The organism is Candidatus Colwellia aromaticivorans (assembly GCF_003333305.1).
GTDB lineage: Bacteria > Pseudomonadota > Gammaproteobacteria > Enterobacterales > Alteromonadaceae > Colwellia > Colwellia aromaticivorans.
Genome location: NZ_QOLD01000004.1, coordinates 1 through 57,671 on the forward strand (window position 1 = coordinate 1; position 57,671 = coordinate 57,671).

The following is a 57,671-nucleotide window of genomic DNA, read 5'->3' on the forward strand; positions in this document are numbered from 1 at the left end:
AGTTTTGTCCCAATAAAGTACCTTCAATTTATCTCGGCCCTTATTGCAAAAAACAAAGACACTGCCCGTGAGAGGTGAAACTTGCATCTGCTGTTCGACAATCACCACTAAACCATTTATCGATTTTCTAAAATCGACAAAATCACGATAAAGAAAAACCTCGGGAACATCACTAAACATCTTCATGCGTTAGCCCATTGAGCAGCTCAGCTATAAAGGCAGGAGAAATATTATGAGGAAATGATAATTCACCAACGGGTAGATTCAGTTTGATGGGATATTCAATGGGCTGAGTGATAATGGTTTGTTTGGTAATAATTTTGGCTTGTATAAAATCAGTACGGTTATTGCCTTTAGCGATAATAGCTTTACGCGCATAAAAATACTTAGTACTTAATTGATACTGGTCACAGAACTTTGGTACTGATAGACCGCTAGTGATTTGTTTCTCTACAAGACATTTCCACTCATCGGAAGTTTTACGGCTCATACATTGCTCCTTTTATTACGTTGAAGCAAGTCTAGGGTTAATGCTTAGCTTAGGATATGTGCATTTGGCGAGACGTTCACGAAACTCGCGGCTCGTAACTTCACTCTATTGTTGTGTCTTCGTATCTCGAAACTCGCGGCTCGTAACTTCACTCTATTGTTGTGTCTTCGTATCTCGAAACTCATGACTAGTAACTTTACTCTTTGTAACTGATTTATATTGCATTTAGCTTATTCTTTGGATAATGTGAATTATCTTAATTTGTTAATGTTAATCTAGTGTCTATGGTCAATAAAGCAACTAATGTTGAAACAGCAACTCGCTTAAATCGTAATTTGTCTTTGTTGCATGCGGGCTCAATGATCTCTATTGAGATTATTACGCCTGCAGGTCAACGGGCTAAATTCAGAACAACTTTTATTGGTTATTTACCTAAAAGATATGTACTGATTCAGTTTCCCGATATGAAGAAACTAGGCAGCTTTGCTCAGCATATAACGCAAGGAATGGGCATTACAGTGCGTGGTTTGATTGAAGGGCATGAGGGCGCAGTGCTTGCTTTTATTAGCACCATTAAACAAACCATTCAAATGCCATCACGTATTATAGTATTAGACTTTCCTCGTACGGTTGGCATACAAAATTTACGCTCAGCTATTCGTATCGACACCCATATCCATGCCAAAGTAAAAATAGATCAAGATTATTGGCAAACAACTATTATCAATTTGTCTGTTAGCGGTTGTCAGCTAAATATTGAGAATGGCGAAAAACTTGTTTTATCAGAAAAAAAAGTGATTGAAATTATTATTGAAGATAAGCAAGGTGGTAGTAACATTAAGCTTAGTGGCACGGTATGTAATTTAAAGCAGCAGGCAGATGGATTGTCTTTTGGTGTTAAATTCAACAAAGAAAGTGATAATCAAGTAAATCAGTTGTTACTGAATACTATCACTATACAAGAGTAGTTTTTTGATAACGTGTTCATGACTTAGAGTACTTTGGCTTTAATCGAGCCATCAGTCACTTGTACCGTAATCTCATCGTTCAACGCAACTTGTGAAATTGAATTGATCACTTCATTATTTGTACTTCGCGTGATGCTATAACCGCGAGCAATCGTTGCTAACGGGCTTACTAGCTGTATTTGCTCTATTAGATGTACAAAAAACTTGCGCTTATGCTGTAAGCTATTTTGCATAGCATAAATTAATCTTTGCTCTTGCTGTTTTACTTGGTGTTGTTGTTCAGTGATACCCTTTAAAGGGGATAACTGTTGTAATCTTTGTTGTAATTGTTCCGGCTGTTGTGTTGATTGTACCATTAACCGTTGTATTGCGATTGATAAGCGCAGGCTCAACTCATCGTGTTTTTGTTGTTGTATCCGTAGTTGTTGCTCAGGATGAACTTGTGCCAACCTATGTTGGATATGATTGTGTTGTTGCAGCAAATCGGCTTTTTTTCGGCTAATAGCATGGATTAAACGTTGTTCACCAATTTTTATTTTATCTAATAATTCACTACTGTCACTTGCGACTAATTCAGCTGCCGCTGAAGGTGTAGCAGCACGTAAATCGGCGACATAATCGCTTAATGTAGTATCAACTTCATGGCCAACCGCACTGATAATGGGTAAGTGACTATCATAAATAGCTTGTACTACAGACTCTTCATTGAACGGCCACAGATCTTCTAAAGAGCCACCACCACGACCAACAATCAGTACATCGCATTCTTGTCGACTATTCGCTTGAGCAATGGCATGACAAATATCATTACTGGCATATTCTCCTTGAACTAATGCAGGATAAATAATGGCGTTAATGTTGGGATTGCGGCGCATCAATACCGATAAAATATCTTTAACAGCAGCGCCGGTAGGTGAAGTTACTATACCTACCGTTTGAATGTGCTCAGGGATGGCTTGCTTGTGTGTTTGGGAAAACATACCAAGGGCATTGAGCTTGTTTTTTAACTGTTCATACTGTTGACGTAGTAATCCTTCACCAGCATCTTCCATCTGTTCAATAATTAATTGAAAATCACCACGAGGCTCATACAATGAAACCTTGGCACGCACTAATACTTGTTGTCCATTACGTGGTATCCCTTGGTTAGAAAGTCTAACACGACGATTATTACCTTTAAACATGGCACAACGAACTTGTGATTTACTATCTTTAAGGGATAAATACCAATGACCGGAACCCGCAGCAACAAAGTTAGATATTTCACCCGTTAGCCAAACAGTATTGAGCTCGCTTTCTAAAATAAAGCGAACTTTTCTGGTTAACTCACTTACTTGTAAAATGTGCTGTGCTGCCATAAAAATCGGTGTTTAATCAGTTAAATCGTGTTGGAACAAGAGTATATACCCAAACCACCTCAATATGCGAGTTTCAGGACGTCTGAGCTATACCCAAGCCACTTCAAAATGCGAGTTTCAGGGCTACAGAGAAATTCTTGATCAAGGCGTATATGCCGCGTTATTGATTTTGACAATAGAACAACTATTACCTTCAATCAATGCCTTGCCTATATACCCGTAATCATTCAAAGTGCGTGATTTCAGTGGGAATTAAAAGCCATTTAAGCAAGGCATTAAATTTATAGAATGGTTGTTCCATTCTTTAATTTAATAACGCAGTATAAATGACTTTTAAACCCATCGAAGAAGGGCTTGAGCAATCTCACTTCCTCGTTGCTGTGATTTATAAGGGAGTAACCATTATTACATCACAGCGCCTTGAATTGAAATCGCTCAAGCACTCTGAAACCTGCATCTTGAATGGTAACGGGTATAAGCCTTTTAATTCTCGCTGAACCCTGCATCTTGAAGTGGTTTGGGTATAAACATTATCAATGGGTATTTATTTTGCTTTCATCAATGAAAATAATACTACTTGATGTTAAATTTATGTTTACCTAACCAAAGAAAACAGTTAAAATTCTGCCGCAATATTCAGTACTAACTTATACGACTTTAGTACTCACTTCACATCTAACTCTGGTGATATTGCGATGTTACGAATTGCCCAAGAAGCGTTAACTTTTGACGATGTTCTACTAGTACCTGCTCATTCAACGGTACTACCTCATACAGCTGATCTAAAAACCCGTTTAACCCGAAAAATCACATTAAATGTACCTATGGTTTCTGCATCTATGGATACAGTCACTGAAGCACGTTTAGCTATTACCTTAGCGAAAGAAGGTGGTTTAGGTTTTATTCACAAAAATATGACTATCGCAGAACAAGCCAGTAATGTGAAGCAAGTTAAAAAGTATGAAAGTGGTATTGTCTCTGACCCGAAAACTGTCAGAGCCTCTGATTCTATTGAGAAAATCATGCGTAAAGCCGATGATTTAAGTTTTACCGGCTTTCCAGTAGTTGATGATAACAATAACCTAGTCGGTATTATTACCGGTCGTGATTTACGTTTTGAAACAGACTTAACTAAGCCTGCATCAGCGTTGATGACCACTAAAGAAAACTTAGTGACAGTTAAAGAAGGTGCTGCACGCGAAGAAATTTTAGGACTAATGCATGAAAACCGTATTGAAAAAATATTGGTTGTTGATGATGCGTTTAAATTAGTGGGTTTAATTACGGCGAAAGATTATCAAAAAGCTGAAAACAAGCCGAATGCATGTAAAGATGAGCTAGGCCGCTTACGTGTTGGCGCTGCTGTTGGCGTTGGTGCCGGTACTGATGAGCGTATTGACGCTTTGGTTGCTGCAGGTGTTGACGTATTATTAATTGATACTTCTCATGGCCATTCACAAGGCGTATTAGACCGCGTTAAAGAAACTCGCGATAAATACCCTGATTTACAAATTGTTGCTGGTAACGTTGCTACCGGTGCTGGTGCGAAAGCAATGGCTGATGCGGGTGTTGATGCCGTTAAAGTAGGTATTGGCCCAGGTTCAATTTGTACAACACGTATTGTTACCGGTGTTGGTGTTCCACAGCTAACGGCTATTTCAAATGCAGTTGAAGCATTGAAAGGCACAGGCATTCCAGTGATTGCTGATGGCGGAATTCGCTTTTCAGGTGATATTGCTAAAGCTTTAGTCGCGGGTGCACACTCTGTAATGGTTGGTAGCATGTTGGCAGGTACTGAAGAAGCACCGGGTGAAGTTGAACTTTACCAAGGTCGTTACTATAAATCATATCGTGGTATGGGTTCTTTAGGTGCTATGGATCAAAAAGAAGGTTCAAGTGATCGTTATTTCCAGAAATCTGATGGTGAAGCTGATAAATTAGTCCCAGAAGGTATTGAAGGTCGTGTGGCGTATAAAGGCCCGGTATCGGCAATCATTCATCAACAAATGGGCGGTTTACGTTCATCTATGGGCTTAACTGGCTCTAAAGATATTGAGACAATGCGTACTAAGCCTGAGTTTATGAAAATAACGTCAGCAGGTATGGGTGAGTCGCATGTACATGATGTAACCATCACAAAAGAAGCCCCTAATTATAGAATGGGCTAAGCCGAAAATTTCATTTCTGTGCTATTTAGCGTAATAGCGGCATCATAAGTGCTCATTGACTAGCGTCAACTCCGCGCTTCTTCTTTGCTCTAACGCTAACTAGCTTTGAACTAAAACATTCTTAATCTTTTGCTAAACGTAAAGAGATTAAAAGATAAAAATTCAAACAGGTTGAGCTGTAACTCTTAAATAGAGAAAGCTCAGCCTTTTTATTTAATGTACACCGCTCTATATGAATGGGCTTTAGGCAAGGCTGTTGAGTGATTAAACAAATGACTTATCTTATGATAAATAAGGTTTTATAAATGATTTTGTTTAATGATGAAAACAACGCAGTATAAAGTTTATTCATGACGAGTGTTAATAGTAGGAAAACAAACATGAGTAAAGACATTCATGATCACCGCATACTGATTTTAGATTTTGGTTCACAATACACTCAGCTTATTGCTCGTCGTGTACGTGAAATTGGCGTTTACTGTGAACTTTGGTCATGGGATGTGACTGAAGCGCAAATTAAAGAATTTAACCCAACGGGAATTATTCTTGCGGGTGGCCCTGAATCAGTGACTGAAACTAATTCACCTCGTGCGCCAGAATATGTATATACCGCTGGCGTACCGGTATTAGGTATTTGTTACGGCATGCAAACAATGGCAGAGCAACTTGGCGGTGGTGTTGAAAGTTCGAGCCATAAAGAGTTTGGTTATGCTGCGGTTGAGTTAATTACTAAATCGGCGTTATTCAATAATGTTGAAGACAGTATTGGCGATAACGGTAATGCTTTACTTGACGTTTGGATGAGCCATGGCGATAAAGTATCGGCAATTCCTGACGGTTTTGTAACGGTTGCTAAAACCGACAGCTGTGCCTATGCGGCAATAGCCAATGAAGACAAGCAATTCTATGGTGTTCAATTTCACCCAGAAGTTACCCACACAAAGCAAGGTATGCGTATTTTAGAGCACTTTGTTGTTGATATTTGTCAGTGTGAAAAACTTTGGACTTCAGCAACTATCATCGAAGACGCTATCGCTAAAATGAAAGCGCAAATTGGTGATGATGAAGTTATTTTAGGCCTTTCAGGTGGCGTTGATTCATCAGTTGTTGCCATGCTTTTACAACGCGCTATTGGCGATAAGCTTACCTGTGTTTTTGTTGACAACGGTTTGTTACGTTTAAACGAAGGCCAACAAGTAATGGATATGTTTGGTGATCACTTTGGTTTAAAAATAATACATGTGAATGCCGAAAACAGGTTCTTAGACAGAATGGCAGGCGAAAGCGAGCCAGAAGCAAAACGTAAAATTATCGGTAATGTTTTTATTGATGTGTTTGAAGAAGAGTCGAAAAAACTTGAAAATGCTAAATGGTTAGCTCAAGGGACTATTTACCCTGATGTTATCGAATCAGCTGCGTCAGCAACAGGTAAAGCCCATGTGATTAAATCGCACCATAATGTTGGTGGCTTACCTGATTATATGGAGCTAGGTTTAGTTGAACCATTACGTGAATTATTTAAAGATGAAGTACGTAAAATTGGTTTAGAACTCGGTTTACCATACGATATGCTTTATCGTCATCCATTCCCTGGGCCTGGGTTAGGTGTACGTGTTTTAGGTGAAGTGAAAAAAGAATACTGTGATTTACTACGCCGTGCAGATGCTATTTTTATTGAAGAATTACACAAAGCTGAGCTGTACCACAAAGTTAGCCAAGCCTTTACGGTATTCTTACCGGTACGTTCGGTTGGTGTTATGGGCGATGCCCGTAAATATGACTGGGTAGTTAGCTTACGCTGTGTTGAAACTATTGATTTTATGACCGCTCGTTGGTCACATTTACCATATGATTTCTTAGGCTTGGTTTCAAACCGTATTATCAATGAAATTGATGGCATTTCACGTGTTGTTTACGACATCAGTGGTAAGCCGCCAGCGACAATAGAATGGGAATAACTTGTTAAGTGATTTTTAAACTTGCTGTAATGTACTACTTCATCGTCAAACGTACTTACTGACTAGCGTCAGCTCCGTGCGATTTCCTTGAATTAATAAATTACTTCGTCGTTTAAACAACACTTAGATTTTATACCTTGATAAAACCCCAATGTTGAAAAACCTTGGGGTTTTTGTTGGTTATTTATAAATAGAATAAATACATACCCGACTCGTTTAATCAATATTAGCGCTTTTCACACTAGGCGATAAAGGGTATTGTGAAAAGTAATACTAATTGAACAATAATTTTAGGATCAAATAAGGAAATTTTATGTTTAAATTCAGTCAAAAGTTATGCGTTATTATAAGCTTTATTACATTATCAGGCTGTTCAAGCGCTTATTATTCGGCAATGGAAAAAGTAGGAATTCACAAACGTGACATCATGGTTGATCGTGTGGTTGACGCCAAAGAATCTCAACAAGACGCTCAAGAGCAATTTAAGTCGGCATTAGCAGAAATGACGGCATTAATTAACTTTGATGGCGGCGATCTTGAAGAGCAATATAATGTAATTCAAGAGCAATATGAAGACTCTAAAGATGCGGCAGAGCGTGTCAGTTCACGTATTGAAAAAATAGAAGATGTGTCTGATGCGCTATTTGAAGAGTGGGAAGACGAAATAGATGAGATTTCAAGCTCAAGCCTTAAAAGACAAAGCGCTACAAAATTAAGAGAAACCCAACGTCGTTACCAGTCATTAATTAAGTCTATGCGTAAAGCGGAAAGTAAAATGGCACCTGTTTTATCAGCATTAAAAGATAACAGCCTGTTTTTAAAGCATAACTTAAATGCTAAAGCGGTTGGTGCATTACAAGGTGAAATGGTATCAATTAAAAGAGATGTTAGCGCACTCATTAAAGAGATGAATTCAGCCATTGAACAATCACAAAAATTTATAGATATGTTGGAGAAGTAAGAATGTCTATTGAAAGACAAGAAACGAAGCAACGCATGAGTCGTATTGTTAAGCATAACGGAACCATCTATTTATGCGGCCAAGTAGCGGCAGATGCAACAAAAGATATTACCGAACAAACACAAACCATGTTGGATAAAGTGGATGACTTATTAATAAAAGCGGGTAGTGACAGAGAGCACATATTATCAGCAACTATTTATGTTAAAGATATGAGTTATTTTGCTGATATGAACGCCGTATGGGATGCTTGGGTACCGACAGGTTATGCGCCTGCACGTGCTTGTGTTGCGGCTAAAATGGCACGCGAAGCTTTGTTAGTTGAAATTTCAGTCGTGGCGGCAGAGATTTAAAGTAAAAAATAAAGTGTCGCTATTGAATAACAATTTACTGGAATATAGAACATGAATGGACAGCCTTTAAACTCTCTTCAACAATCGTTAAAAACTACTTTTGGTTTTGAAGCGTTCAGAGAAGGCCAACAACAAACCATAACGCAATTGCTTTCAGGGCAGTCAACATTATCTATATTCCCAACAGGTTCAGGTAAGTCTTTATGTTACCAATTAACGGCTTTGCACTTACCCCATTTAACGCTTGTTGTTTCACCTCTGTTAGCCTTAATGAAAGATCAATTGGCGTTTTTGGCTAGCAAAGGCATTAAGGCGGCAAGTATTGATTCGACTTTAAAAGGAAATGAAGCACAAACTGTTATGGCAGGTGTGCGCAGTGGTGAAATTAAAGTATTAATGGTGTCGGTAGAGCGTTTCAAAAATGAGCGCTTCAGGCAGTTTATTGAATTGGTACCTGTGTCTATGCTGGTGGTTGATGAAGCGCATTGTATCTCTGAATGGGGTCATAACTTTAGACCCGATTACTTAAAACTACCCAGTTACTGCCAAGCGTTAAAAATATCATTAGTGTTACTACTCACCGCGACGGCTACGCGTAAAGTAAAGCAAGATATGGCGGCTAAGTTTGCCATTCAAGACGAACATATTGTACAAACAGGCTTTTATCGACCAAACCTTGATTTAAGCGTGCTACCCGTTACACAGTCACATAAAAACAAGCAACTTGAACAAGTTATTATGGCGCAACAAGGCGCGGGTATTGTTTACGTTACTTTGCAACATTCGGCTGAAACAGTCGCGCAATACTTAACGCAGCAAGGGATTAACGCTTGTGCTTATCATGCAGGTTTTGACAGTGATACCCGTAGTCAAATTCAGCAAGATTTTATGGCAGGTCAAATACAGGTTATTGTTGCTACCATTGCGTTTGGTATGGGTATAGACAAAAGCGATATACGTTTTGTTATTCATTACGATTTGCCAAAATCCATTGAAAACTACAGTCAAGAAATAGGCCGAGCAGGGCGAGATGGTTTGCCTTCTCAGTGTTTTACCCTAGCAAATCTTGATGGCTTAAATACCGTTGAAAACTTTGTTTACGGTGACACCCCTGAGTTTACTGGCATTGAAATGTTATTAAACACGATAAAATCAGAAGTAATAACAAACACCTATGACAGTAGATCTGAAGGAAAGTGGGAGTTACAAATATTGCAGCTGTCTAATGCCGTTAATATTAAACAATTACCGCTGAAAACGTTACTGGTACAGCTAGAACTCGCTGGCGTGATAGAACCGCTTTATGCTTACTTTGCTGATTTTAAAATTAAACTATTAAAGCCTAAAGCTGAAATTGTTAATAGCTTTAATGATCAGCGTAAAGACTTTTTACAACGCATCTTTAACGCGACAGAATTCAAAAAAGTGTGGGGCAGTTTAAATTTCGATACCTTATTGCAAGACAAAAGCATCGATCGTAATCGTGTTATTGCCGCCCTTGAATACCTGCAAGAACAACAATTAATTGTGCTTGAAACAAAAGGTATGACTGAGGTTTTTAAAATAAACCTGAATGAATTGGCTGATCCGAATTTATGCCAAGACCTTTATAATTACTTTAAAGGCAATGAAGAAAAAGAAATTAAACGTATTGCCACCTTAGTTCGCTTCTTTCAACTGGACACTTGTTTAACAGTAAACCTAGCGCGTTACTTTGATGATACTTTTTTTGATAGTAATAGGTTTGATGATGCTGCTTCTACGAATAATAGCTCAGTACCACAATGTGGTCACTGTAGCGTTTGTCGTGGCCAAGTAGCAGTACTTGAACACTCTCAAACACAAATTCCATGGCCGAATGATGAAACATTAAAACAAGGCATGCTGGAATTAGCACAACGGCTTAACGATAAAATAAACCAACCCTTGTCACTTGAAAGCTATTGTCGTTTTTTTGCAGGCATGACAGTGCCATTATTTGGTCGTAATAAAGTCAGACAATTATCGGGCTTTGGTATTTGTGAAAAACAACGATATCAAGCGATTAGAGATAGAGTTACTCCGCTATTCATCGATATGAACAAATAACATAACTGCTTAAGCAGAGCGTAACTTTCCTTTTTGCTATTCGAGTACAACAGTCAATGTTCACTGCAATAAAAAATTCAATGCCAATGAGTGTTTGGTATATGTTGATCTCGGCATTAGGCTTTTCCTTAATGGCTGCCTGTGTAAAAGAAGTCAGCGGTTTAGGTATTCCGGTACTTGAAATTGTCGCGGTCAGATCCATCGTTTCAGGCATTATTAGTTACGCGGATATTAAGCGTAAAAAAATCCCGATGTGGGGGCACAATAAAATGCTGTTAATTGCGCGAGGCATTGTTGGCTCGTTTGCTCTCATGCTCGTTTACTATGCGGTAACAACCTTGCCATTAGCAGAAGCGACGGTATTACAATATTTGCATCCAGTGTTTACCGCTATTCTGGCGTTGTTTTTTCTAAAAGAAGTTATTCAGCGATCAACCGTTGCCTGTATTGTTATCAGCTTAATTGGCTTATTTATTATTATTCAGCCGAATTTACAAGTAGATGGTGGCGTACATTACCCATGGTTAAGTATTGTCGCTGGTGTACTAGGGGCTTTCGGTAGTGCGGTTGCTTATGTTATTGTGAAAAAATTGACCAAAACCGATGACAGTTCGGTCATTATTTTTTACTTCCCACTGGTTGCCTTTCCCGTTTCAATTATCATGTTAGGCAGTGATTTTGTTGTGCCGAGTTTATTGGCGATGGGCTTATTGATTTTAGTGGGTATATTCACCCAAGTAGGGCAAGTAGGATTAACAAAAGCACTACATTGCGCTGACGCTAACAAAGCAACCGCTTATTCTTACGTGCAAGTACTGTTTTCGGTATTTATAGGATGGGCGTACTTTAGTGAGGTACCCATGATTACCACTATTATGGGTGGTGGATTAATCATGGTAGGCGCGTTAATCAACGTGTTTTGGAAACGCTAGCGGGCTGGTTTATTTTAATTTTAATCGCTTTATTTGCTGTTAGCAGCGATTAATCGCGCATGATCAGGATTAGTTTTTTGTTGTAAATACAGTGTGATTTCTTTGTGTGCTTGGCGAAATGGCTTATATAAATGAGATTTTAGTTCTTTCTTTATCGGTTTAATATCAAGCCCTTTTATTACGCTAAATAATGCTAACGCGTAGACTGTTTCTAACTCAGGTAATGCTGGTTGTCTGTTAAGGTTTCGATTATTACATGAGCCACAACCGCCTTTAAATTGGTAAGCAGTATTTGCAAAAATAACACCAAAGCCCATAAAACAAGCGACTAAATCAATGGTTTGCGCTAATAGGTCTTTGCCGCCGGGGGCACTTGAACCATGTTGATTAACTAAAATACCTGCCTGTATTTGCACTAAATAGGCGATTAAATCTTGCGGTTGGTTAAGTTGACTAGGATGAAAAGCAATGTCTATTGTAGGTGTTGAAGATACGAGCGCTTCACCCTCTACTTTATAGCTTATTTCATTATTTACTTGAGCGCTTATGCCAGCGGTAACAATTGCATTTTCACCACGAAGCGATGATTCAAAAGACAACTGAGGCATTGGCTTTGGGCTAAAAGTATCAGCTGGTACAAGTCTTATTGGCCATGACGTCATCCCAGTGTACTTAATGGTATTAGCAAAAATGGTTTCAGCCATTTCTTCTACGCTGCTTGAACTACCCGGATAGAAGGAGTTATTAGGTAATATCAACTCACTGTTCTTTTGAAAAAAATCACCATCAAGTTGCTCAATACACCAAGCAAAGGTATCAAAAATCCACTCTTTGCTTGATTCATCAATAACAGGTTTTGCTTTGAAAAAAGTTGAGAACATTGATGGTTAGCCTTTATTTATTGTTTATTGGTGTAAGGAGCGTTTGTTAGCACAAGAGTGAGCTTTAGTATTATAAAGCTAAGTTAATTAAGAACCAGCTAATAACAAACTAATTTCAAGATAGTAACGATTAGCGCAATAATTACCATTAATGTTCTCAACTTTTAGGAGGATTTATATGTTATTTATATCGAGTAAACTAAATTTTATTGGCTCAAACGCACATTACAGTCGTGAAAGTGCGCTAAGAAGAAGTAAGTGTTTGAAATTGAGAGTGTTTGTCGAGGTCAACAGTACACCTGTTAGTTGACTTAAATAGGTCGACAGCCAGCCTAATAATCATTGGCATAGCGGACGTTCCTAAGATCGGTTTTGAGACTCATTCCATTAGCCTGAGCTCATTGCTGCCAGTGGATGCCACCTCACAATGCTAACTATGCAGCCCTGAGACCTATTTTAATTAATATATTACTAATTAATTGGCTTAAACTAGTGATGGAGGTTTTAGTACAAGCAACTTTGATCATTTCATTTCTGCGAAACTAAAAACTAATATTGTAAATTATTGTGATACATGGATTAGTACGCGGTAAATCTTTAGTGAGGTATTAAGAGCTGAATGAATGCTAGTAATAACTTGTTTTAAGTATTTATACCTTAGAAAAGTTCAAAGGAGTAATTAGGTACGTCCAATAAACGGTTGATTACTACTTAACCATTTTATATAGCCTTTTACGGGAAGGGCAGGAGAAATATAATAACCTTGTGCTACATCACAGCCAAGTTGATGTAGCAATTGATATTGCTCTGCTGTTTCAACCCCCTCGGCAACCACTTTTCTTTTCATAGAATGAGTCATTTGGATAATAGCTTGAATAATATGTAAGCTTTGATCTTTAATCGCTAAATCATCAATAAATATTTTATCAATTTTAACCCAATCTACAGGTAAAATTTGTAAATATTTTAGGCTGGAATATCCCGTGCCAAAATCATCGATATAGATATCAATACCTAAGGTTCTCAGTTCTGTAAGTACGGATATTGCACGCTCCATATCACCTAAAAAAAGATTCTCGGTAACTTCTACCTGTAAATGATGTGCGGATATTTTGAATTTATTAATGGCTACAGTAAATATTGCTACAATATCTTGATATTGAAATTGAACGGACGAAAGATTAACACCTACTTTCTGAACTATTCCATTTTTTTCAAGTTTTGCTACAAAACAACAGGCTTGGCTTATAATTATTTCGCTTAACTTTAGAATAAGACCACTTTCTTCTGAAACCTCTATAACCTCTTGAATAGTTGAACCTTCAGGTTTATTGTTCCATCGTAATAACGCTTCGCTGCTGTTACATTTACCCGTAGATACTTCAATGCAAGGTTGAAATTCAAGATGAAAGTGATTGTTTTCAATCGCATCTTCAATTTTACTCCGTAAGGTTAATTTTTTGCTTTGTTCATCATCTAAATCCCGACAGTAATAGGCAAAGGTACTGCCTGTAACTTTATTCCTTTTCGCTGAATACATAGCGATGTCAGCACAATTTAATAGACTAGTAACAGTCTCAGCATCATTTGGATATTTCGCAATGCCGATACTTAAACTTGCTGAAAACTGCTGGCCTAATACTTCAATAGGCTTTGAACAGGATGTGATTAAGGTCTTGCAAAAGTGGTCTAAACTGCCGACAGGAGAAAGTTCATTTAAAACCAGCGCAAATTCATCTCCGCCCATACGAGCAACAATATCTACCCCTTTAATATGTTCGGCTATAATAGTGGAAATATTCACCAGTAATGCATCGCCAGATTGATGACCATAACGATCATTAATGAGTTTAAAGTCGTTTAAATCAATCAATAATAGGGCAAAGGTATGGTTATTTATTTTTGATGATTTGATACTTTCAATGATGAAGTCATTAAAGAAGCTTCGATTCGGAATATTAGTTAACGCATCATAATGCGCCATTTTCTTGATGATTTTTTCACTTTCTTTGCGTTCATGAATATCAACAAAAGAACCAACTATACGTAATGCCCCCTCATCAACTTGAGCAACTATATGAAACCAATGATAAATGCCATTTTTGTGTAATAAACGGCATTGTAAATCAATAGTTTTTAGTGAATTTAAAAGTGCTTTATAAGCATTCACAACAGCAGGTTTATCATCCGAATGGATAATGGAAATAAATTCATCGTAGGTTGTAATTTCTTCAGGATGATAAGCTAACTGATTTACAATCGTTTCAGAACAAGAAAAAGTATTGGTTGTTAGGTTATATTCCCATGTTGTGGCACCCGATGCCTGAACAATTAACTCAAGCCGCTCTAAGCTTTCTTTTAGGTGTACTGCCGCCAATTCAGCGGCACTGTGAGCTATTTTTAATTCAGAGGTGCGCTCTTCGACAGTTTGGTCAAGGTTTTTATTGGTGATAAGTAACTGCTGATTAACCTGATATAATTCTAAACTTTTAAATTCCAATAAACGCTCAGCCTCTGTACGAGCAATTTTTTCTCGATCAACTTTACGCTTTAAGAATAAAATTTGTTTTTCGTCTTGGTTCATCATAATTAATTAACGTACGACAGTAATTAGAGTATCTTTGTGCATATTTTCTATATTAATACTCACTTGCTCATCATAATACTGGGCACAGCCGAGGATTAATCCCTTAGCTAAATAAGCAAATGGTCGACAAGAACTATAAATTAGCTTTAATTCATTATCTTTATGACTGGCAGTAGTAAATTTTGGTAGTTCAGCATCCGGATACAGTTTTTGCACTTCAACATGAATAATACTATCTACTGCCAGTAATAAATCAAATAAGTTCTCAAATTTATTAATCAACTCGGGAGCAATATCTGCTAGTCTAGGAAATAAATACTGGCCATAATTTTCTAATAGTTCGTTAACTGGAATATTGGTAAATTTATGTAAGTTGGACACTAATGCTAAAAGCTCTCGGTGATCATAGGTGCCTACTGAAGTATAAGACCCCGCTGTTTTAAGCTCGGTTTCATCAATTAATTTATCGACAAGCTCAAAACCTAATTGCTCTTCTACCATTTCAAAAAATTCAGTAAATACAATGCCTTTCATGATGCACCTTAAATTAACTATTGTTATGTAAAGGAAAAAATAATTTCCATGAATCAGCCTGAGTTATGGATAGTCATTTACATAAAAAAAATGAACAACTGTTTTACATCGCCTTTTCGAACAAAAGTATAGAAACAGGCATGGGTAACTTAATTGTTTTTTTTTATGATGTCTATGGCATATTGATTATGGGTTATTAAAAACTTACCTTAAATTAAGTGATAGACCAGTAGATTTATATTTGGCGTGCAGTTTACAAACATCTAAAGATGTCGTTGAAAAACTTTCACAAGCAATTTATACAGAGAATCAATGGGGGCAGAGCAATTGATTTCAGCAATTGACATTCAATTTCTGATACTTTAAGTCATGCCATTTCAACATCTTGACTGGCGGCAATGGTGGCTTTGTTCCCAGCCAGACTGATCGACTTATTGGTAAAAGTTATCATCAAAAACAACATGTTTTCATCTGTGGGGAACGTCTGCTATCAGGAACCTGCCAGAGTAATGTGGTTGTTCAGTCATGTCCGCTCTAGATCTAAACATACAAAAAATTTCAGTATTAATTTTCAAATGCTAACTTCCGCAGTAGTTGTCTTACCCCGTAGTGGCAATTCCAGACTTAATCAATGGTAAGGTTAAGTCAAAATTAATATTCAAGCTAAAATTAACTAAAAGCCTGTAATATGAAATATTACAGGCTTTTAGAGTGGATAGTTCTTAGCTGTTCTGAATTGTTATTGACTCAAAAACTAATGACTTGTTCCCTTCTCATAGCTAATTTTGTTAAAGACATTGTACTTGCCAGAGGGTTTTTTCATTGGCATGCGTTTAACAATTTCTAATGTTTGAGCATCGTACACAATCAGTTCACCGTCCATATCCCACACACTGAGTAATACGAATTTTCCGTCTTTGGTAAATTCTACATGGGCGGCATTTTTGCCCGGTGCTGGCGCTAAGGTTTTCACTATTTCTAATGTGCTCTTATCAATAACGTGTACTTTGTCATTATTTGGACCAAAGAATACATCGGTCCACGCATAAGGTGACTTGCTGTGGCTGCGCATAAAGAAACCTGGTCCTTCGGTTTTTATTTCTTTGATAATGTCCCAGCTTTCCATATCGATGACGGTAATTTTACCTTCTTTGATATTGGGTGAAGCGAATACTTCCTTACCTTGATAGTTCCATGTGATACCGGAGCCTAAATGTGGCATGCCGGTTAAGCCGATTGAAGCGACTTTCTTTTTAGTGTCTAAGTTGATCACTTGGCCATTATGGCTATTACGCGCAGTACCAATTAAATTGATGTAATCAGGGTCGAAGAAAAAGTCATTTAAATAATCGTCGGTTTTAATACGGCGAATAGGGAATTGCTCACTTTTTTTAGATAGGTCAGCTTTCCAACCTTCAGCTTTCGCTTCTACTCTATAGTCATGCGCCCAGCCTTTATAGACCTCAACGCCGCCTTTATCACTGTAGGGTATCTCCCATACTTCTTTCACGTCTTTTAGTGCAACAATAAAGCTATGACGAGGCGGTGCGTTATAAACAGCACTTACGCGAGAGCTATTACCATCACTGTCTATGGCATCAATCACTTTAAGGGGCGATAAATCGCTGGTATTAAGTATTACTACGTTATTAGGCAGGTAGTTGCCAACAATTAAATATTGCCCGTCATTTGATATGGCGATGTTACGGGTATTAATAGCCGCACGTACTTCATTGACGGTTTTTCGATTATAAATATCGTATTTGCTTATCCACCCATCACGTGAGGCAAAAAAGACAAAACGACCATCAGGTGAATATTTTGGCCCACCATGTAAAGCAAAGCGGGTTTTAAAGCGGTCTAAGCGCTCAAAGGTATCGCCGTTTAATAAGGTAGCGCTGTGATCGCCTAACTCAACTACAATAAATAAATTCATTAAGTCAGCGTCAAACTGCGCTTTATTTGGTAGTTTACTTTGGTCAAAATGTTGCACTTTTGACGCGTTTATATCGGCAACTGTCCAGCTGAGTGACGCTTTTGATGGCGTATAAATATATGTCGCTAAACTGGCAATTTCAGCCTTGGTTAAGGTTTTATTAAAGGCAGGCATTTGAGTAGCAGCACGACCTTTATTGATTACTTTAATCGCTTTGCTTTGACGAAAGCGAGCAAGGTTTTCAGGTAGTAGTGCAGGCCCCATAGCGCCTAATCTGTCTACACCATGACAGCTTTGACAATTGTCTTGATAGAGTTTTTTGGCAGCAACTTTTTCCGTTGCAGACATTGTGGTCTTTTTGACTGGAGCTGCATTGGCAGTACTGGCGGCAAAGGAACTACATAAAAGCGCCACAGAAATAGACAGTAAAAAAGGGTATTTAGTCATGGGGGTAACCTTTTATATTCGTGATCTTAACCGGTGGATCCCCGCTTAGTTACTGCGGGAATCCACCGGTTGTTGGGCTAAACTTCTATAAAATCACTTTTTAGTTGTCGTCCTCGTGGTGCTTTAATCGAGGATCCAGTCGTTTTGTTAAGCTATTTTTTCAGAGACTGATTGCACATAGTCATTAGCATCTAAAAAGCCGGGTGTTTTTAATTGTTGTTCAGTTAGTTGATTAACCACATCACCAATAATTATTAAGGTTGGCGGAGTGATGTTGTGTTTTTCAACAAGCTCAGCCAAGTTACCGATAGTACCACGGTAAGTTTTTTGTTCAGGTTGGGTGCCTTTGCGAATTAATGCTGCAGGGGTATTAATATCTCTGCCATGCTCTACTAATTTTTCAGCTATTTTAGGTAGGGTATTAATGCCCATGTAAAACACAACTGTTTGGGTTGGGCAGCACAAACTTTGCCAAGGTAAGTTAAGTTGACCATTGTTTTGAATATGTCCAGTAATGAACGTACAACCTTGCGCAACACCACGATGAGTAAGTGGAATACCTGCATAAGTTGTACAGCCAGATGCGGCGGTAATGCCGGGGCAAATATGACAGCTAACGCCATGTTGCAGCATGTATTCTGCTTCTTCACCACCTCGACCAAAAATAAATGGGTCACCACCTTTTAGGCGTAATACTTTTTTACCTGAGCGAGCTTCTTCTACTAAAATTTCATTGATTCGGTCTTGCGGTACGCAATGCTTTGCTTGCTCTTTACCCACGTAAAAACGTTCACAATTTTCAGGTAATAGCGCTAGTATTTCTTCGCTAACTAATCTGTCATAAATAGCTATTTCAGCTTGCTCAATAAAGCGCATTGCACGAATAGTCAGTAATTCAGCATCGCCGGGGCCAGAGCCAACTAAAGCGACTTCGCCGCTATTTAGTACTGATTTTCCTCTTGCAGATACCTTTTTATTATCTACAGATATGATGCTATTTTGTTGGTTTATTGATGGTGAGTTCATGTTATTGCCTTATTGCTATTGAGCCACTTTTTCAGGACTGGCTCAGTTGCTTAATTAGTTTCTTTCGTGCTTAATTTGTTACGTATTTTTAATAATCAGCTTGTTACGTGTCGCTAAGTATTTGTTATATCTTCATCAATTTTTCACACGGCCTATTTTACTTTTGCCGTTAAACTTCAACAAATTGAATTGGGTTTTCAGCGTTGGCTAAGTCGTTAGCAAACTTTGACGGCGGCTGAATATAGCCAATTTCATCGTCATCTAAATAACAGCCCGGATCTTCAGCCCACGCATCACCTGATTGTGCAAAAGCACGGGTACGGGTATTGCCACCACAAATAGCTAGGTGATCACAACTTGCACAACGTCCTTTTACTGGACGAGGACTTTCTCTAAAACCAAGCATCAGTGGGTCTTGAGTGTTTTTCCAAACGTCAGAGAATTTTTCTTTTTTTACATTGCCAATAGGATGATTCCACCAGTAAGTATCAGGGTGAATGGTGCCAGTGTTATCAATGTTGGCTACGTTAATGCCACTGGAGTTACCACCCCAATTGATTAAACGCTGTTTTAAATTAGCGATAGCTTCAGGGTATTCTTCAGCATATCTTTTGGTTGCCCATTGTAATAAAAACGGGCCATCAGCGTCATTATTACCAGTAACAAAGTCAGTTTCTATGCCTTGAGTGATATGTGACCATGCACGTTCATAAAGCATTTCCATGGCGTCTTTTGTCATTTTGAACATGGCGTCATTTTCGGCACTGCGCTTGCCACGGCCTGAATAATTAAGGTGAGATAAATAGAATTTATCAACGCTGTTTTCTTCCATTAAATCTAACATCGCTGGTATGTCTTTAAAATTTTCTTTGGTTAAGCAAAGACGCATACCCACTTTAATACCTGCTTCTTTACACAATTTAATGGCGTGCATAGAAGTTTTAAAGCTACCTTGTTGTCGACGAAATTTATCGTGAAATTCTTCTAAACCATCAATACTGATACCTACATATTGATAATTTGCCGCTTTTATTTTATCAATGTTTGATTCATCAATTAATGTGCCGTTAGTTGATAAGGCAACATAAAAACCTTTGGCTTTAGCATAGGCTGTAATTTCATAGATGTCGGGACGAAGCAATGGCTCACCACCCGATAAAATGATTACTGGTACGTGAGCTACTTTTAGATCATCAATAGTGGACTTGACTTGCTCTGTGCTTAGTTCGTCTTTGAAGTCGATATCAAGTGAAGTGGAATAACAATGTTGACAACGTAAATTACAACGACGGATAAGGTTCCATATAACCACAGGACCTGGCATTTTACGTGATGCTTTTACAGGCTTAAGTTCAAGCATGTCATCATGAAGTGTTTTTAATAATTGTGAAATTCTAAACATAATCTTATACCAATTCTATTAAATTTATTCCCAGCTCAGAGCTACTATTAGCGAGCTTAGAACAAGTGAAATTGATTAAATATAGTTATTCTATATTTCACCAATTTTGCGATGTTATCAGTTTGCTAATAAGCTCCCGAAGGGCGAGTACCTAGTAAAAAGTAAAGGCTTATATACAGCGTTATTGATTTTGATAATGGAATAACCATTATCTTTAATTAAATCCTTGCCTTTAAGCCTTTTAATTCTCGCTGAGCGGGAAATAACTTAACAGACTTGGTATTACATACCTTGGCCTAGGGCGTTGCTCTATGTGCGATTTACTTCTTTAATCGCAAACCTGTTTTTTTCAGTATTGCTGTGCTGGTTAACATATCATTATTCTTGGTGATAGAGTTTTGACTTGAATCATTGTTACGTGTAACCAATATTTCTTTTAACAATTCTTTGATCTGACCCCTATACTGGGTTATTTCTTCTTGAGTTTTTCCGTGCACCATGGCAAATAAATTGTAATTCCATTCAGGTAAAAAACGTGGTCTTAAGTAGCAATGGCTAACAAAAGGCAATTGACCAACTGCATCGCCGAATTTTTCAGCGTGTTCATCATCAATATCCCATACGGTCATCCCGTTAAATTGGTAGCCTAATTTATAGTGATTAGGTACAGCAGCAATACGCCTAATAATGCCGCGCTCTTGCATACTTTTAGTTAGGGTAAGTACTTGCTCAACACTAAGGTTCATTTGTTCGGCAATGGCGTGATATGGCTTTTCAATAATGGGAATACCATTTTGAGTTAATAAAATATATTGCCTTTCCTGCTCGGTAAGGTTTTCTTTTGTTATGTGTTCTTTAGTGTCTGTAGACATAATGTAAACTCTTTTGACTGTGGTGTTTTACTTACTTATTAACAAGCTAATTTGTTATACAACTAGCTATACCGGTAAGTATAAACAGACATAAAATTCTTTTAATTTAGGTACATTAAGCACTTTTAAGCCAGTTTTATTTTCAATGGCTTGAACTACTTGCTCAATTTCTTCAGCCGATTCAGTGGCGATAACAAACCACATATTATAGTCATGATCTCGGCGGTAGTTATGAGCAATTTGATCAAAGCTATTGACTTGCTCGGTGACAAAGTCAAAATCTTCTTCGGGTACCGATAAGGCAGCTAAGGTAAACGCGCCACCTAAACTTGCTGCGTCAAACATAGGGCCAAAACGGGTCAGTACTTCTTCACTGCGTAAATTATTTAAGCACGCAATGACTTCTTCCTCAGTGCTTGATACTTCTTCGGCAATTTGCGCAAAAGGGCGTTCACACACGGGTAAGCCATGTTGTAATAGGTTAATTAAGCTTTTTTCTAAGGGTGATAGCTCAACAGTTTGGCATTTTCTTCTTTTGCTTATGCTGCTCTTATCCATGGGCTTGTCCTTGTTCTATTACTTTACTGCTTTGTGTTTTACCGCTTTTTTCTTTACCGTAACGAGCACCGTGTTGCTTGTATGCTTTAAAGCTAAATAGCACGTCTTTTTGAATAGCCTCAAGGCCTAGTTGTTCGGTAATTTGGCTAATTTGTTCTAACACTAGCGCTCTGTCGGTGCCATGAATCATGCAAAATAAATTGTAAGGCCAATCAGGTAGACGGCGAGGGCGCTGATAACACAGTGAAACTGGATCACACTTCGCTAATTCTAGGGCAACGCCATCCATGTCGTCATTAGGTATATTCCAAACCACCATGGCATTGGCGTTATATCCTAGTTTTCTATGTTTAATGACTAAACCAAAACGGCGAATTAGCCCTTCTTCTCGCCAAAGAGAAATTTGCATTAGCACTTGTTGCTCTGTCAATACGAGTTGCTGAGCAATAACTTGGTAAGGGTTTAAATGTGTTGGTAGGCCTTTTTCAATGGCGCTACGTAGCGCTATTTTTTCAATTTCAGTTAAGCGAGCAGTTGTGTCATTTTGCTTAAGGGAAACTAGAGTGTCTTCTTGATTCGAAGTAGGGCTTTCTTTGCCAGTAACATTGATGCTAAACGCTAAATCAATATGGTATGAAGCTTCCATTGGTAAGACTAAAACAGCTAAGCCTGTCAGTAATTCAATATTTGCTAAGGTGTTATTAAGTGCCACCATATCGCTTGCCGTTACCACAAACCATAAATTATAAGTATGCTCTCTGCCGTAGTTATGATTCACTTGGTCAAATTTATTAACAATACTGGCAATTTTATCTAGGTCTTTTTCTGGCACAGCAAGTGCAGCTAATGTGCTTGCGCCTGCTTTTTTATGATCAAACACGGGCCCAACACGTGATAGTACTTCTTTGCTGTTGAGATCATCAACGGCTTGAAATACTTCCGGCTCATTCGTGAAGATATTAACTTGAGCCAGTTGCTCAGCAATTGTTTTATAAGGCTGGCTAGTAAGGGGGAAACCCTTTTGGCTATTATTAATAATGTCTTGCTGTAATTGACTAATTGCTACTGTTTCTTTAGTCATGATTATAACCCTATTTGATGTGCGCGATTGGTGAAAAAGATACCGCTAGGACTTGATGATTTAAGTGTTTTTTGTAAGGTTTGTGTTTTTGTGTCGTATATTTGAATTTCATTACTGTCGCGTACTGACATCCATACGTGTTCGCCACGGGGTGTAAACTCCATATGTAAAACAGCAGGGCCAGGCGTTAAGGTTTTTACTAATTCAAAGGTTTCGGTATTAAATACTTGAATAGTATTGTTATCAGGGTAAGCAAAGTTAACCCATATTTGGCGGTTATCAGGCTGAGCCATAACAAATATTGGCTGGCTATGAGCCGGGATTTCTGTCACTTGTTCCCATGTTTTAGTATTTACTACTAAGACGCTATGTTGACCCACTGCAGGCATAAAAGCGTAATCGCCAGCGATTGCCCAGCCTTCTAAATGCGGCATTTTATAAACGGGTAGTTTCTGCTGGCCTTTACCGTAATTAGGTAAAATGCGTTTAACACCTTTTTCTATATGCCATAAGTCAATAAGCGCCATGCCGTCTTCGCCAAATAAACCCGCTATGTAATAGCGACCGTCAGGGCTGATTAACGCATCGTAAGGGAATAAGCCAATATCAGTGAACTTAGTTAACTTAGGCATAGCTTTAGGTGTTTTGTTTTTCACAATATCAGAAAAATCAGCAACCCATATTTCATGGCTATCAAATAAGCTAAAGACAAATTTGTTGTTTGGTGCATCAACTAAGCCAACTACTTTAGAGCGAACTGGGCTACCATCTTTATTTTTAGGCTTAGTCGTTAAAATTGAACTGTCGATAGTGGCGACTAATTCAAGGGTTTCACTGTTAAAGACTTTAATGCCGCCAGGGGTGTAGTTTGATACGGCAACTAATTTACCGTCTTGGCTAATTGCGCCGCCAATACTATTGCCTGACTGCATTACCCGTTTGGCAATTTTATCTTTAAGAATATCAATTTTAGTTAAACCGCCATCACGGCCAAAAACATAGGCATAGCGTTGGTCACGTGAATAAACAATTGAGGCGTGAGATAAGTCACCTAAACCGTCAATTTCTGCTAATACTTCTTGATGGGTATGGTTAACAATTTGCACTTGGCCTGTGGCGCGTTCAATAACAACACCCATATCACCTGTTGCACGCAACGGTGCTTGAGCAATTTCATTAGGTGTATGACTAACGCAAGCTGCAATAACGCTAGAGAGTATTGCAATGCTTGCTAGTTTTATTAATTTAGTATTCATCAGTAATCCTTTCATGGTGCTATTATCTAATATATTTACTATTTAATCTTTGGTTTACTGTTTAGCTATTTTTCCTGCTTTTAATTGTTGGGAAATCCACAACACTTCTTGTTCAGTTAATAGGTTTTTCCATGGCGGCATGGCAGTTCCTGCACGGCCATATAAAATTGTATTTTGTAAAAAAAGAAGAGGTTTTCCTTCAAGGTTTTCAGGTAATAAAGCTGGCCCTAATCCGCCTTTCAATGTCATGCCATGGCATGAGCCACAATCTTGCTTCACTATATGAGTTAGCTGTGCTTTTCGTGTATTTGATAATGACTTGTCATTAGCATAACTTTGACTTGTTAGTATCAAAAATGTAGCCACTATAGCTGTGATACGACAAGTACGATTAATTATAGGTGAACTCATATTAACTACCCAAACACTGCTTTTTACTTTATGTGTATTCTACAGAGAAGGAGAATAGTGTTTTTTGCCTAAGATCATCTTTTCGAGCATAAAGATAGAACAAAAGGCAGCCTTTATTGATTTAAATCAGCAAACATTAAAAATGATGAAATGTTGACTGTGTTTTTTGGAAGTGTAAAGCTAGCTATCCTGCAATAAAATCATAATATATACCCGTTCCACTTGAAGGTGCATGATTCAGCTGGAATTAGAAACGCCTTAGGCAAGGCATTGATTGAAGAGAATGGTTGTTCAGGATAATGTGCTCCTGCATTATCTAATAAGCTACATCCATGTAGCGCCATTCTCGAAATCAATAACGCAGCATAAAGCGTTTATAAACCAGCCCTTTGGGGAAGGCTGAGCAAATCATACTCTGCGTTACATTTCTTTTTAAGGGCGCTACATGGATGTAGCTTATTAGAGAATGCAGGAGCATATTCTCCTGAATAACCCTTAATAAAAAAATGTGCCTTGATTATGAGTCACTCAGTCTTCCTGAAACGAGCATCTTCAAGTGGATCGGGTATATACCTTTTTTAAATGAATATTCGGCGTTCAGTCAAAGTCACTTCTTTTTTGACATTGATCATATTGTCGTTTTTCTTTTGCTTTATAAATATCAGAAATTATCTATAAATAAATCTAAGTACAAAGGATCGAGAAATGTTTAAAAAATCGTTATTAGCTGTTGCATTAGCTAGCGTGTTATTACCTAGCACTTATAGTGTTGCTGAAGATGATGTTGTTCACCAAGGTATTGATGAAATTTTTGAGACTTTGGTTGTTATCGGTAAAACACCACGTAAGGTAGAAGATGTTGTTGGTGCAGTATCGGTTATTAATAGTGAATTAATAGATAAACAATTAGTACATGATATTGCCGATTTACTCCGTTATGAAGTGGGTATTAATGTTGTTAGTTCGGGTAGTCGTTTTGGTAATTCTAGCGTTGCAATCAGAGGTATTTCGGGTAACCGTATAGCGACCGAGATTGATGGTGTACCTGTAGCAGATCAATTTAATATTGGTAGCTATTCTAATTCAGGTAGAAATTATATTGATCCTGATTTGATCAAACAAGTTGAAATACTCCGTGGGCCAGCATCAAGTACCTATGGCAGTGACGCTATTGGTGGCGTGATTTCTTTTATTACCAAAAAACCAACAGATCTGTTAAGCCAAACTGACAATGATTTTTATTTAGGGCTTAAGACAGGTTATTACTCTGTTGACGACAGTAATTCGGTATCAGTGAATACTGCTTTTGGTAATGAGTCATCGAGTTTACTTATTTCTGGCTCTCTTCGTAAAGGCCATGAGTTTGATAGTAATACCTCAAGTGATATAGAAAAAGATGTTCAGGACAATGAAATACAGGCATTTTTAGTCAAATATTTTTATCAAATATCTGATAACCAAGAACTCAGCTTTAGCTATGATTACTTTAAGCGCTCAGCACAAACAGATTTACAATCAATTTTAGGTTTAGGGCGTTTTAAATCAACCTCTTTACTGTTAGGCGATGATGAAACCAAACGAGAAAATTTTGTAGTGAGTTATGATTTTGTGCTTGATGCTCCTTGGTTAGAAGGGGGAGTAATTCGCTATTATGATCAAAATACCGACACCGTGCAATTAACCGATGAACAAAGAGCTGAAACGAGTAGAGGAACGGGTTTAACAAATGGCTTTCATTACGACAGAGATTTTTTCTTTGAACAAAGATTACAAGGATTAAGAGCCAACTTATATACGAATATCGATTCAAGCTTTGCTACACAACACATTGGTTATGGTATTGAGTTTAGTAAGAATAAAACTGAAGAATTACGAAATGGCTTAAAAACAACTATTGCGACAGGTGATTCAACCAATAATATTTTAACAGAAGAATTCCCAGTAAGAGACTTTCCTATTTCAGAAGTTGAAGAGTTAGGTGTCTACATTAATGATGAAATAAGTATTGATGGTACAGCTATTACCATTATTCCAGCGATACGTTACGATAAATATAAATTAACGCCTAAGCCTGACGATATATATTTAGCGGATAACCCTAGCACTACCGTGGTAAATATTAGTGAAGATAGTGTGTCTCCAAAGTTAGGCGTAGTATATCAAGTAAATAGCGATAATAAGCTTTATGTGCAATATGCTAAAGGCTTTAGAGCACCACCATTTGAAGATGCCAATATTGGTTTAGATATTCCCCTGTTCAAAATACGGGCAATACCTAACCCTGATCTAAAATCAGAAACTACCGATGGCTATGAAATTGGTTATAACTATAGTGGTATTAAGCATAAAGTTGATTTAGTGGGTTTCTATAATGATTATCAAGACTTTATTCAAACGAAAGTGAATTTAGGTTTTGATCCAACGGTTGGACGCGTTATTTTCCAATCGCAAAATATAAATCGTGCAGAAATTTATGGGGTTGAATTGAGTTACCAAGGCCACTTTGACAACTTACTAACGGATAGTGATAGCATTACTACCTATGTGAATATGTTTTGGAGTAAAGGTGAGAATAAGGAAACCAATCAACCATTAAATGAAATTGAACCCAATCATGCCCTATTAGGTGTGCAATGGTTATACCCGTTACCAATCAAGATGCATATTTCAGAGTGCTTGAGCTATTTCAATTCAAGGCGCTGTGATGAAATAATGGTTGTTCCATTATAAGTCACAGCAACGATGAAGTGATGTTGCTCAAACGCTTCTTTGATGGGTTTAAAATGACTTTATACGGCGTTAAATAATCAAACCATAGAATGACTATGCTTAACTTATTCTCCTTGCCTAAAGTCATTTTAATTCCCACTGAAATCCTGCACTTTGAATGGTAATGGGTATAAGTGCCAATGAAAGTGTCTCTGTTGAGTTGAATGCAAACATTGTTGACGCTAAATCTGATATTGACGATCCAAATGCGGGAGATCCTGAAACCGAGTTGGCAACAACTAAGGGTTATGCCACATTTGACTTGATTGCTAATTATCACTTTAATGGGCAGCTAACCATAGCAGCAGCGGTCAATAACCTTACTGATCGCCAGTATTGGCGTTGGTCTGATGTGAATGGGTTTGCAGCAAGTGACCCGTTATTAGCAACCTTAGCTGCACCAGGTGTAAATGCCTCGTTGCAACTAAAGTATACTTGGTAAGGTCCCTTCGACCCTTCGACCCTTCGACAAGCTCAGGGCAAGCGGTAAATAGTCAGGGCAAGCGGTAAATAGTCAGGGCAAGCGGTAAATAGTCAGGGCAAGCGGTAAATAGTCAGGGCAAGCGGTAAATAGTCAGGGCAAGCAGTAAATAGTCAGGGCAAGCGGTAAATAGTTAGGGCAAGCGGTAGATAGATTAAGTAGTAGATAGTTAGTTCAGCTCAGACGGTAAATAGTTCCGCTCAGGAGAAACGGGAACTTCTGAGTAGATCTAATCATTCTGAGCAGTTTGGGTCACCCTTCGCACTTCCGTTCATCCTGAGCTTGTCGAAGGGCCATATTCAGCTATTTTATTCCACGTTCGTTAAGGTATTCGCTATATTCTTTATCAGTGCCATTAATATGATTAATTAACCAAACAGTTAAAAATTCGCTAATATCTTTTAAAGCATCGTGACCTTTTTCATTATATAAATCGACAAAACCATTTACTTGAGCAATCATTTCTTGATGCTTGGCTTGATGAGCAACAAAGTCAGGGTAATCATTATCACGCATCATTTTTTCTTCTCGTTTAAAATGATATTTAGTGTAATCAATTAACGCTTCTAGTGCTTCTTTTTCAAACGCTTCACTCATGTCGTGATCATAGGCAACAGTAAATTGATTTAATAACTTGATTAGCTCTTTATGATCTTCATCGATAAAGGCAATACCTACACTGAACTCATCTTTCCACTTAATTTGATTAGACTCGGCTGATTTTTTATAAAAAAGAGGAATAAGCAATAAAGCGCCAATTAATACCCAAGAGACAGGGTTACTGAAACTTGATAAAAAGCCAAGAAATATAATGACAATAATAAGACCTATTGCCATGGCGTAAATAAAAGATTTAGTACGTTTGTTCATTTTACTTCCTTCTGTTATTTCTGCAATAAAGCCCTTACTTTAAATAGGGTTAAATTATTAGGATTGATTCTTAATCAAAGGATATTCTAAGTTTTTTTACTGTAAAGCACAGCGTTAACTTTCGATTTATTGACCTTGATCAACTTGTTTTACTATTAGTTATCATTTTTTAAAAATATTGATCTGCATCACATAAATGTAACTCAAATAAAGAGATAGTTACATTTAGAAACATTTAGTGCCTGTATTTTTTGAAAAGAACAGGTATTAGCAAATAAAGACGAAAATAAAATAATATCTGGAGAGTAACCGATGAGAAATATTAAATACAGTCTTTCAGCACTTGGTTTAGCTATTGGGATGGCAGCTGGCGGTATCAGCATGTCAGTATCAGCAAGCGATAAACCTGAGCTATCTGAAGCTGATTATGAAAAAGCAAAATTACAATACTTCCAGCGTTGTGCTGGTTGTCATGGTACTTTGCGTAAAGGTGCTACAGGCAAAAACTTAGAGCCGAAAAGCACAATGAAAAAAGGTCAGAAGCGTTTAGAGAAAATTATCGCTTTAGGTACTGAAGGCGGCATGAACAATTTTGATGACTTGTTCACTAAGAAAGAAATTGCCAACATGGCAACGTTCATTCAAATGGAACCACCTGTTCCACCAGAAATGTCTATAGAGCAAATGCGTTCACATACTAAAGAATATGTTGCGCCGAAAGATTACCCAACTAAACCAATGCACGGTTTAAACTGGAAAAACTTCTTTGTTGTTATCGAACGTGACGCAGGTACTGCGGCAATCATCGATGGCGATACTAAAAAAATCATCACTCATATCGATACGGGTTACGCAGTACATGTAATCAAAGGTACTGAGCATCATAAAATTGACCATGCAAAAGATGTTGGTCGTTTCTGGTACACCATTGGTCGTGACGGTAAAGTTAACAAAATCGATTTATGGCAAACACCTGATAAAATGTTAGTTGCTGAAACTAAAATGGCTTATGACGCTCGTGATATCGCTGTTTCTGGTGACGGAAAATACGTAATTGCTGGTGGTTACTGGCCTGCGCATTTCGTTATCATGGATGCTGTAACGTTAAACCCACTTAAAGTTGTATCTACTCGTGGTTACAATACTAAAGGTGAATTCATCAATGAAGCACGTGTAGCTGCAATTTACACTTCACCTCTAACGTCTTCATTTATCGTTGCTGTTAAAGAAACGGGTCAAATGTTACAAGTTGATTATACCGACTTAGATAACTTAACGATTACCAGCATTGCTTCTGCAGAATTCTTACATGATGGTTTCTTCGACCCTTCAGGTCGTTACTTCCAAATTGCGGCTAATGCGTCAAACAAAATGGTTGTTGTTGATACAATAGAGCGTAAGTTAGAAGCGATGATCGAAGTTGATGCGCTACCACATCCTGGTCCTGGTGCTAACTGGATTGATAAAGAATGTGGTCCTGTTGGCGGAACAACTCATTTAGGTGTTGGACTAGTTTCTGTTTGGGGTAACGATCCTATGGGTCACCCAGATAAAGCGTGGAAACTTTGTTATGAAGTTGAAACAGATGGTGCTGGTGCATTCATTCGTACACACGAAACTTCACAATATGTTTGGGCTGATCAACTTAAGCATCCTGAGCCAGAAATTCAACAGTCAGTGCAAGTATTTGATAAAGATACTCACGAAATTGTTAAAACTATTCGTGTAACAACTGAGCCAGGTAAAGCGGCTTTACACATGGAATTTAACAACGATGGCTCTGAAGTTTGGGTTTCAGTTTGGAACCGTAAAGATGCTAAAAACCCTACTGGTGAAATTGTAGTTTATGATGCAAAAACTCTTAAAGAGCTATACCGTATCAAAGGCTTAACAACGCCAACAGGTAAGTTTAACGTTCATAACCGTATGAACCATAAAACTTAAGGTAAAAGCTTAAGTGTAAAGTTTAATCATTATTGATTAGCTTTATTTAAAACTAAGGACATGGCTGATGTCATGTCCTTTTTTTGTTTTAAGGATATATAGGCAAACCACTTTACTCGAATCAGGTTATTTAAAGTTGTTTGGGTATATATACCGACATTCTGTTATTGAAATTAACAGATAATTTGATCTAATCATTACGAGTCATTCGTTCGTAGGAATCAGCATGACAAATAACACATTTACAAAACCGAGTTTCTGGTCACGTCGACTAATACTAGGTACTACCGTTTCAGGCGCCGTTATCTTCTTTATTGTTGGTATCGTTTTTTGGGGTGGTTTCAATACGGCAATGGAAGCTACAAACACTACTGAGTTCTGTATTGGTTGTCATGAAATGGAAGCGAACGTTTATCAAGAATATAAGCCAACAATTCACTTTGCCAATCGTACGGGTGTTCGTGCAGGTTGTCCTGACTGCCATGTACCTAAGCCTTGGATACATAAAATTGTTCGTAAAATTCAAGCGTCAAAAGAAGTTTTCTCTTGGTTAACAGGTAAATTAGATACTAAAGAAAAATTCAATGAACATCGCTTTGATCTTGCTCAAAGTGTTTGGAAAGCGATGAAAGATACTGATTCGAGAGAGTGTCGTAACTGTCACAACTTTGAATCCATGAATCCTGAGTTTCAAAAACCACGTGCACGTAAGCAACATTTGAATGCGTTTGAAACAGGGCAAACCTGTATCGATTGTCATAAAGGTATCGCACATCATAATGTACGCGACAAGCTTTCTGATGAAGAATTAGAGAAGCTAGAAGCGCCGAATCCAGAATATATTCGTGAAGTGCCACAAGCTTATCGCGATGGTTTAGCACGTGTTGAAGCGAAAGAAGCTGCAGCTGCTGCAAAAGTCAAAGAAGAAAAAATGGCTGAAAAAGCAAAAACTGAGCAAAAAATAACGGCAGCCGTTGAAGCAGCACTCGCTAATGCTGGTTCTAGCAAAGCGACTAGCAAAGCGTCGAAAGCTGCTGCACCTGTTGCAAGTAATATTAATGTTGATTGGGGCAAAGCAAGCTCAAAAGATATTGGTGTTTTCTACCCAGGTACTGCGTCTATTGAATGGATATTAGGTCGTAGACATGGTGGTAAACGCGCTTTTACTAAAGGTGACCGTTGTATTGAGTGTCATGGTGAAGAGATAGCTGATATTGGTAACAATATAGTTTCAGGTGAAAGTGAGAAGAAACTTGAACCTAATGTTATCCCTGGAAAACGTGGTCATATCGATGTAACTATTGATTCAACTCATGATGCTGAAAATCTATATTTGAGATTTAGTTGGGCTGACGGTGAACATGCTGCTGTTCCATTTGTTGATGGTGGTAAAATGGACCCAGAAAACCCAATGAAATTAGCCTTTATGCTAGCAACTGATGATGTTGAATATGCAGACCGTGCTGGTTGTTGGGGTACGTGTCATGCCGATGCTAACTCTATGCCGTTTGCACCTGATGTTGATACATTGAAGGGCAGTGATTTAGCTAAACGCCTTAACTTCGATACGGGTGTTACTAAGTATGTTAAAGAATCGCGTACTAAATTAGAGCTTAAAGGTCGAGGTGGTAAAGCGCTAGGTGGCTGGGATAAACTCAAAGATCAAAGCGAAATTGATGCTGCACAATCGGCTAATCAATTTATGGATGTTGTTCGCTATAAATCAGGTACTAAAGAAGTAGAAGATGGTCAAATTTTAGCAGAACGCGATATGCATAAAGGCGTAGGCGCAACTGTTGAAGCTTCACTTAAAAATGGTACTTGGTCTGTGATTGTTAAGCGTAAACTGAAATCAGATAAAGCTGGCGATGTTAGCATTGAAGCCGGTAAAGTGTATAACTTTGGTTTCGCTATCCATGACGATTACTCAAGTGCTCGTTATCATCATGTTTCATTTGGTTACAAGCTAGCGCTTGATAATGATGAAGCTGAAGTGAATGCTGTTAAACAGTAACAACGGCTACTCCAGCGGTACTTAAGCTACCCACTATAGCGCCTTGATTTGTTAACTCATATCAAGGCGCTTTTTTTTGCAACCTTGTATGCCTCGTTTTTTTTTCAATATTCTGCAAGCGAAAAACTACCGATTATTTTAGCATCAATGGTTGTATCAGCAATGTTGAATGTTCACTACTTGCTGTACCTACTTTAAGGCTTGGTATAATGCCTATACCCATGATACTTCAAGATGTGCTGAATCCGACATATTGAAGTAACATGGGTATATATCAATACGCTTCAATAATATTCATTAAGCCATGCTTGGCTCGGATCTCATTAGCGTTAGGTAAGTTAATAAGGTTGGGATAGAAATGTTAAGTAATGAAATAAACGGTATTTAATAACTACCGTCGGAATGAAACTCTTCAACAACATAACGGCCTTGATTTATTGCTAATTCAGATTCAGGGGCTAAGCTGCCTAGCTTATATAAAGCAGGCCCTGTTGGCTCTGCTAAGAGGTAGTTAATTCCTTGGAATTCAATACTTACCTCATTAGCTTTCGAAGGAATAGCAATACCAATAAAGGCATGTTGATCAATATATATCATTGCCATATCTATTCTTGGCATTAATGCCCGTAAAATAGTTGCTGTTAATGTCATTTTGCTATCGCAATCACCTTGATTTTCCCACAATAATTTTGCTGGAGGGTTAAAGCCCGCACCTGAAGAGGTAAGGCGAGACTCTAGCGTTGAATAGGGAATACTCTGTACAAAGCTGAGTACAAAATTGGTGACTTTACGAATATTTTCAATTGAGACTCTATCTAAAATTATCGGTTTGAGTACTTTCAAATCAGAAACAGAATCTAATGCAATATTAACATGATCTACTTTTATGCCTGTTTGTTGATCATGCGTGGTAAAACGTTGATAGTAATTTTTCTGAAAATACTTCTTAGTAACTTCTTGTTCTATTATTTTTATTTTTTGATACGCAGCAGCAACTTTTTCTTCATCTAGCCCTTTTACCTGAATAACTGTTTCACCCTGTTGCTGTTTAAAAACTGCGTGGGCGCCTATTAACGGTTGTTGCCTAAGTTGTTTTTTTATTGTGCGTAAAATTGTTTTTTGGGCAAACTCACCTTGATAAGGTTTAAGCATTCTAAAACGTTCAAATAAAGCGGGTTTAGATAAGTTAAAGCTGATGGATTGGCGAACTTTGTCACGATCAAGCCATTGATAACTAAAGTTGTAATTATCCTCTTGTACTTTTTTTGTGAAGCTGAATTGTTTGGCGTGCACAGATGTTATTAGCAATAAAGCCAATGACAGTAAACTTATGAAGAATTTCACCGCAGTTTTGTACAAGTTATCTATACTTTGTTTTAGGGTTTTATTAACACTAACGCAAGTTTTGATAAAACATCAAGTTAAACACAGGTTAATTTGGGCTAATACTTTACTTTTCTTGTTTTTAAGGTATATTCAAACAAGTGTTTTAATTGAGTGTTTCTTTTGCTTGTTTTATCAATGAAGCGAAATAAGTTAATTACAACTTAACAAATAAATTAGGAGTTATTGTGGCTGAATATAAAGTTCCGTTAAAAGATATGAGTTTTTTGCTTTATGAAGTATTTAAAGCAGATGAAATGTGGCAAAAACTACCTAAATTAGCAGAGCAAGTTGATAAAGACACGGCTCAAGCTATTTTACAAGAGTGTGCCAAAATTGCTGAACAAGAACTTGATCTTATTGCTCGCCAAGGTGACGAAATAGGCGTGAGCTTTAAAGATGGTGTAGTTACCACAGCACCTGGTTACAAAGAAGCGTTTAAAACCTATGCTGAAGGTGGTTGGACTGCGCTTGGTGGAGATGTTGATTATGGCGGCATGGGTATGCCAAAAATGTTAACAGCGATGCATGAAGAAATGTTATGCAGCGCCGATATTTCTTTTGCGCTTTACCCAGTGCTTACCGCAGGTGCTGCGTTATCATTAGCCAAACATGGTAGTGAAGAATTAAAAGAGCGCTATTTAACGCGTATGTATGCGGGTGATTGGTCTGCATCTATGTGTTTAACTGAATCACATTCTGGCTCTGATTTGGGTATTATTCGTACAAAAGCAATTCCACAAGATGATGGTAGTTATAGTATTACTGGCAATAAAATATTCATCACCGGTGGTGAACATGATTTGACTGAGAATATTGTTCACTTGGTGTTAGCTAAATTACCTGATGCGCCAGCAGGCCCTCGCGGTATTTCTCTATTTTTAGTGCCTAAATATAATGTTAATGATGATGAATCACTTGGCGAGCATAACAATGTTAGTTGTGGTTCAATTGAGCATAAAATGGGTATTCATGCCTCTGCAACTTGTGTGATGAACTTTGATGATTCTAAAGGTTTCTTAGTTGGTGAGCTAAATAAAGGTTTAGCCTGTATGTTCACCATGATGAATTTTGAACGTATTGGCGTGGGTATTCAGGGATTGGGTGCTGCAGTACGCTCTTATCAAAATGCGCTAGAGTATGCGAAAGACAGATTACAAGGTCGAGCACTTGATAGTAAAATAAATGGGGTTAAAAATCCTACTCAAGAAGCCGACTCTATCATGGTACATGGTGATGTTCGCCGCATGCTTTTAAATATGAAAGCATTGAATGAGGGATCGCGTGCGCTTGCTAGTTATATCTCGATGCAACTTGATTACGCTACTTATGGTGAAGGCGAAGAGCAAGCTAAAGGTGAAGCCTTAGCAGCTTTGATGACACCTATTGCTAAAGCCTTTTTCACTGATTTAGGCTTTGAAAATACGGTTGCGGGTCAACAAGTTTTTGGTGGTCATGGTTACATTCGTGAATGGGGTCAAGAACAATTAGTACGTGATGCCCGAATTACCCAAATTTATGAAGGCACCAATGGTATTCAAGCCATGGATTTATTGATGCGAAAAGTAGCCGGTTCAAAAGGTACTATGTTAAAAGTATTTACTGATGAAGTGAGTACTTTTATCGAAAGCAATAAAGATAATCAAACCATGAATGAATTTATTCTTCCTTTAGCAGAAGCGTTAACGGATTTATCCGAATTAACGTCGGATTTATTATCTAAGTCAGAAAGTGATATCAATGAGTTAGGCGCATCGGCAAATGACTATTTACATGTATTTGGTTATACGGCAATGGCATTTATTTGGGCGAAAATGGCACAGGTTTCTTTGTCACAGCAAGAGAGTAATGGTGAAAGCGGTGCAGACTTCTATCAAAGTAAACTGCACACGGCTCGATACTTCTTTGCCCGATTATTACCGCGTAGACTGTCTTTAATTGCTTCAGCAAAATCTGGCAGTGATTGTTTGTTTGCCATTGATGATGAGTTGTTTTAGATAATTAACTGTTATTTAGTGAATAGTTTTCTAATTAATCCCCGCTGATTCAGGCGGGGTTTTCTTATGCGGAATAATATTTCTCGACTACTCCACCTGCCAAATCAAATATTAGGTAATGAATCGTAATCGCCTATATTAAGAATTATCCTGCATAAATATCAAAAAAGAAATACACAGTGGTGGCAATACTCGCCAAAATAACAAAGCGTCTGACTTGTTTTTGGGGTAATTGGCGTGATACATGCGCGGCAACATAGCCTCCTGCTAAGGTGCCACATAACACAATAGTGCCTTCATACCAGGCAATAACATCATTATAAATAAACAGTGCAATGGCAATCAATGATACCGTCGATGAGACTAATAATTTTAATCCATTCATGGTATTGATATTGGTGTGGCCAGCTAATGCTAAATAGCTGAGTGTAATGATGCCTAGCCCTGCGTTGAAGAAGCCACCATAAGTTGACACCCCCAACAGTACTATTAACAGTAATATCCCGCCGATAGATGATGCATGACGGTGATTAGAGGCTATTTTTTTAAGTCCCGTATTAATCTGCCCGCCAAAAATAAACAATACGGTAGCAAATAGTAGCAACCATGGAATGGCCTCTCGAAATACTGCTTCAGGTGTTTTCAGTAATAGCCAAGCACCTGAAATACCGCCGATTAAGCTAATAATTATGATTGGTATCAGTTCATCTTTATGGTCAGCAATTTCTTTTCGAAAGGCATAAGTACCACTCATATAGCCGGCGCATGATGCAAAAGTATTTGTCGCATTTGCGATAATAGGTGGAATACCAACAAAGATCAGCGCGGGGAATGTAATGAAACTTCCGCCGCCTGCAATTGAGTTAAGCACACCGCCAAAAAAGCCTGCGAAGAAGAGAAATATAAGTTCAAATGACATTATTAACTATAAGCCTGTGAATATGAATGAAGCTAGACATTAGTGGCATCAATAATTAATGACTCATCAATATTAGTCGACGATACGATTTCTTTAGAAAACTCATATTCATCTTTGGCTACTGTTCGGTCAATTGGCAAATTATTAAAATCAAATAATTGTGTATCGGCTAATTGACTCGGACTTACATTTTTTAATGATTTAAAAATATTTTCTATTCTATTAGGAGATATAGTATCCCAGTCTGATAACATGGCTTTAATGTTTTGTCGTTGTAAATTTTCTTGGGAACCACATAAATTACATGGAATTATTGGGTAACCTCTTAATTCTGCAAACTGTATTAAATCTTTCTCTCTGCAATAAGCAAGGGGACGAATTATAGTATTTCGACCATCATCAGACCTTAATTTAGGTGGCATTGATTTTAATCTAGCACCGTGAAACATATTTAGAAATAAGGTTTCGACAATATCATCCATATGGTGGCCTAAAGCAATTTTTGTTGCCCCAATCGATTCTGCGAATGAATATAATGTACCTCTGCGTAATCTTGAGCATAAGCTACAAGTCGTTTTTCCTTCAGGAACCTTTTCTTTAACAATAGAGTAAGTATCTTTGTCTACAACATAATAAGGGATATTGAGAGATTCAAAATAGTCTGGAAGGATATGTTCTGGAAATCCAGGTTGCTTTTGATCAAGATTAACAGCAATTATTTTGAAATTTATTGGTGCAGCCTTTTGTAAAGTTAATAAGATATCTAGCATTGCAAACGAATCTTTGCCGCCACTTATTGCTGCCATTACCACATCTGACTCTTCAATCATTGTGTAATCCGCTATAGCTTTTCCTACTTTCCCTCTGAGCTTTTTCTCAAGTTTATATGCCACAGAAGTTTCTTTTTTAGTAGTAGGTATAGTCATTTTGAAAATATAGACCTTATTAAGGTGATAGTGATATTAATTATGAGCAGTATTATAAAATTGAAAGGGAAGGAATGCTAATCAATTATTAGGAATGTTTTAGTTGGAAGTATGAAAACTGAACGTGTTTGTTTTTTCGATGTTCAGGAATTTTTTTATGTAAAATTACCATAGATAGCAACAACACCTATACTCATGATACTTCAAAATGGCTGAAATGAGTATTTCGAGGTAGCATGAGTATATACCGAATATAGCGGCTATATTCTTTTATGTTGTGACTGATTCAAGTATAATTATCTCGTAATTGATAAGTTGTCGAAAGACAATCGTGAAATTGAATCTAAAATTGGTTTCATTTTTTCTATTGAGAAAGTCTATCAGTGAGTTTCATTAATGTATAAATGAAACAACAAAAGTATCTGCTTTTGCATAACATGACTTTACCCTAGATTAATTTATTATTTTAATTAATTAAAGTAACAATAAAGGTAAACATTATGATTAATAAAAATTTTCTTATCCCATTCTTATTCACCCCTATTATATTTGTCATTTCTGCCTGTGGCGGTAGTGACGATTCAGCAGACCAAGCAAAGTTTTCTTTAGGGATTAGTGATGCACCAGTTGATGATGCTGTTTCAGTATTTATTGAAATAGATGAAATTACTATTGCTGGGCCAGAGACTACCATAATTTCTGAATTTACTAATGAACATAATGAAATTGTAGATACCATTCAAATTAATCTATTAGCCTATCAAGGCACTGACCAACTTAAAATTATTGATGAAGCTCAAGATGTAACTATGGTTCCTGGCACCTATTCAATGGAGTTATTGGTAGTAGATGCTGGCTCATATGTACTGCTTGATAATGATGCTACCGAATATTCGATTAAAGTACCTAGTTCTAGACTACGTTTAGGGGACTTTGAAGTCGCAGCAACCTCAATCCAAGTAGGAAATACGCCCGCTTATACTATTGAATTTAGTTTACGTGAGTCATTAGTGATGCGCGGTAATACACCACCAAAAAATGGTTTTATTATTAAGCCTCATGGCGTTCACATTGTAAGTGAATACGGAACGTTAGAAGGTGAAATTTCCCCTGGTAACACTAACTTAGGTGACTGTATTGTTTATCTATATGAAGGGGAACCAACTATATTAGGTGATAGCTATAATGACGAAAATACAGCACCCTTGGGTGAACCACCGGCAACAGCACCACTTATATCAACAGTGGTATTAGATGGAGCTTACAGCATAGGATTTGTACCTGAAGGCAGTTACACGGTTGCTTTAATGTGTGGCACAGATATTGATAACAACATTCAATATGACGCATTAACTATTCCTTCTCCTGATGGAAATGTAGCAACAGTAGATATTGTTAAAGGTGATGTTAAAACTGTCGATTTTTAAATAAACTTATAGCAACAACTCATAGGCTAGCAGGATAGCTACCAAGCATAAATAAATGCCTGCTAGCCTTAATTAAATTGTAACTGATTCAAACCTACCCACCAGAAGAACAATGTCTTATAGCTGTTACTTAATTATTTGTGTTTAACCACATTATTGATTGAGTTCCACTTACCAGATTTAACTTTATAAGATGAAGCGTATGTGCGCCATGCGAAACCAAATCCTTCAAAAACCAGTTTACTTAAAAGTTTTTTTCGCATTTTCTTAATGCTTTTTGAGATATTGATCTACAAAAGTCCACAAATTCATTAACTTCCTAAAAATCTTTTCTCAGCCCTTAATTTTACTGGGTTTTTGACCAGTACTTATACTGATGTTTTTACCGAACTTTGCTTGACATAACTTTGCTTTAGTCACTAAACTGTATAAATGTGGTAAAAAGTGGGTAATTGTGGATCTTGAAGGATTTTTAAGATGATTTTTTAACAATTACGGCAAAATATTAAACAAAAGCAACGTTGATATAAGTAAATATTATGTTTAGAGGCGCTAGCGCAATTACGCTTGATAGCAAAAACAGAATCACGATACCTACTAAGTATCGCGAGGAGCTATTTGCCGATTGCCAAGGAAAGATGATCTGCACGGTTGATATTCAACACGCGTGCTTATTACTTTACCCTTTGCCTGAATGGGAAGAAATCGAATTAAAGCTTTGCAGCTTATCAAGTATGAATCCACAAGAACGACTATTACAGCAAGTTTTACTGGGAAATGCTACTGATTGTGACATGGATAAAAATGGTCGCTTACTACTCAATGGGCCGTTAAGACAACATGCGGGATTAGAAAAATCTGTGATGTTAGTAGGGCAATTGAAAAAATTTGAAATTTGGAGTGAGTCAGCATGGCAGGCCCAAATGCAGCAAGGTATTAGTAAAATACAATCAGGTGAAATTGAATTAACAGACCGTTTACTGGATTTATCTCTATAAAAGTATTTGTAGGCAATTTTAGCCATACATTTTAGCATTAAACAGACGATTATATTAAAAAGGTTATAAAAAAAACAATATGGAATCAGATAAAACACACATTTCTGTTTTATTAGCTGAGGCGATAGATGGTTTAGACATCGATCCCAGTGGATGCTATATCGATTGTACTTTCGGTCGTGGCGGTCACTCGTCGTTGATCCTTTCCAAGTTATCAGAACAAGGGCGATTAATTGCTATTGATCGTGATCCTTCAGCTATTACAGCGGCTGAAAAATTCCAAGATGATAAACGTTTTCTTATTGAACACCAAGGGTTTGCCAATTTAGCCGATATAGCCGAAAAACATAACTTAGTCGGCAAAGTGAACGGTATTTTATTAGATTTAGGCGTGTCTTCACCTCAATTAGACGAGGCTGAACGTGGCTTTAGCTTTATGAAAGATGGTCCGTTAGATATGCGTATGGATACGAGTCGTGGCCAAACAGCAGAGCAGTGGTTAGCGGTTGCTGATGTTGAAGATATTACCTGGGTATTGAGAAACTTTGGTGAGGAAAAACACGCTTGGCGTATTGCCAATGCTATTGTTGATGCGCGCGTTGAAACACCTTTTACCCGCACTAGCCAGTTAGCTAAATTGATAAAAACTACAGCACCACAGCGTGAAATTAAAAAGCATCCGGCAACCCGTAGTTTTCAAGCCATTCGTATGTACATCAACAGCGAACTTGAGCAAATTGAAAAAGTCTTAGCTGCTTCTTTATCTGTGTTAGCTGAAGACGGCCGTTTAGTAGTAATTAGTTTTCATTCACTTGAAGATCGTTTAGTTAAGCAATTTATGAAAAAGCACTCACAAGGTAAAAAAGTACCTCGTGGTTTGATGATTACAGAAGAAGAGTTAAATAAAGGCAAAAAACTGGAATTAATAGGTCGTAAGTTGAAGCCGAGTAAAAGTGAAGTGGAAATCAATGTCCGCTCGCGCAGCTCAGTATTACGTATTGCTAAACGTTTACCGCATATAGACGAGTAATTGTGTCAAATCACAGAGCGACGCAACGTAAACCCGTGTTAACGCTAGATATTTGGCAAGATATTTTACAACATTTTGTTAGTTACATTTTATTAGCTTTGGTGGTGATATCAGCATTTTCAGTGATTTATTACACTCATGTAAACCGACAAACTACCAGTGAATTAGAGCTTTTATTCACCCAGCGAGATGAGTTAGATATTGAGTGGCGTAATTTATTGTTAGAGCAAAACTCTTTAGCAGAGCACAGCGCAATAGAAAGTAATGCGACAAAATTGTTAAACATGAAACGGCCAGATGCTAAATCAGAAATAATTATAACGTTAGAGTAGCAGTTAGGTTAATTAGTTTTCAACCAAGTAACTAAAGTACGGACAACATGAGTTAAATGAGCAAAAAAGTGAGCGTAAGCGTGAGCAAAAAAGCAAGCAATCGCAGCAGTCAACCAACCACCACAGCATGGCGTTATTACGTAGTGTTAGGTATTGTTGCATTGATTTATGCTGGATTACTGGCGCGCAGTGCTTATATTCAAATAATTGAACCTGATATGCTGAAAAAGCAAGGGGATATGCGCTCAATGCGGATTGCTGCCAATACGGTGCAGCGTGGCTCTATTATTGATAGGAATGGTGATGAACTTGCCATTAGTGTACCGGTAGAAACCGTGTGGGCTGATCCAAAAATCATTATGGATAATAATGCCCTTGCGATGAGTGAACATTGGCAAGCACTGGCTGATGTTTTAGGTCAAAACGTCAATGAATTAACGACTCGTGTTGTACGCCACCCCACAAAACGCTTTGTTTATTTAGAGCGAAAAATATCCCCTGCCATGGCAAATTATATTCGTGAGTTGAAAATCCCTGGCATTCATCTTCGTAAAGAATCAAAACGTTTTTATCCAACGGGTGAAATAAGTGCTCATATTGTTGGTTTTACCAATGTTGATGATAAAGGAATTGAAGGGGTTGAACGAGTATATGACCAACAACTTACCGGTATAGGTGGTAGCAAGCGTTTTAGAAAAGATGCTAAAGGTCGTAAAATTGAAATCTTATCCGTTGAAGCTGCGCATGAAGCAAAAAATATTACACTGACAATTGATCAACGTATCCAAGCGATTGCTTACAAAGAATTAAAAGGTGCTGTACAAGCATTTAAAGCGACTTCTGGCTCGGTAGTTGTGGCAGATATTCATACGGGTGAAATATTAGCGATGGCGAATAGCCCATCTTATAACCCTAATAATCGTCGTAATACAGCCATTCACCGCTTCCGCAATCGAGCTATTACCGATATTTACGAGCCTGGTTCAACCATGAAGCCTCTTACTGCGTTAACCGCATTAGAGTTTGGCTCAGCTAAAATTAATACGATTATTGATACTAGCCCTGGTTGGATGCGCTTAGGTGGCCGACGCGTTAATGACCCGATTAATCGTGGTAAATTATCAATTGAAGAAATTTTAGTCACCTCATCGAATATGGGAACTACTAAACTGGCCTTGTCAGTGCCAAAAAACTTTTTGCTTGATAAGTTTTTTGATGCAGGATTTGCCGATGATACCGGTACAGGTTTGGTTGGTGAAAGCTCCGGTATGATGCATGACAGACCACGATGGTCAAAATTTGAGCTGGCAACGTTATCATGGGGTTATGGTTTAGCAATAACACCAATGCAACTAGCGCGTTTTTACGCGACGTTAGCCAACGGTGGCGTTAAGCGTGAACTGTCTATTGTTAAAGCTGAACAAGAAAATGAAGGTGTACGCATTTTTTCAAAAGCGAATGCTAATGCTGTGATGGTAATGCTAGAAAAAGTTGTTGATGAGCATGTACAAAAAGCGAAAGTCGCTGGCTATCGCGTTGGTGGTAAAACGGGTACTTCTTTTAAGGCAGTAGCAGGCGGTTATGGTAATGATTATGTAGGATTATTTGCAGGTGTTGCCCCAATTTCTGATCCTAAAGTTGTGGTGGTTGTGGTTATTAATGATCCCGGTGGCGATCTTTACCATGGTGGAGAAGTTGCTGCGCCAGTCTTTTCTCGCGTAATGAAAGGAGCACTACGGGTCTTAAATGTTGCGCCTGATGCTAATGAAAAGTTAGCGCAGAGTAATACATTAAGAAAAACGATTGATGAGTTACGCATAAGTGAACCGGAGGCTAATGATGTCTAAGCCCTCACCTCAATTTATGGTACAACTGCTACATGATTTTGCCATCAAGTTACCGAATGATTTTACCCAAGCTAACCTACTGGGTGACTTAACTAATGACACTCGACAGCTTAATTCAGGTGATGTTTTTTGTGCCATCATTGGTCATGTTGTCGATGGTCGAAAATATATTACTGGCGCTATCAACAAAGGGGCTAGTTTAGTTTTAGCTGAATGCTTAGATGAAAGTGAGCATGGCAATATTGTTTTTCAACAAGATGTTGCTGTTGTGAGTTTTTACCAATTAAATAAAGAATTATTTACCCTTGCCAGTGCTTATTATCAAACACCTCAAGCAAAAATGACCATGATAGGTATTACCGGCACTAATGGTAAAACGAGTACTAGCCAGTTACTTGGACAAATACTAACAAGTTGTCAAAAGCCTTGTGCAATTATCGGTACTAATGGCGCAGGGTTGGTGAATGATTTACAAACCATAGAAAATACTACGCCAAGTGCCACTGATTTAGTGCAATTATTCAACCAATTCAATAAACAAAAAATAACGCACCTTGCCATGGAAGTTTCTTCACATGCGCTTGAGCAAGGTCGCGTTAACGGTAATGCCTTTGATATAGCCGTTTTTACCAATTTAAGCCGAGATCATTTAGATTATCACGGCAGTATGGCTGATTATGCCGCGGCAAAAAGACAGTTATTCATTCATAACGATAAGCAAGTTGCCGTGTTAAATGGTGATGATCAACAAGTTGAAATGTGGCTTGCAACATGGCCAGATAATCAAAAAAATCTGTGGCTATACGGGCGTAGTGATTTAGTTAGCAACTCAAGCCAGTTTGTTAGCTGTTATAACATTGAGCACCATAGCCAGGGTGTTGATTTTATTTTAAATACGCATCTAGGCAATATTGAAATTCAAAGTCCATTATTGGGTGATTTTAATATTGATAACTTGTTAGCGGTGATTGCGGTGTTATTGATTGAAGGACTTTCCTTAGACAATATCGCGCAAAAAATCACTAGTGTTAAGGCTATTGCAGGTCGTATGGAAGCCTTTTCGGTAGAATCATCCATATCAACATCATCAACAGTGCCAACAGCGGTAGTAGATTATGCCCATACCCCTGACGCTTTAGATAAAGCGTTACTGGCTTGTCGTCAACATTGTCATGGTAGTTTATACGTAGTTTTTGGTTGTGGTGGGGAGCGAGATAAAGGCAAGCGAGTGCTAATGGCGCAAGCAGCAGAAAAGCATGCAGATTACTTGGTAATCACTAATGATAACCCGCGCTCTGAAACGCCCATGAGTATCATCAATGATATTTTAGTAGGCTTAACGCCACAGGCACAATACAAAGTTATTGTTGATAGAGAACAGGCCGTATTGGCAACCTTGAGCGAAGCTAACAGTGATGATGTGGTGTTGTTAGCAGGCAAAGGGCATGAAGATTATATTATTTTAGGTAAAGATAAAGTTGGCTACAACGAACGACAAGTTGTGATGAACTTTTTTAAGCAAGTTAACGCTAACCCTACGTTTAAATCAGTAGGTACTCAATTATGATTACACTAGATTTAGCCACGTTAGCAATAGTAACCAATGGTCAGTTACTTTGTCATGAATCACTTAAATCAGTCACTATCGAAAATTTGATAACTGATTCACGTGCGCTAAAGTTGCAAGAAAAGAGCAAAGATGCCTTTTTAGCGCTAAAAGGCCCTAACTTTGACGGGCATCGCTTTGCTCAACAAGTTGTTGATAAAGGGTGTCAGGTGTTAATTGTTGATCATCAAATTGACGGTTTAAACACTGAAACGGTCGCTCAAATAATTGTTGATGATACGCGTATTGCTTTGGGTAAAATAGCGGCTTATGTGAAGCAGCAAGTAGCCCCTAAAACTATTGGTATTACGGGGAGTAGCGGTAAAACTACCGTAAAAGAAATGTTAGCAGCCATTTTATCTCGGTTAGGTAAAGTATTAGCAACTAATGGAAATTTTAATAACGATATAGGTGTGCCCTTAACGTTATTACGCTTAACACATGATGATGATTTTGCGGTAATAGAAATGGGCGCGAATCATATTGGTGAAATTGCGTATACAACAGAATTAGTTAAACCCGATGTTGCCATGATCAACAATATAGCCGCAGCACATTTAGAAGGTTTTGGTGATTTATGTGGCGTTGCTCGTGCTAAGGGTGAAATATTTTCCGGTTTAGCTGCTGACGGTATTGCGCTTTATAACCAAGACACAAAATACACCAGTAAATGGCAATGGCGCTTAACGGACAAACAAGTTCGTACATTTTCTTGTGCTAACTCTAGGTATACCGATGCCCCTGTTAACGCCGATATTTATAGCAATAACGTCTGTTTAGATGACAATGGCTGTGCCAGTTTTGATTTACAAGCATCTCTTGGTCAATGTTCAATAAAACTTAACGTGCCGGGTAAGCATAATGTTTGTAATGCTGTCGCTGCGGCTGCTGCCGCCATTGAATGCGGTGCAAGTTTACAGGATATCCGCTTAGGTCTAGCTGATATGGCGCCAGTAAAAGGGCGATTGAATATCCATCACTTAACAAGCAAAAATTCAGTCAAAGAAATAAAGCTAATTGATGATACTTATAATGCGAATGTGGAGTCGATTAAAGCGGCAATTTCTTTGTTAGCTAATTATTCAGGCCAACAGGTTTTAATTTTGGGTGATATGGCTGAACTTGGCAGTGAAGCACGTAGTTACCATCAAGAAGTGGGGGAGTTTGCCAAAGAACAGGGTATTAATGTTCTCCTTACCCTCGGTGTATTAAGTCAAAATACTAGTGATGCTTTCGCTCACCAAAATGAAGCCATGAGTAAACACTTTAGTGAACGTGCTGACTTATCAGCATACTTATTTTCACTGCTCACACAAAACAAGAAAAATCAGGAATCGAATATCAATATTTTAGTAAAAGGCTCACGTAGCGCTCATATGGAAAATGTCGTTGAAGAGATAATTAGTTGGCATGAGAACCGTTGTCAAAACAGCGTTTGCCATGCATCTGAGGACAATTCTTAATGTTACATTGGCTAGCCGAATATTTAACCCAATACTATAGTGCGTTTAATGTATTTTCGTACTTAACTCTTCGTGCAATTGTTAGCACGTTAACCGCGTTATTTATTTCTCTTTTCTTTGGTCCTAAATTAATTCGTTATTTACAAAAAATGCAAATAGGGCAAACAATTCGCAGTGATGGCCCTGAAAGTCATTTATCAAAATCGGGTACGCCAACGATGGGCGGTATTTTAATTTTAGCCGGCATTGTTTTTAGCGTATTACTGTGGGCTGATTTAAGTAATGTCTATGTTTGGGTTGTGTTGTTTGTTGTAGTAAGTTTTGGCGCAATTGGCTTTGTTGATGATTACCGTAAAGTGATACGAAAAGACTCAAATGGCTTAATCGCCAAATGGAAATATTTCTGGCAAACCGTAGTAGGTTTAGCCACAGCAATATTTTTATATCAAATATCACACCCAGAACAAACCTTTTTACTTATACCATTTATTAAAGATGTTATGCCACAACTGGGCATTTTTTATATTGTGCTGACCTATTTTGTCATTGTTGGTACTAGCAATGCGGTTAATTTAACGGATGGTTTAGATGGTTTAGCCATAGTGCCAACTATCATGGTTGCTGGCGCTTTTGCGTTGTTCGCCTATGTTACCGGTCACGTTAATTTTTCTAGTTATTTAAATATTCCTTATATCGCCATGACCTCAGAGTTAGTGGTGGTTTGTACTGCCATTGTTGGTGCAGGTCTGGGCTTCTTATGGTTTAACACGTACCCAGCACAAGTTTTTATGGGAGATGTTGGTTCCTTAGCTTTAGGCGCAGCATTAGGAGTAATTGCTGTTTTAGTGAGACAAGAATTAGTGCTTTTTATTATGGGCGGCGTTTTCGTGATGGAAACGGTCTCGGTAATTTTGCAAGTTGGCTCATATAAATTACGCGGTCAGCGAATTTTTCGTATGGCGCCAATTCATCACCATTACGAATTAAAAGGTTGGCCTGAACCACGAGTGATTGTGCGCTTTTGGATCATATCATTAATTTTAGTCTTGATTGGATTAGCAACGTTGAAACTGAGATAAAAGCGAGTAGCGAGTAACTAGTTACGAGTTGCGAAAACAAAGTGTTTATATAGTATGTTCGAAACTTTCCTTGCTCGAAACTGAGTGGCGAATAAGAAAGCAATCAGAGAAAGAGAAGCAAAAGAAAAATGACCTTGTTAGCAGATTTTAAAGATAAACAAATTTTAGTGCTAGGCGCTGGCATCACAGGCATGTCTTGTGTTCGCTACCTTAGTGCTCAGGGTTTGTGCTTTGCTGTTAATGATTCACGCACTCAACCTTTTGCTGGTGATTACAATGAACGACAATTTAGTGAAGAATTTCCTCGTGCTAGTTTACATTTAGGGCAATGGCGCAGCGAATTAATTGCGAATGCTGACATTATTTTGATAAGCCCTGGTATTGATAGTGCGATTGTTGAAATAGCCCAACATATCTCAGCTGATTGTCGTGTTATGGGTGATGTCGAGCTATTTTGTTTACTTAATAATGAACGGTTTAATCAACCCGATGTTAACCCCATTCAAATATTAGCGGTAACGGGATCAAATGGTAAATCTACCGTAGTTTCTTTACTGGCTCATTTAGCCGATAGTTTAGGCGTAAATGCTCAACTTGGCGGTAACATTGGTCAGCCGGTCTTAGATATTTTCACCAAAGAAACAACGGGTGAAAATACCGATATACCAGCAATGTTAATTTTAGAGCTATCGAGCTTTCAATTAGAAACGTTAACAAGTATGCAAGCTATTGCTACTAGCGTGCTAAATGTTAGTGATGATCATCTAGATCGTCATCAGAGTATGGAAAATTACCAAGGTATTAAACAAAGTATTTATCCGCAAGGTAAATTAGCCATAATTAACCGTGATGATGAGGCCACTAAAGCTCTTAATGAATTCCAGCCTGTTATTTCTTTTGGTAGTGATGCACCTGCTCAAAATCAGTTTGGCGTAACACGGGTAAATGGTAAAGCTATGTTAGCTTTTGCAGAGCAAAACTTAATCACGTTAGATGAACTACCGCTAGCAGGTATGCACAATGCATTGAATTATTTAGCCGTTTTAGCACTTGGCTACAGCGCGGGTTGGTCGTTAACGGCAATGGTGAAAAATTTAGCTGGATTTACTGGCTTAGCACACCGTTGTCAAAAAATAGTCAGTGATGATGGTATTACTTGGATAAATGATTCAAAAGCCACTAATATTGGCGCAACTATCGCTGCCATTAACGGTTTAGCACAAACACTAACATCACAAGATGGCGTTAAACAAAAATTAATTTTAATTGCTGGTGGCGATGGTAAAGGCGCAGATTTTACGCCATTAACTGAGCCATTAACTATGCATGTTAGTCAAGTTATTACGCTAGGTAAAGATGGCGATAAAATTGCGGAATTAGTTCAGAGTGCTAATAAGGTAACGAGTTTATTTACCGCGGTACAAACAGCGAAATCAGTAGCCAAAACAGGCGATATTGTTTTGTTATCTCCAGCTTGCGCTAGTTTAGATATGTTTAAGAATTTTGGTGATCGCGGTGAGCAATTTATTGCTGCTGTGGCGAAAGTCACGGAGGCAAGTTAATGGCAACATCAACCACTCAAACTGAAAGCCAAATGCAATTGCCACTTTATCAAGAAGTGTTGAGCAACTTGGTTAATAAGTTTCATAAATTTAATCAATTTAGTTCATCTAATGTAAATAATGATAGAGCCGTTTTTGATCGCAGCTTTATCGTGATAGCGCTAGTTATGTATATGATTGGCTTGATCATGGTTGCAAGCTCTTCTATGCCAGTGGCAGAGCGCCTTTTTAATAACCCTTTTCACTTTGTTATTCGTCATGCTATTTATATTGTTTTAAGTCTTGGTGTTGCGGGCGTAGCCTTACAAATACCCATGGCTTGGTGGCAAAAAAATAGCGGCTATCTATTAATGTTTGGCATATTTTTGTTAGTAACCGTTTTGTTTATTGGGCGCTCAGTTAACGGTTCAACGCGTTGGATTGGTCTTGGCCCTATTACTATACAAGCGGCAGAGCCAGCGAAGTTATTTTTCTTTTGTTATTTGGCCGCTTATTTAGTGCGCCGTCGCGATCAAGTAATGGAAGATTGGCGAGGTTTTGCTAAACCATTAGTCGTGTTTGCTATATTGGCTGGCTTGTTATTAAGGCAACCTGACTTAGGCACCATTATCGTGATGTTTGTTACTACGTTTGGTTTGCTATTTTTAGCGGGCGCCAAACTTTGGCAATTTATTAGCTTGGCATCAGTAGGGGTTGTTCTATTGTCTTTGCTAGCAGTTTTTGAGCCCTACCGCTGGCGTAGAATTACTAGCTTTTTAGATCCATGGCAAGATCCCTTTGGAAGTGGTTACCAGTTAACTCAGTCACTGATGGCATATGGTCGAGGTGAAGTTTTTGGTCAGGGTTTAGGGAATAGTATTCAAAAATTAGAATATTTACCCGAAGCACATACCGATTTTGTTATGGCAGTATTAGCAGAAGAGTTTGGCTTTATCGGTATAGCATTAATTTTATTATTGAGCATGGTATTGGTATTTAAAGCCTTGATGTTAGGAAAGAAAGCACTTACTAAAGAGAAATATTTTGAAGGTTTTTTCGCTTATGCTATTGGTATTTGGATATGTTTTCAAGCGGCCGTAAATGTTGGTGCCAGTGCAGGCATAGTACCGACTAAAGGGTTAACTATGCCACTGATAAGTTATGGCGGTAGCTCTATGATTATCATGACGCTTGCCGTGGTGATTTTAATTCGTATCGATCACGAATTACGTATGCAAAGTATTCAAGCGACTTCATCTAAAAGAAAAGATAGAAAAATAGGAGGCGAGAATGTCTAATCAACATAGCGCACCTACATTACTAGTGATGGCAGGGGGAACCGGTGGGCACATATTTCCGGGACTTGCTGTAGCAGATAAATTAAAAAGTGAAGGATGGCATATTCATTGGTTAGGTACGGCTGATCGTATGGAAGCAGATATTATTCCTAAGCATGGCTATGATATTTCTTTTATAAATATTAGTGGACTACGTCATAAAAATTTACTGGCTTGGTTGAAATTACCTTTTAAATTAGTGAATTCATTATTACAAGCATTCAGTGTTATTAAAACAATAAAACCTGATGTGGTTTTAGGTATGGGTGGTTATGCCAGTGCTCCCGGTGGCTTAGCTGCATGGTTAATGAGAAAGCCATTAATAGTACATGAACAAAATGCGGCCGCTGGGTTAACTAATCGATTATTAGCGCGGATTGCCAATAAAGTCTGTTGCGCTTTTCCAAATGCTTTTAAAAACGATATTAGTGCAGAAGTCGTGGGTAACCCTTTAAGAGCAAGTATTGGAAATCATGTAGATCATCAAGTAGAACATAGCATTAGTGAAGACATCGCTAAAATAAGCAACAATATTTTGGTTGTAGGTGGCAGTTTAGGTGCACAAGTATTAAATCAAATTGTGCCAATGAGTTTTGCTCAATTGGTAGGGAATGATAGCAACGCCGCCGAACAATTACCTTACAACATACGCCACCAAACAGGTAAAGGTAAACAAAACGAAGTTATTGAAGCGTATAACCAACAAGATTTAAACAATGGCAAAATACGCGTTACAGAATTTATTGATGATATAGCCAGTGCATACAAATGGGCTGATGTTGTTATTTGTAGAGCAGGGGCATTAACTGTTTCGGAGCTAGCGATGGCTGCAACGCCTGCTATTTTTGTGCCTTTGCCCCACGCAGTTGATGATCACCAAGTTAAAAATGCCCAATACTTGGTTTCTCGTGGTGGGGCAATTTTAGTAAAGCAACAAGACTTAACAAGTGATGGCTTGACTAAATTATTAAATGAATTGTTTAGTGAACCACACATTTTAAAGAATATGGCGCAATCGGCTTTAGCCGCTGCGGATATAAATGCAACAGATAAAGTTGCCCATATTTGTCAGCAATTTGTATGTAGCAATAAAAGTTAAATAGAGAAAATGAGTAATAACATGAGCCAAAATACAATGAATCAAAGCGCAATGAACCCGAACGCGATGAATAAACAGAATGCTAAAATACCAGAAATGCGCCGCGTGAAACGGATCCACTTCGTTGGTATCGGTGGTGCCGGTATGGGCGGTATTGCTGAAGTGTTATTGAATGAAGGTTATCAAATATCTGGCTCGGATATTGGTGAAAATCAAGTGGTAAAACGTCTTACTAAATTTGGTGCTGATATTACTATTGGTCATGCAAGTGGAAATGTTATTGGCGCTAGTGTTATCGTGGTCTCAACGGCTATTGATCAGGACAACCCTGAATTAATCGCTGCTAAAGCTGAACGTATTCCGGTCGTTCGTCGTGCTGAAATGTTAGCCGAATTGATGCGTTTTCGTCATGGAATAGCCATTGCCGGTACCCACGGCAAAACGACTACTACTAGTTTGATTGCTAGCATATTCGCACAAGGGCAACTCGATCCTACTTTTGTTATTGGCGGCTTACTCAATAGTGCAGGTACGAATGCTCGTTTAGGCAGTAGCCGATATTTGGTTGCTGAAGCTGATGAAAGTGATGCTTCATTTTTGCACTTACAGCCAATGGTATCTGTTATTACCAACATTGATGCTGATCATATGGAAACTTATCAAGGTGATTTTGAAAAACTCAAAGACACTTATATTGAGTTTTTACATAATTTGCCATTTTATGGTTTAGCTGTGGTGTGTATTGATAACCCTGTTGTTCGTGAATTATTACCACGCATTAGCCGTCAAGTAATTACCTATGGTTTTTCTGAAGATGCTGACATACGCGCAGCTAATTATCAGCAAGATGGCAGTGTGAGTTACTTCACCGTAGAAATAAATGGTCAACCACCGCTTGATATGAGTGTTAACTTACCCGGACAGCACAATGTACTTAATGCACTTGCCGGTGTAGCGGTTGCCAAAGACGAAGGCGTTAACGACGAAGCCATTTGTCAAGCGTTAGCTGAATTTGCAGGTATAGGTCGACGATTTGAACAGCTTGGTGATTTAAGTACTGATGTCGGTAATATGGTACTAGTTGATGATTATGGTCATCATCCAAGTGAAGTTAAAGCCACTATATTAGCGATGCGGACTGGTTGGCCAGATAAACGATTAGTCATGGTATTTCAACCCCATCGTTATTCTCGTACGCGTGATTTATATGAAGATTTTGTTGAGGTGTTATCAGAAGTTGATTGTTTGTTTTTGTTGGATGTTTACTCTGCGGGTGAACCGCCAATAACTTCAGCCGACAGTAAAAGTTTAGCCCGTTCAATTCGTCAACGAGGTCAAATTGAACCTATTTATGTTAGTAATGTTGATATGTTACCGGCGTTACTTGCGGCACAGTTACAAGATAACGATATGGTTATTACTCAAGGCGCAGGCAATATTGGTGCAGTAGCACGTGACTTATCCTTACACTCATTATTGCAAGTAGAGCAGGTGAAATAATGACGTTAACGGAAACTGAAAAAATGTCAATATCTCAAAAAATCACACAATTGACTGAATTAAAAAAAGAAACGTTAGCTGTGCTATATGGAGGTAATTCTGCTGAACGCGATGTATCGCTAAAGTCAGGTAAAGCGATTGCACAAGGGTTAGAGCAAGCAGGTTTTAACGTGCGGTTAATTGATACTAAAGATATGCCATTAACAACGTTAGTTAGTCAAAATATAAAGCATGTGTTTATCGCGTTACATGGGCGTGGTGGTGAAGATGGTTGTTTGCAAGGCGCATTAGAATCATTAGACATCAGTTATACCGGCTCAAATGTTTTAGGCTCGGCTTTATCTATGGATAAAGTGCGTAGCAAACAAATATTTAAAGCTTGTGATATACCAACCGCAGCTTTTTCTGTGGTAACAAAAGCCGAATTTTGTGAGTTGGATGTTGAACAGCAGCTCAATGCACTGGGCGGCAAAGTCATGGTTAAACCCGCTCATGAAGGCTCGAGTATCGGCATGGCAATGGCAGATTCTCCTGCGAAGTTACATAACGCATTAGTGGAAGCTTTTGGTTTTGATGGTGATGTTTTAGTTGAAGCATGGATTGATGGCCCTGAATATACCGTAGCCATTCTAGGCGATGAAGCACTGCCTGCTATACATATGGAAACACCACGAGAGTTTTATGATTATGAAGCTAAATACCAGTCAACGAGTACTCAATACCATTGTCCTTGTGGGTTAAGTGAAAAAGAAGAAGCGTACATTAAAGCGCTTTCACTAAAGGCATTTAAAGCAACAGGTGCGAGTGGTTGGGGACGCGTTGATTTAATGCAAGATAGCGAAGGGCATTGGCAATTATTAGAAGTGAATACCGTACCTGGAATGACACAAACATCATTGGTACCTAAAGCGGCAAAAGTACAGGGTTTAACCTTTAGTGAATTGGTTGAACGTATTGTTTTACTTAGTATTAGTTAACATGGTTTTGGATTTACTCCGACAAAATAGATAATAAGATATGAAAAATAAGCAATTAATATCAGTGGATCAACAAGCATTATCGTTTGGCCTTGGCTTGGCGTTTTTCGTGTGTGTGTTTATTAGCTTGATCAGTATTGCTTGGTGGTTGACAAATTTGTTGATGGATCAAGAGAACTTACCCGTGAACTCAGTAGTGATCACTGGTGAAATGCCTTATACCACGCGCGAAGATGTATTGGCTGTGATGAACAATATAAACTTAGGTAATTTCTTTCAAGTTGATGTCAATGAAATCCAAAGTCAAGTTTCTGCTTTACCTTGGGTTTACTCTGTTGCGGTAAGAAAGGAATGGCCTAACGAAGTTAAAGTTTATATTGTCGATCAAACGCCTGTGGCTTTATGGAATGGTGATTTTCTATTGAATCAATTTGGCAAAGCGTTTCAAGCGGATACTCGGCAACTAACACAGGCTTTACCACAATTTTTTGGTCCTGAAGGTAGCGAGTTATTAGCATTAGAGAATTTTACCAATTTAAACGACCTACTTGAGTATAGGAATTTAGCCATTGATGAGCTCGTACTTAGTGAACGTTTTTCATGGCAATTGACCTTAAATGATGGCGTTATGTTGAATTTAGGCCGCGAAGAACGAGTAAAGCGTGTGCAAAGATTTATGGATGTATACCCGCTAATTAAAACGCATTTAGAACAGCAACCCAAACAGAAAAGAAAACAGAAAAATAATCGTGAAAAACAGTTAAAACAAGCGGTGGATTACATTGATTTACGGTATGATACGGGATTGGCAGTTGGCTGGAAGTCAGTAGCCAACTTCCCCTTAAGCATGAAATTACAAAAACAACAAAAAACCAGCCACATACTTATGCTACTAACAAAAGAGTTCACCTTTAATGTCTAAAATTACAGAAAGAAATTTAGTCGTAGGATTAGATATCGGCACATCAAAAATATCCGTCGCGGTTGGCGAAATTACACCGGATAATCAATTAAGTATTGTTGGTGTTGGTAATCAACCTGCACGTGGTATGGACAAAGGTGGCGTTAATGATTTGAATTTAGTTATTCAGTCTATACAGCGAGCAATTAACGAAGCAGAATTGATGGCTGATTGTCAAATCAGCTCAATTTATTTGGGTATTTCAGGTAAGCATATTAGTTGTCAAAATGAAAATGGCATGGTGCCAATTAACGACAAAGAAGTTACCCAAGAAGACGTTGATAATGTTATCCATACTGCACGCAGTGTCCCTATTTCAGCAGAGCGTCGTATGTTGCACGTGTTGCCACAAGAATTTAGCATCGACTGTCAAGATGGCATTAAAAGTCCTATAGGTATGTCGGGCGTTCGTATGGAAGCTAAAGTACACATTGTTACGTGTGCTAATGACATGGCTAAAAATTTAGTGAAATGTGTTGAACGTTGTAATTTAACCGCCGATCAACTGATTTTCTCGGCATTAGCTTCAAGCTACTCGATATTAACTGATGATGAAAAAGAGCTAGGTATTTGTGTGATTGATATGGGCGCCGGTACGATGGATATTTCGATATTTATTGGGGGCGCACTTCGTCATACCGCAGTTATTCCTGTTGCAGGAAATCAAGTGACTAGCGATATAGCTAAAATATTTCGTACACCATTGAGTCATGCTGAAGATATTAAAGTGCAATATGCATGCGCCTTAAGGCACTTAGTTAGTATGGAAGAAAGTATTGAAGTACCCAGTGTTGGTGGTCGTCCTGCTCGCACTATGTCACGACATACGTTATCTGAAGTGGTTGAACCAAGATATCAGGAATTATTTGAATTAATTCAAGATGAAGTTCGTGAAGCAGGTTTAGAAGATCAAATTGCAGCTGGTTATGTCTTAACCGGTGGCACAGCAAAAATGGAAGGTGTGGTGGAATTTGCCGAAGAAATTTTTCAAATGCCAGTACGAATAGCCTCACCATTAGCCGTACAAGGGCTAAAAGAATATGTAGATGACCCATGTTATGCCACGGTTGTTGGCTTGTTGCATTATGGTATGCAAGCGCATCAGTCAGGCACTAAAGAAAATCAAAAATCGGCAGGAGTAACAGGCTTGTGGTCAAGGTTACATGCTTGGTTTAAAGGCGAATTTTAACTTGTTTGAAAAGTAAGCTTAGATAAAGAATTTTTATAGGTCAGGATTTATTCTGACAAATTTAATAAAACGGAGAGAGAAAAATGTTTGAATTAATGGAAGACCATAACGAAGAAGCAGTTATAAAGGTCATTGGTGTTGGCGGCGGCGGCGGCAACGCTGTAGAGCACATGGTTAGTCAAACCATTGAAGGTGTGGAATTTATTACTGCAAATACTGATTCACAGGCACTACGTAATTCATCTGCTAATGTCACTTTACAGCTAGGTGCTGATGTAACCAAAGGCTTAGGCGCTGGCGCTAATCCTAATATCGGTCGTCAAGCAGCAGAAGAAGATCGTGAAACTATTATGCAAACGCTTAATGGTGCAGATATGATCTTTATCGCCGCAGGTATGGGTGGTGGAACCGGTACAGGAGCAGCACCGGTCGTTGCTGAAATAGCCAAAGAAATGGGGATTTTAACGGTTGCCGTTGTCACTAAACCTTTCCCATTCGAAGGTAAAAAACGCATGAGTTACGCTGACCAAGGCATTGAAGCTTTGGCTAAAAGTGTTGATTCATTAATTACTATTCCTAACGAGAAGCTGTTAAAAGTGCTTGGTCCAGGAACAAGTTTATTAGATGCTTTCAAAGCAGCCAATAATGTTTTATTAGGTGCGGTGCAAGGTATTGCTGAGTTAATTACTCGCCCGGGTTTAATTAACGTCGATTTTGCTGATGTACGTACAGTAATGTCAGAAATGGGAACTGCTATGATGGGATCGGGTATTGCATCAGGTGAAGATCGTGCAGAGGAAGCAGCAGAATCTGCAATTTCTAGCCCGTTACTTGAAGATGTTGACTTAGCCGGAGCACGCGGTATTTTAGTTAATATTACAGCGGGTATGGATATTAGCATTGATGAATTTGAAACTGTTGGTAATGCTGTAAAAGCATTTGCCAGTGAAAATGCTACTGTTGTTGTTGGTGCAGTCATTGATCCTGAAATGACAGAAGAGCTTCGCGTAACTGTTGTTGCTACCGGTATTGGAGCAGAAATCAAGCCAGATATAACGCTTGTTAATCCTGTTCCTATGGTTGAACCAAGAGTTGTTGGTGGTGATTATACGCCAGCAGCACCACAAGTTGATACGGCTGCAGACCCTATTGTAATGACGGATAGTAATGTTCAAAAAGTTGCGCATGCAGATTTAGATAATTATTTAGATATCCCTGCATTTTTACGCAAGCAAGCTGACTAAATTACAAATTACTTGATTAATATTACAAATTGATACTGGTCGGTAATAGGTTGTTAAGGGTAAAATAACGATAGTAATAAGTAGTCACTTTTGATTTTATTACCTATTTTTGTTATATTACGTCAGCTAAAAAGCACTAATATAAGTAAAGTATAAGAAAAGACGAGGCTAATATGATTAAGCAACGTACATTAAAAGCAAGCGTTTCAACCGTAGGTGTTGGATTACATAAAGGTGAAAAGGTACAGGTTACTCTCCGTCCTGCGCCAGCAAGCACCGGTATTGTCTTTCGTCGTGTTGATCTTGACCCTGTGGTTGATATCAAAGCAACACCTGAAGCTGTGGGTGAAACAACCTTGTGTACCTGTTTAGTTAATGACGAAAATGTAAAGATCTCTACCGTTGAACATTTGTTATCAGCAGTGGCAGGCTTAGGTATTGATAATTTAATTATTGATATCGATGCGCCTG

The 57,671-nt window shown here is 38.2% G+C and carries 47 protein-coding genes and 1 pseudogene (1 of these 48 running past the window's edge); 30 read left to right on the forward strand and 18 right to left on the reverse strand.

The window, feature by feature from the left end:
• On the reverse strand, positions 1-180 hold a 180-nt coding region (gene tnpB, locus DWA31_RS00505; protein ID WP_210725508.1), incomplete at its 3' end, for an IS66 family insertion sequence element accessory protein TnpB.
• Positions 173-490 (reverse strand): IS66 family insertion sequence element accessory protein TnpA, encoded by a 318-nt coding sequence (gene tnpA, locus DWA31_RS00510; RefSeq protein ID WP_114324640.1) that lies wholly within the window; start codon positions 488-490, stop codon positions 173-175. The genes tnpA and tnpB, both read right to left, overlap by 8 nt.
• A gap of 284 nt (positions 491-774) precedes the next feature.
• Here tnpA and DWA31_RS00515 point away from each other — a divergent pair, with 284 nt between their 5' ends.
• Positions 775-1,458 carry a PilZ domain-containing protein gene (locus DWA31_RS00515; protein WP_114324731.1) on the forward strand — a complete coding sequence of 228 codons (684 nt, stop codon included), beginning with the start codon at positions 775-777 and terminating at the stop codon, positions 1,456-1,458.
• A 23-nt stretch (positions 1,459-1,481) separates the two neighbouring features.
• Here the strand turns inward: DWA31_RS00515 and xseA are convergent, their stop codons facing one another.
• Positions 1,482-2,816, reverse strand: a complete 1,335-nt coding sequence (xseA, locus tag DWA31_RS00520) for an exodeoxyribonuclease VII large subunit (protein WP_114324732.1) — start codon at positions 2,814-2,816, stop codon at positions 1,482-1,484.
• Between the two features lie 695 nt (positions 2,817-3,511).
• Here xseA and guaB point away from each other — a divergent pair.
• The 6 genes from guaB to DWA31_RS00550 all read left to right on the forward strand — a co-directional run bounded on the left by guaB (position 3,512) and on the right by DWA31_RS00550 (position 11,276).
• Positions 3,512-4,984 carry an IMP dehydrogenase gene (guaB, locus tag DWA31_RS00525; protein ID WP_114324733.1) on the forward strand — a complete coding sequence of 491 codons (1,473 nt, stop codon included), beginning with the start codon at positions 3,512-3,514 and terminating at the stop codon, positions 4,982-4,984.
• A gap of 380 nt (positions 4,985-5,364) precedes the next feature.
• Positions 5,365-6,942, forward strand: coding sequence for a glutamine-hydrolyzing GMP synthase (gene guaA / locus DWA31_RS00530; protein ID WP_114324734.1), 1,578 nt, complete (start codon positions 5,365-5,367; stop codon positions 6,940-6,942).
• Positions 6,943-7,255: 313 nt separating this feature from the next.
• Positions 7,256-7,903 (forward strand): DUF2959 domain-containing protein, encoded by a 648-nt coding sequence (locus DWA31_RS00535; protein WP_114324735.1) that lies wholly within the window; start codon positions 7,256-7,258, stop codon positions 7,901-7,903.
• A gap of 2 nt (positions 7,904-7,905) precedes the next feature.
• On the forward strand, positions 7,906-8,256 hold the full coding sequence (locus DWA31_RS00540; RefSeq protein WP_114324736.1) for a RidA family protein: 351 nt from the start codon (positions 7,906-7,908) through the stop codon (positions 8,254-8,256).
• Positions 8,257-8,307: 51 nt separating this feature from the next.
• Positions 8,308-10,344 (forward strand): RecQ family ATP-dependent DNA helicase, encoded by a 2,037-nt coding sequence (locus DWA31_RS00545; protein WP_114324737.1) that lies wholly within the window; start codon positions 8,308-8,310, stop codon positions 10,342-10,344.
• A gap of 56 nt (positions 10,345-10,400) precedes the next feature.
• Entirely contained in the window at positions 10,401-11,276 is an 876-nt protein-coding gene (locus DWA31_RS00550; protein WP_210725517.1) for a DMT family transporter, read from the forward strand.
• 29 nt (positions 11,277-11,305) lie between these two features.
• Here the strand turns inward: DWA31_RS00550 and DWA31_RS00555 are convergent, their stop codons facing one another.
• From DWA31_RS00555 to DWA31_RS00605, 11 genes are all read right to left on the reverse strand, one after another.
• Positions 11,306-12,157, reverse strand: coding sequence for a hypothetical protein (locus DWA31_RS00555; protein WP_114324738.1), 852 nt, complete (start codon positions 12,155-12,157; stop codon positions 11,306-11,308).
• A 679-nt stretch (positions 12,158-12,836) separates the two neighbouring features.
• Positions 12,837-14,744: a putative bifunctional diguanylate cyclase/phosphodiesterase gene (locus tag DWA31_RS00560; protein WP_114324739.1), complete on the reverse strand. Its 1,908-nt coding sequence runs from the start codon at positions 14,742-14,744 to the stop codon at positions 12,837-12,839.
• Positions 14,745-14,750: 6 nt separating this feature from the next.
• Complete coding sequence (locus DWA31_RS00565; RefSeq protein ID WP_114324740.1) at positions 14,751-15,278, reverse strand: heme NO-binding domain-containing protein; 528 nt, start codon at positions 15,276-15,278, stop codon at positions 14,751-14,753.
• A 754-nt stretch (positions 15,279-16,032) separates the two neighbouring features.
• Entirely contained in the window at positions 16,033-17,661 is a 1,629-nt protein-coding gene (locus tag DWA31_RS00570; RefSeq protein ID WP_114324741.1) for a nitrite reductase, read from the reverse strand.
• Between the two features lie 147 nt (positions 17,662-17,808).
• The gene (cobA, locus tag DWA31_RS00575; protein WP_114324742.1) at positions 17,809-18,687 is read right to left on the reverse strand and encodes a uroporphyrinogen-III C-methyltransferase; all 879 of its coding nucleotides are present in this window, start codon (positions 18,685-18,687) and stop codon (positions 17,809-17,811) included.
• Positions 18,688-18,856: 169 nt separating this feature from the next.
• Positions 18,857-20,089, reverse strand: a complete 1,233-nt coding sequence (gene nirJ / locus DWA31_RS00580) for a heme d1 biosynthesis radical SAM protein NirJ (RefSeq protein WP_114324743.1) — start codon at positions 20,087-20,089, stop codon at positions 18,857-18,859.
• Positions 20,090-20,409: 320 nt separating this feature from the next.
• The gene (ahbB, locus tag DWA31_RS00585) at positions 20,410-20,961 is read right to left on the reverse strand and encodes a siroheme decarboxylase subunit beta (RefSeq protein ID WP_114324744.1); all 552 of its coding nucleotides are present in this window, start codon (positions 20,959-20,961) and stop codon (positions 20,410-20,412) included.
• Positions 20,962-21,027: 66 nt separating this feature from the next.
• Complete coding sequence (locus tag DWA31_RS00590) at positions 21,028-21,519, reverse strand: Lrp/AsnC family transcriptional regulator (RefSeq protein ID WP_114324745.1); 492 nt, start codon at positions 21,517-21,519, stop codon at positions 21,028-21,030.
• Entirely contained in the window at positions 21,512-22,600 is a 1,089-nt protein-coding gene (ahbB, locus tag DWA31_RS00595; RefSeq protein WP_114324746.1) for a siroheme decarboxylase subunit beta, read from the reverse strand. Before ahbB (DWA31_RS00595) ends, DWA31_RS00590 begins: the two co-directional genes overlap by 8 nt.
• A gap of 2 nt (positions 22,601-22,602) precedes the next feature.
• Entirely contained in the window at positions 22,603-23,856 is a 1,254-nt protein-coding gene (locus tag DWA31_RS00600; RefSeq protein WP_245942412.1) for a cytochrome D1 domain-containing protein, read from the reverse strand.
• Positions 23,857-23,910: 54 nt separating this feature from the next.
• A complete protein-coding gene (locus tag DWA31_RS00605) occupies positions 23,911-24,267 on the reverse strand; it encodes a c-type cytochrome (RefSeq protein ID WP_114324747.1) in 357 nt (118 codons plus the stop codon).
• A gap of 705 nt (positions 24,268-24,972) precedes the next feature.
• Between DWA31_RS00605 and DWA31_RS00615 the strand changes: the two genes are divergently transcribed.
• Together DWA31_RS00615 and DWA31_RS00620 are read left to right on the forward strand one after the other, a co-directional pair.
• Positions 24,973-26,997, forward strand: a complete 2,025-nt coding sequence (locus DWA31_RS00615; protein WP_114324749.1) for a TonB-dependent hemoglobin/transferrin/lactoferrin family receptor — start codon at positions 24,973-24,975, stop codon at positions 26,995-26,997.
• A 163-nt stretch (positions 26,998-27,160) separates the two neighbouring features.
• The gene (locus DWA31_RS00620; RefSeq protein WP_168427255.1) at positions 27,161-27,478 is read left to right on the forward strand and encodes a TonB-dependent receptor; all 318 of its coding nucleotides are present in this window, start codon (positions 27,161-27,163) and stop codon (positions 27,476-27,478) included.
• A 342-nt stretch (positions 27,479-27,820) separates the two neighbouring features.
• On the opposite strand, the gene DWA31_RS00625 is transcribed toward DWA31_RS00620, so the two are convergent.
• A complete protein-coding gene (locus tag DWA31_RS00625; protein WP_114324751.1) occupies positions 27,821-28,387 on the reverse strand; it encodes a bacteriohemerythrin in 567 nt (188 codons plus the stop codon).
• Positions 28,388-28,699: 312 nt separating this feature from the next.
• On the opposite strand from DWA31_RS00625, the gene DWA31_RS00630 reads away from it, so the two are divergent.
• Together DWA31_RS00630 and DWA31_RS00635 are read left to right on the forward strand one after the other, a co-directional pair.
• Positions 28,700-30,331: a cytochrome D1 domain-containing protein gene (locus DWA31_RS00630; RefSeq protein WP_114324752.1), complete on the forward strand. Its 1,632-nt coding sequence runs from the start codon at positions 28,700-28,702 to the stop codon at positions 30,329-30,331.
• A 226-nt stretch (positions 30,332-30,557) separates the two neighbouring features.
• Positions 30,558-32,345: a NapC/NirT family cytochrome c gene (locus tag DWA31_RS00635; RefSeq protein ID WP_114324753.1), complete on the forward strand. Its 1,788-nt coding sequence runs from the start codon at positions 30,558-30,560 to the stop codon at positions 32,343-32,345.
• A gap of 384 nt (positions 32,346-32,729) precedes the next feature.
• Here the strand turns inward: DWA31_RS00635 and DWA31_RS00640 are convergent, their stop codons facing one another.
• Positions 32,730-33,662 carry a hypothetical protein gene (locus tag DWA31_RS00640; RefSeq protein WP_245942413.1) on the reverse strand — a complete coding sequence of 311 codons (933 nt, stop codon included), beginning with the start codon at positions 33,660-33,662 and terminating at the stop codon, positions 32,730-32,732.
• Between the two features lie 254 nt (positions 33,663-33,916).
• On the opposite strand from DWA31_RS00640, the gene DWA31_RS00645 reads away from it, so the two are divergent.
• On the forward strand, positions 33,917-35,725 hold the full coding sequence (locus tag DWA31_RS00645; protein WP_114324754.1) for an acyl-CoA dehydrogenase C-terminal domain-containing protein: 1,809 nt from the start codon (positions 33,917-33,919) through the stop codon (positions 35,723-35,725).
• Between the two features lie 145 nt (positions 35,726-35,870).
• On the opposite strand, the gene DWA31_RS00650 is transcribed toward DWA31_RS00645, so the two are convergent.
• Positions 35,871-36,644: a sulfite exporter TauE/SafE family protein gene (locus DWA31_RS00650; RefSeq protein WP_114324755.1), complete on the reverse strand. Its 774-nt coding sequence runs from the start codon at positions 36,642-36,644 to the stop codon at positions 35,871-35,873.
• 32 nt (positions 36,645-36,676) lie between these two features.
• Positions 36,677-37,570, reverse strand: a complete 894-nt coding sequence (gene ttcA, locus DWA31_RS00655) for a tRNA 2-thiocytidine(32) synthetase TtcA (RefSeq protein ID WP_114324756.1) — start codon at positions 37,568-37,570, stop codon at positions 36,677-36,679.
• A 500-nt stretch (positions 37,571-38,070) separates the two neighbouring features.
• On the opposite strand from ttcA, the gene DWA31_RS00660 reads away from it, so the two are divergent.
• The 18 genes and pseudogenes from DWA31_RS00660 to lpxC form a co-directional block, all read left to right on the forward strand.
• A complete protein-coding gene (locus DWA31_RS00660) occupies positions 38,071-38,997 on the forward strand; it encodes a DUF4382 domain-containing protein (protein WP_114324757.1) in 927 nt (308 codons plus the stop codon).
• Between the two features lie 421 nt (positions 38,998-39,418).
• A pseudogene (locus tag DWA31_RS17805) lies at positions 39,419-39,478 on the forward strand (KxYKxGKxW signal peptide domain-containing protein); the annotation flags it as partial.
• 58 nt (positions 39,479-39,536) lie between these two features.
• A complete protein-coding gene (mraZ, locus tag DWA31_RS00670) occupies positions 39,537-39,995 on the forward strand; it encodes a division/cell wall cluster transcriptional repressor MraZ (RefSeq protein ID WP_114324758.1) in 459 nt (152 codons plus the stop codon).
• 79 nt (positions 39,996-40,074) lie between these two features.
• A complete protein-coding gene (gene rsmH / locus DWA31_RS00675; RefSeq protein ID WP_114324759.1) occupies positions 40,075-41,025 on the forward strand; it encodes a 16S rRNA (cytosine(1402)-N(4))-methyltransferase RsmH in 951 nt (316 codons plus the stop codon).
• Positions 41,026-41,027: 2 nt separating this feature from the next.
• The gene (gene ftsL / locus DWA31_RS00680) at positions 41,028-41,357 is read left to right on the forward strand and encodes a cell division protein FtsL (RefSeq protein ID WP_245942414.1); all 330 of its coding nucleotides are present in this window, start codon (positions 41,028-41,030) and stop codon (positions 41,355-41,357) included.
• Positions 41,358-41,413: 56 nt separating this feature from the next.
• Positions 41,414-43,204, forward strand: a complete 1,791-nt coding sequence (locus DWA31_RS00685; protein ID WP_114324760.1) for a penicillin-binding transpeptidase domain-containing protein — start codon at positions 41,414-41,416, stop codon at positions 43,202-43,204.
• A complete protein-coding gene (locus tag DWA31_RS00690) occupies positions 43,194-44,771 on the forward strand; it encodes a UDP-N-acetylmuramoyl-L-alanyl-D-glutamate--2,6-diaminopimelate ligase (protein ID WP_245942415.1) in 1,578 nt (525 codons plus the stop codon). Before DWA31_RS00685 ends, DWA31_RS00690 begins: the two co-directional genes overlap by 11 nt.
• Complete coding sequence (locus DWA31_RS00695; protein WP_114324762.1) at positions 44,768-46,273, forward strand: UDP-N-acetylmuramoyl-tripeptide--D-alanyl-D-alanine ligase; 1,506 nt, start codon at positions 44,768-44,770, stop codon at positions 46,271-46,273. Before DWA31_RS00690 ends, DWA31_RS00695 begins: the two co-directional genes overlap by 4 nt.
• Complete coding sequence (gene mraY / locus DWA31_RS00700) at positions 46,273-47,352, forward strand: phospho-N-acetylmuramoyl-pentapeptide-transferase (RefSeq protein ID WP_114324763.1); 1,080 nt, start codon at positions 46,273-46,275, stop codon at positions 47,350-47,352. The genes DWA31_RS00695 and mraY overlap by 1 nt, the downstream gene beginning before the upstream one ends.
• A gap of 128 nt (positions 47,353-47,480) precedes the next feature.
• A complete protein-coding gene (gene murD / locus DWA31_RS00705) occupies positions 47,481-48,914 on the forward strand; it encodes a UDP-N-acetylmuramoyl-L-alanine--D-glutamate ligase (RefSeq protein WP_114324764.1) in 1,434 nt (477 codons plus the stop codon).
• The gene (ftsW, locus tag DWA31_RS00710; RefSeq protein ID WP_114324765.1) at positions 48,914-50,191 is read left to right on the forward strand and encodes a cell division protein FtsW; all 1,278 of its coding nucleotides are present in this window, start codon (positions 48,914-48,916) and stop codon (positions 50,189-50,191) included. The genes murD and ftsW overlap by 1 nt, the downstream gene beginning before the upstream one ends.
• Positions 50,184-51,329, forward strand: a complete 1,146-nt coding sequence (gene murG / locus DWA31_RS00715) for an undecaprenyldiphospho-muramoylpentapeptide beta-N-acetylglucosaminyltransferase (protein WP_114324766.1) — start codon at positions 50,184-50,186, stop codon at positions 51,327-51,329. Before ftsW ends, murG begins: the two co-directional genes overlap by 8 nt.
• A 36-nt stretch (positions 51,330-51,365) precedes the next feature.
• Positions 51,366-52,829: a UDP-N-acetylmuramate--L-alanine ligase gene (gene murC, locus DWA31_RS00720; RefSeq protein ID WP_425451843.1), complete on the forward strand. Its 1,464-nt coding sequence runs from the start codon at positions 51,366-51,368 to the stop codon at positions 52,827-52,829.
• A gap of 23 nt (positions 52,830-52,852) precedes the next feature.
• Entirely contained in the window at positions 52,853-53,806 is a 954-nt protein-coding gene (locus DWA31_RS00725) for a D-alanine--D-alanine ligase (RefSeq protein ID WP_114324796.1), read from the forward strand.
• A 40-nt stretch (positions 53,807-53,846) separates the two neighbouring features.
• On the forward strand, positions 53,847-54,728 hold the full coding sequence (locus DWA31_RS00730; RefSeq protein WP_114324767.1) for a cell division protein FtsQ/DivIB: 882 nt from the start codon (positions 53,847-53,849) through the stop codon (positions 54,726-54,728).
• The gene (ftsA, locus tag DWA31_RS00735) at positions 54,721-55,956 is read left to right on the forward strand and encodes a cell division protein FtsA (RefSeq protein WP_114324768.1); all 1,236 of its coding nucleotides are present in this window, start codon (positions 54,721-54,723) and stop codon (positions 55,954-55,956) included. Before DWA31_RS00730 ends, ftsA begins: the two co-directional genes overlap by 8 nt.
• A gap of 83 nt (positions 55,957-56,039) precedes the next feature.
• On the forward strand, positions 56,040-57,200 hold the full coding sequence (gene ftsZ / locus DWA31_RS00740; protein ID WP_114324769.1) for a cell division protein FtsZ: 1,161 nt from the start codon (positions 56,040-56,042) through the stop codon (positions 57,198-57,200).
• Between the two features lie 173 nt (positions 57,201-57,373).
• Positions 57,374-57,671, forward strand: partial view of a UDP-3-O-acyl-N-acetylglucosamine deacetylase gene (lpxC, locus tag DWA31_RS00745; protein WP_114324770.1) — the start only. It continues 623 nt past the right edge of the window; the window shows 298 of its 921 coding nt (coding positions 1-298); it begins with the start codon at positions 57,374-57,376; its stop codon lies off the right edge, out of view.

What these genes read in the sequence shown, in the direction of transcription:
- tnpA (WP_114324640.1), bottom strand. Translation starts at nt 490, where the DNA reads ATGAGCCGTAAAACTTCCGATGAGTGGAAATGTCTTGTAGAGAAACAA.
- DWA31_RS00515 (WP_114324731.1), top strand. Translation starts at nt 775, where the DNA reads ATGGTCAATAAAGCAACTAATGTTGAAACAGCAACTCGCTTAAATCGT.
- xseA (WP_114324732.1), bottom strand. Translation starts at nt 2,816, where the DNA reads ATGGCAGCACAGCACATTTTACAAGTAAGTGAGTTAACCAGAAAAGTT.
- guaB (WP_114324733.1), top strand. Translation starts at nt 3,512, where the DNA reads ATGTTACGAATTGCCCAAGAAGCGTTAACTTTTGACGATGTTCTACTA.
- guaA (WP_114324734.1), top strand. Translation starts at nt 5,365, where the DNA reads ATGAGTAAAGACATTCATGATCACCGCATACTGATTTTAGATTTTGGT.
- DWA31_RS00535 (WP_114324735.1), top strand. Translation starts at nt 7,256, where the DNA reads ATGTTTAAATTCAGTCAAAAGTTATGCGTTATTATAAGCTTTATTACA.
- DWA31_RS00540 (WP_114324736.1), top strand. Translation starts at nt 7,906, where the DNA reads ATGTCTATTGAAAGACAAGAAACGAAGCAACGCATGAGTCGTATTGTT.
- DWA31_RS00545 (WP_114324737.1), top strand. Translation starts at nt 8,308, where the DNA reads ATGAATGGACAGCCTTTAAACTCTCTTCAACAATCGTTAAAAACTACT.
- DWA31_RS00550 (WP_210725517.1), top strand. Translation starts at nt 10,401, where the DNA reads ATGTTCACTGCAATAAAAAATTCAATGCCAATGAGTGTTTGGTATATG.
- DWA31_RS00555 (WP_114324738.1), bottom strand. Translation starts at nt 12,157, where the DNA reads ATGTTCTCAACTTTTTTCAAAGCAAAACCTGTTATTGATGAATCAAGC.
- DWA31_RS00560 (WP_114324739.1), bottom strand. Translation starts at nt 14,744, where the DNA reads ATGATGAACCAAGACGAAAAACAAATTTTATTCTTAAAGCGTAAAGTT.
- DWA31_RS00565 (WP_114324740.1), bottom strand. Translation starts at nt 15,278, where the DNA reads ATGAAAGGCATTGTATTTACTGAATTTTTTGAAATGGTAGAAGAGCAA.
- DWA31_RS00570 (WP_114324741.1), bottom strand. Translation starts at nt 17,661, where the DNA reads ATGACTAAATACCCTTTTTTACTGTCTATTTCTGTGGCGCTTTTATGT.
- cobA (WP_114324742.1), bottom strand. Translation starts at nt 18,687, where the DNA reads ATGAACTCACCATCAATAAACCAACAAAATAGCATCATATCTGTAGAT.
- nirJ (WP_114324743.1), bottom strand. Translation starts at nt 20,089, where the DNA reads ATGTTTAGAATTTCACAATTATTAAAAACACTTCATGATGACATGCTT.
- ahbB (WP_114324744.1), bottom strand. Translation starts at nt 20,961, where the DNA reads ATGTCTACAGACACTAAAGAACACATAACAAAAGAAAACCTTACCGAG.
- DWA31_RS00590 (WP_114324745.1), bottom strand. Translation starts at nt 21,519, where the DNA reads ATGGATAAGAGCAGCATAAGCAAAAGAAGAAAATGCCAAACTGTTGAG.
- ahbB (WP_114324746.1), bottom strand. Translation starts at nt 22,600, where the DNA reads ATGACTAAAGAAACAGTAGCAATTAGTCAATTACAGCAAGACATTATT.
- DWA31_RS00600 (WP_245942412.1), bottom strand. Translation starts at nt 23,856, where the DNA reads ATGAATACTAAATTAATAAAACTAGCAAGCATTGCAATACTCTCTAGC.
- DWA31_RS00605 (WP_114324747.1), bottom strand. Translation starts at nt 24,267, where the DNA reads ATGAGTTCACCTATAATTAATCGTACTTGTCGTATCACAGCTATAGTG.
- DWA31_RS00615 (WP_114324749.1), top strand. Translation starts at nt 24,973, where the DNA reads ATGTTTAAAAAATCGTTATTAGCTGTTGCATTAGCTAGCGTGTTATTA.
- DWA31_RS00620 (WP_168427255.1), top strand. Translation starts at nt 27,161, where the DNA reads ATGGGTATAAGTGCCAATGAAAGTGTCTCTGTTGAGTTGAATGCAAAC.
- DWA31_RS00625 (WP_114324751.1), bottom strand. Translation starts at nt 28,387, where the DNA reads ATGAACAAACGTACTAAATCTTTTATTTACGCCATGGCAATAGGTCTT.
- DWA31_RS00630 (WP_114324752.1), top strand. Translation starts at nt 28,700, where the DNA reads ATGAGAAATATTAAATACAGTCTTTCAGCACTTGGTTTAGCTATTGGG.
- DWA31_RS00635 (WP_114324753.1), top strand. Translation starts at nt 30,558, where the DNA reads ATGACAAATAACACATTTACAAAACCGAGTTTCTGGTCACGTCGACTA.
- DWA31_RS00650 (WP_114324755.1), bottom strand. Translation starts at nt 36,644, where the DNA reads ATGTCATTTGAACTTATATTTCTCTTCTTCGCAGGCTTTTTTGGCGGT.
- ttcA (WP_114324756.1), bottom strand. Translation starts at nt 37,570, where the DNA reads ATGACTATACCTACTACTAAAAAAGAAACTTCTGTGGCATATAAACTT.
- DWA31_RS00660 (WP_114324757.1), top strand. Translation starts at nt 38,071, where the DNA reads ATGATTAATAAAAATTTTCTTATCCCATTCTTATTCACCCCTATTATA.
- mraZ (WP_114324758.1), top strand. Translation starts at nt 39,537, where the DNA reads ATGTTTAGAGGCGCTAGCGCAATTACGCTTGATAGCAAAAACAGAATC.
- rsmH (WP_114324759.1), top strand. Translation starts at nt 40,075, where the DNA reads ATGGAATCAGATAAAACACACATTTCTGTTTTATTAGCTGAGGCGATA.
- DWA31_RS00685 (WP_114324760.1), top strand. Translation starts at nt 41,414, where the DNA reads ATGAGCAAAAAAGTGAGCGTAAGCGTGAGCAAAAAAGCAAGCAATCGC.
- DWA31_RS00690 (WP_245942415.1), top strand. Translation starts at nt 43,194, where the DNA reads ATGATGTCTAAGCCCTCACCTCAATTTATGGTACAACTGCTACATGAT.
- DWA31_RS00695 (WP_114324762.1), top strand. Translation starts at nt 44,768, where the DNA reads ATGATTACACTAGATTTAGCCACGTTAGCAATAGTAACCAATGGTCAG.
- mraY (WP_114324763.1), top strand. Translation starts at nt 46,273, where the DNA reads ATGTTACATTGGCTAGCCGAATATTTAACCCAATACTATAGTGCGTTT.
- murD (WP_114324764.1), top strand. Translation starts at nt 47,481, where the DNA reads ATGACCTTGTTAGCAGATTTTAAAGATAAACAAATTTTAGTGCTAGGC.
- ftsW (WP_114324765.1), top strand. Translation starts at nt 48,914, where the DNA reads ATGGCAACATCAACCACTCAAACTGAAAGCCAAATGCAATTGCCACTT.
- murG (WP_114324766.1), top strand. Translation starts at nt 50,184, where the DNA reads ATGTCTAATCAACATAGCGCACCTACATTACTAGTGATGGCAGGGGGA.
- murC (WP_425451843.1), top strand. Translation starts at nt 51,366, where the DNA reads ATGAATCAAAGCGCAATGAACCCGAACGCGATGAATAAACAGAATGCT.
- DWA31_RS00725 (WP_114324796.1), top strand. Translation starts at nt 52,853, where the DNA reads ATGTCAATATCTCAAAAAATCACACAATTGACTGAATTAAAAAAAGAA.
- DWA31_RS00730 (WP_114324767.1), top strand. Translation starts at nt 53,847, where the DNA reads ATGAAAAATAAGCAATTAATATCAGTGGATCAACAAGCATTATCGTTT.
- ftsA (WP_114324768.1), top strand. Translation starts at nt 54,721, where the DNA reads ATGTCTAAAATTACAGAAAGAAATTTAGTCGTAGGATTAGATATCGGC.
- ftsZ (WP_114324769.1), top strand. Translation starts at nt 56,040, where the DNA reads ATGTTTGAATTAATGGAAGACCATAACGAAGAAGCAGTTATAAAGGTC.